This window comes from Thauera aromatica (genome assembly GCF_023093595.1).
GTDB lineage: Bacteria > Pseudomonadota > Gammaproteobacteria > Burkholderiales > Rhodocyclaceae > Thauera > Thauera aromatica_A.
Genome location: NZ_JALLIK010000087.1, coordinates 1 through 51,945 on the forward strand (window position 1 = coordinate 1; position 51,945 = coordinate 51,945).

Here is a 51,945-nt window from a genome sequence, read left to right on the forward strand (position 1 = left end):
AAGAGTAGACGCGTTTTTTGCAAGGTTTACAAGCGCTTCGCGTAAGTCATTGAAGGTCAACGATTATTTCAGCCGGCGCTCTGGTGGGGCAGAGTTGTGTATAACGAGATGGTCTGAACCTGATCCCGGAGATGGTGGAAACCTCTCCCGGCCACAAAGGCGGTGCCTTGAAGTACGAGCGGGTTAAACGCCACTTGCGCAATACCTTGCGGCAGAACAGTGCGCCGGTGGTCACGACCTTGTTTGATCTGTATCGCCTGGACAGCGGCTTTCCTGGGTTCGATGCTTCACAGGCACAGCCCGACTTGCCACGACGATTGGATATGCTGAAACAAGCGCTGCATGCCGATGTGGTGGCTGAGGCCGGATGCCAGCCGAACCGATTCATCCCCTACATCCAGCCTTATGAGTTCGAGGCACTACTGTTCAGCGACGTGCCCACATTGACGCGTGTCGAGCCGGGTTGGCTGGCGGCAAGCGATGCACTGGCGGCGGCACGTGCAGCCGCCGAGTCGCCCGAACACATCAACGACCGACCAGAAACCAAACCTGCTGCGCATCTGGAGCGCGAATTGAACAACCCCAGTTATCGCAAGCGCAGGCATGGCCCCATCGTTGCCCAGAAGATTGGGCTGGCCAAGATTGAGGCCGAGTGTGCGTTCTTTGCTGCATGGCTGGCACAAATCAGGGAGTTGGCGCAGCCATGATGAACGAACAACAACTCGAAGATCTGTGCATTGGCTGGTTTCAGGAAACCGGCTGGCAGTTTGTGCATGGACCGGACATTGCGCCTGACGGTACAAATCCGGAGCGGGCCGATTACCGGCAGGTGATCCTGCGCGACCGATTGCTGGCGGCCCTGGCCCGGATCAATCCGCACATTCCTGCCACTGCGCTAGAGCAGGCAGTACACGTTATACAGACCATCAGCGAGCCGCAGGCCGTGGTGCGCAACCGCAGCTTTCACCGGCTGCTGCTCTCGGGTGTGGCTGTGGAGTTCTCGGTAGGGGATGAAAAGAAAACCGATCTGGTGCACCTGATCGATTTCGCCAACCCGCAGCACAACGAGTTTCTGGTCATCAACCAATTGACGGTTACCGGCACCAAACAGCCTCGGCGGCCTGACCTGGTGGCCTTCATCAATGGCCTGCCAATGGCAGTGATCGAGCTGAAGAACCCGTCCAACGAGCAGACTGACGTCTGGGATGCTTTCAACCAACTGCAAACCTATAAGGACGAAATCAGCGACCTCTTCAACAGCAATGAAGCTCTGGTGGTCAGTGATGGCTGGACGGCACGTGTGGGGTCGCTCACAGCCAATGCCGAGCGAATGTTGCCCTGGCGCACCATCGCCAACGAAGATGATCGCCCCCGCCTGCAACTGGAGCTGGAAACTGTGGTGCGCGGTTTTTTTTCGCCGGAGCTATTTCTCGATTACATCCGTCACTTCGTGCTGTTTGAGCAGGATGGCGATGCGGTGATCAAGAAGATCGCGGGCTATCACCAGTTCCATGCCGTGCGTGAGGCAGTGCGCGCCACGGTGATCGCGGCGAGTTCGCCTGACAAGGGCTTGCTGGAGGTGCGGGAAGAACGCGCCACCTATGGCAAAGAAGTGAAGCCAGGCTCGCGCAAGGCCGGTGTGGTATGGCACACGCAGGGTTCGGGCAAGAGCATCACCATGGCCTGCTACGCGGGCAAGCTGCTGCAACAGCCGGAGATGAAGAACCCCACGTTGGTGGTGGTGACGGACCGTAACGATCTGGATGGCCAGTTGTTTGCCACCTTCTGCGCCGCCGGTGACTTGCTCAAGACCACGCCATTACAGGCGGGCAGCCGCGATGAGCTACGCGAGATGCTGGCCTCGCGTCAGGCGGGCGGCATCATCTTCACCACAGTGCAGAAATTCGCGCTGCTGGACGAGGAAGAAGAGCATCCTTTGTTGTCCGACCGATCCAATATCGTGGTCATCTCGGACGAAGCACACCGCAGCCAGTACGGCACCAAGGGACGTTTCGATGAGAAGGCTGGCAAGTATGTGTTCGGCTATGCCAAGCACCTGTGCGATGCACTGAAAAATGCCACCTTCATCGGCTTCACCGGCACACCGATTGCCCTGGAGGATAAGGACACGCGTGCGGTGTTTGGCGACTACGTCAGCATTTACGACATTCAGGATGCTGTGGACGATGGCGCGACGGTGCCGATCTACTACGAGAGCCGCCTGGCCAAGCTCGATGTGAAGCAGGCCGAGATCGACGCGCTTAACGAGCAGGTCGACGAGGTGGTGGAAGACGAAGAGGACATCGCCAGCCGCGAAAAGACCAAGAGCGAATGGGCCGCTTTGGAAAAGCTGGTGGGTGCCGAGCCGCGTCTGGCACAAGTGGCAAAGGATTTGGTCGAGCACTTCGAAACCCGCAGCGCAACACTGGATGGCAAGGCCATGATCGTGTGCATGAGCCGCGACATCTGTGCCCAGCTTTACAAGGCTATCGTCACCTTGCGGACAGACTGGCACGACGACGATCCGGAAAGTGGCGTCATCAAGGTAGTGATGACCGGTTCGGCGGCTGACAAGGAATTGCTGCAACAGCACTTGTACAGCAAGCAGGTGAAAAAGCGACTGGAGAAGCGTTTCAAGGATGCCAAGGACCCGCTAAAGCTGGTGATCGTCCGCGACATGTGGCTGACCGGCTTTGATGCGCCGTGCTGCCACACCATGTATGTGGACAAGCCCATGAAGGGCCACAACCTGATGCAGGCTATCGCACGGGTGAACCGGGTGTTCAAGAACAAACCGGGCGGCCTCGTGGTGGACTACATCGGCATCGCCAACGAACTGAAGGCCGCACTCAAGACCTACACCGAAGCCAAGGGCAAAGGTGACCCCACGCACAACGCCGCCGAAGCGCTGGCTGTGTTGCTCGAGAAGATGGACATCGTGCGCGGCATGATGCACGGCTGCGACTACAGCGGTTTTGAAACCAAGGCGGCGGCCTTGTTGGTGCCCTGTGCCAACCATCTGCTGGGTTTGAAGGATGGCAAGCAGCGCTTTCTGGATACGATGGTGGCTGTAGCCAAGGCTTATTCACTGTGCGGCACGTTGGACGAGGCCGCTGCGCTGCGCAAGGAGATCGCTTTCTTCTCGGCCATCAAGGCGGCCATCACCAAGTTCACCACGGTGGACAAGAAACGATCTTCTGATGAGAAAAACAGTGCGCTGAAGCAGATCCTGGACAACGCCATCGTTGCCGATGGTGTGGCCGACATTTTTGCGCTGGCGGGGCTCGACAAGCCGAACATTGGTCTGCTGTCGGATGAGTTCCTTGAAGACGTGCGCCAGATGGAAAGCCGCAATCTGGCCGTGGAATTGCTGGAAAAACTGCTGCGCGATGAGATCAAGGCACGAGCACGCAACAACGTAGTGCAGGAGAAGAAATACGGTGACCGTCTGCTGGAGACCCTGCGCAAGTATCACAACCGTGCCATTGAGACGGCCCAGGTCATCGAAGAGTTGATCCAGATGGCCAAGGAGTTCCAGACCGTGCTGGAGCGCGAAGCCGCACTGGGTCTTGGGCAGGATGAAATTGCCTTTTACGATGCGTTGGCCAACAACGAGAGCGCGGTGCGCGAGTTGGGTGACGACACGCTGAAGAAGATCGCGATTGAAATCACGGAGAAGCTCCGCGCCAGTACGACGGTGGACTGGCAGGTGCGCGAAAGTGTGCGGGCGCGACTGCGGATTTTGGTGCGGCGCTGCCTGCAAAAGTGGAAGTATCCACCAGACAAACAGCCTGACGCGGTCGAGTTGGTGTTGCAGCAAGCAGAATCGCTTTCGCATAAGTGGTCCACCTGACCCGATGGACAGACTACGTTCGAGTTTGCCGAAGCCCGCTACCAGAGAAGTTTGACCAATGAGCAATCCATTCTTCCGCCCTCGCGGTCCCGTCATGATCGACGTCGCCGCTACCGCCCTCACCGACGAGGAGCGCGCGCGCCTGCGCGACCCGCGGGTCGGCGGGGTGATCCTGTTCGCGCGCAACTTCACCGGCTCCGCACAGCTTGCCGCGCTCACCGCCGAGATCCGCGTGCTGCGCGACCCCGCCCTGATCATCGCCGTAGACCACGAAGGGGGCCGGGTGCAGCGCTTTCGCGACGACGGCTTCACCCGCCTGCCGGCGATGCGCAGCCTCGGCGCGCTGTGGGCGCAGGACCCGCACACAGCCCTCGAGGCGGCGCGTGCCACCGGCTTCGTGCTCGCCGCCGAGCTGCGCGCCCATGGCGTGGATCTGAGCTTCGCCCCGGTGCTCGATCTCGACTACGGCGTCTGCGGCGCGATCGGCAACCGCGCCTTCCACCGCGACCCGCAGGCGGTCGCCGCGCTCGCCCAGGCGCTGGTCGCCGGCATGGCGGAGGCGGGCATGGGCGCGGTCGGCAAGCACTTCCCCGGCCACGGCGGCGTCGAGGCCGACTCCCACCACGACGTGCCGGTCGATGAGCGCGACTTCGACACCCTGTGGGCGGAAGACATCGCCCCTTACCGCCACCACCTCGGCCGCCAGCTCGCCGGCGTGATGCCCGCGCACGTGATCTACCCGAACGCCGACCCCGGTCCCGAACCGCAACCGGCCGGTTTCTCGCTGTTCTGGTTGAAGAACGTGCTGCGCGGCCGCCTCGGTTTCCAGGGCGTGATCTTCAGCGACGACCTCAACATGGAAGGCGCCCGTGTCGCCGGCGACATCGTCGGCCGCGCGCAAGCAGCCTGGGCCGCCGGCTGCGACATGCTGCTGGTGTGCAACCGCCCCGACCTTGCCGCCGAACTGCTCGAGCGCTGGGCGCCGGAGCCCGATGCGGACAATCTCGCCCGCCTCGCGGCGATCGTCCCGACCACCCCACGTCCCGCCTGGCTCGCCGCCCCCTTCGCCCTCGAACTGCACGCCGCCTACGTCCAGGCGCGCGAGCGCGTCGCCGCCATCCCTGACGACACGGGCGCCGCGCCCGCGATGACCGCCGCCACCATCGGCGAGCAACGCACAGAAGTCCTGAGCAAACGCGGATAATCACGAACCGAACAGAACTTTCCCCGGCAACGATTCCCGGACCCATGGCATCGATGCCCGACCAGCCGTCGAGTACCGACAGCGCTGGAGTGGATGCGGGGCGTTCCTGGAAGGGGCGAGGACTGTCTGAGCGAGCGGCGCGAGCGAGTTTCGCAGCCCATGGAAGGAATGCCTCGTGTCCGCTCCAGGCAGGAGAGGGTGTTAACCCGCCGTAACGTGTCCGGCGCGCTCGTCACACAACGCGAGGCGCCACAAGCAGCCAACGAGCAAGCGCATGTCCGACCCGAAGAATGAGCACGCCGCCTTCGACCCCAAGCCCTTCCTGCGCACCCTCACCGAGGAGCCCGGCGTCTACCGCATGATCGGCGCCGAGGACAAGGTGCTCTATGTCGGCAAGGCGAAGAACCTCAAGCGCCGCGTCTCGAGCTACTTCCAGAAGACGCTCTCGAGCCCGCGCATCGCCATGATGGTGGCGCAGATCGTGCGCGTCGACGTCACCGCCACGCGCTCCGAGGCCGAGGCCCTGATCCTCGAGAACAACCTCATCAAGAGCCTCGCGCCGCGCTACAACATCCTCTTCCGCGACGACAAGACCTACCCCTACATCGAGCTCTCCGCCGACGCCTTCCCGCGTCTCGCCTACCACCGCGGCGCCTTCGCCAAGGGCGCACGCTACTTCGGCCCCTTCCCCAACGCCTACGCGGTGCGCGAAAGCATCCACCTGTTGCAGAAGACCTTCCAGCTGCGCACCTGCGAGGACAGCGTCTTCGCCAACCGCTCGCGCCCCTGCCTGCTGCACCAGATCAAGCGCTGCACCGCGCCCTGCGTGGGGCTCATCGGCGCCGACGACTACGCCGCCGACGTCAAGCTCGCCACCCGCTTCCTCGACGGCCAGGCCAACGAAGTCATCGACGACCTTACCGCGCGCATGAACGCCGCCGCCGAGCGCCTCGCCTTCGAGGACGCCGCCGCCTGCCGCGACCAGGTGCGCGTGCTGCAGGCCGTGCTCCACCGCCAGTTCGTCGACAGCCGCAAGGACGAGGACGTCGACATCCTCGCCGCGGTCGAGGCCGACGGCCTCGTCTGCGTCAACATCGCCATGGTGCGCGGTGGCCGTCACCTCGGCGACCGCCCGCAGTTCCCCAGCGGCGCGGCGGTGTCGGGCGCGGCCGACAGCCTGCTCGCCTTCGTCGAACAGCACTACAGCCAGCACCCGATGCCGGCGCGCATCCTGGTGAACCTGCCGCCCGAGCCGCTGCGCGAGACCCTGGCCGAACTCGCCGAGCGTCCGCCCGGCGTCGTCGCGCCGCGCTTCGCCGCCGAGAAGGCGTGGATGGAGATGGCGGAAAAGAACGCCCGCCTCGCCATCCAGGCGCGCGCGCGCGACACCGGCCGCATCGAACAGCGCCTCGAGGCGCTGCGCGAGGCCCTCGGCCTGGAGGAGGCGCCGCAGCGCATCGAGTGCTTCGACATCAGCCACACCCTGGGCGAGGCCACCGTGGCCTCCTGCGTCGTCTGCGAAGCCGGGGCGATGAAGCGCGCCGAATACCGCCGCTACAACATCGCCGGCATCACCCCGGGCGACGACTTCGCCGCGATGCGCCAGGCGCTCGAGCGGCGCTACGGCAAGGTCGCCGCGGGCGAGGGCCTGTGTCCCGACCTGATCCTGATCGACGGCGGCAAGGGCCAGGTCAGCGCGGCGCGCGCGATCCTCGCCGAAGTCGGGCTGGAGGCGGTGGCGATGGTCGGCGTGGCCAAGGGCGAGGGGCGCAAGGCCGGGCTGGAGACGCTGATCTTCCCCGACGGCCGCGAGGGCCTGGCGCTCGGCGGCGAGTCGGCGGCGCTGCACCTGATCGTCGAGATCCGCGACGAGGCCCACCGCTTCGCCATCACCGGCCACCGCGCCCGCCGCGGCAAGGCGCGCGTGGGCTCGAAGCTGGAGGACATCCCCGGCGTCGGCCCCGCGCGCCGGCGCAAGCTGCTCGCCGCCTTCGGCGGCCTGGACGGCGTGCGCGAGGCCACCGTCCAGGACCTGTGCCGCGTCGACGGCGTGAGCCGCAAGCTCGCCGAGCAGATCCACGCCGCGCTGCGCTGAATCACCGCTGATCGGGGCTTCTGCCGTAAGTGCGGTAGTCATCTGTTCTACCGGCTGAAGAAGGGACCGCACTACGTGCTGGCGGTGGGACTGTTCGACGACATCAAGCGCTGGGCGCTGAAGCAGGTGCTGCTCGGCGGGCTGTTGCGCCGCGGCGACGCGGTCGTCTGCGGGCGGGGGCGCTGATCCCGTTCGACTTGCATCTATACTCGCCCCCATGCGCCTGCCCGTCATACCGACCATCGTTTTTGCCCAGCTCTTCGGCGGGTCGCTGTGGTTCTCGGCCAACGGCGTGGGCGAGGCGCTGATGCGCGTGTGGAGCATCGGGCCGGCCGAGATCGGGCAGCTGACCAACGCCGTGCAGCTGGGCTTCATCCTCGGCACCCTGGGGTTTGCACTCACCGGGCTCGCCGACCGCTTCGCCGCCAGCCGCATCTTCGCCGTCTGCGCGGTGATCGGCGCCGCGGCCAATGCGGCCTTCGCCTTCCTCGCCGACGGCATGGCCAGCGCGCTGGTGCTGCGTTTTATGGTGGGGCTGAGTCTGGCGGGCGTGTACCCGCTGGGAATGAAGCTGGTGGTGAGCTGGGTGCCCGAGCGCGCCGGCCATGCCCTGGCGCTGCTGGTGGGCATGCTCACGCTGGGCACGGCACTGCCGCACGGCCTGAAGCTCGCCGGCGGCGCGGCGTGGCAGGCGGTGTTGCTGGGTTCGTCGGTGCTGGCGCTGCTGGCGGCGGCGATGATCCTCAGGCTCGGCGACGGGCCGCATCTGCGCCCTCGTGAGGGCGCGCCGGCCCTGCGCATGGGGGCGGTGCTGACGGCGTTCCGCATCCCGGTGTTCCGCGCCTCGGCGCTGGGCTACTTCGGCCACATGTGGGAGCTCTACGCCGTGTGGACGCTGGTGCCGCTGCTGGTGGCAGGGTCGTCGCTGGTCGCGCTCGCGCCGGTGTCCGCCCTGAGCTTCGTGATCATCGGCATCGGCGCGCTGGGCTGCTTTGCCGGGGGCGCGATCAGCCGCCGCACCGGCAGTGCGCCGGTGGCCGCGGTGGCGCTGGCCATCTCGGGGGTGTGCTGCGCGCTGTTCCCGCTGGTGGCCGATGCGTCGCCGGCGTGGCTGTTGGCCTTTTTCCTGCTGTGGGGACTCAGCGTGCCGGCCGACTCGCCCCAGTTCTCGGCCATGTCCGCACGCGCCTGCCCGCCGGAGATCGTCGGCAGCGCGCTGGCGCTGCAAAATGCCATCGGCTTCGCGCTGACCATCGTGTCGATTTCATGGGGTACTGCGATGGTGGCCGACTGGGGGCCGAAGGTGTCGTGGCTGCTGCTGCCGGGGCCAGTGCTAGGGGTGATCGCCTTGCTGCCGCTGCTGCGGGGGCGGGTGGCGGGTTGAGTTGGTTTGCCGCATGGCCTGTGGGCAGAGGCGGTGTCCATGCCATGGAGAATCGTGGTCTGTCACGCTTTTGACCGCTTTTCATACGCGATCAGGCCGGTTCCGTCAGCGCCTTTCGCAGAAAGCCGGTCATCTCGGCCACCTCTGCGGCGATGTCCTGCGGGTCGCCGAAGTCGTCGTGGCTGGCGGCGATGATGCGCAGCCGCACATGCTCGCCGCTGCGGGCGGCGTGGATGAGGCGGGCCTCGGACGGGGGCACCGTGGTGTCCTGCGCACCATGCACCAGCAGCGTCGGGCAGCGAATCGCGGCGATGGTCGTCACCGGAGCGATGTCGTCGAAACGGTGACCGATCACATGCTCCACGTAGCGCAGCACCAGCCAGCCCAGCGGCAGATAGGGCACACGCTTGTGGGCCAGGAGGCGGCGCATCATCGCCACCGGGTGGGAGAAGGCGGCGAGACTGACCACGGCCGCCACATCGTCACGGCGCGATGCCGCGAGCAGCGCTGCGCCGGCGCCCACCGAGTGTCCGACCAGCGCGATGCGATGCGCGTCCGCGTACGGGTAGTGCCGCAGCCAGGCCAGAGCGTGGTCGATGTCTTCGGCGAAGCGCGGCAGCGAGGCGAAGTCGTCCTCGTCGCTGTGGCCGTGGCAGCGGGCGTCGACCAGCAGTACCGTGAGGCCGGCGGCGTGCAGCGCCGGCACCAGCGGCAGCATCATCGCGGCGTTGCCGCCCCAGCCGTGCATGACGAGCGCCACCGGCGCCGGTACGGCGCTCTCGGCGGGCACGAACCAGGCGTACAGCCGTCGGCCGCGTGCGGTCGGGATCCGCACCGCGTCGAAGGTCAGGCCCAGATCGGCCGGGGTCCGGTCATGCGGCACCCGCTTCGGCGCCAGACCGCGCCGCACCGCGAAGCGGAAACCGAGCAAGGCCGCAAGCGTGGCGACGAGGGTGACTGCCCAGGGGGTCATGCGTCGTCGCCGGCCGGTTCGCTTGTGTGCGTCGGCGCAATGCGGCGAATCGCCGGCCGGAAGCGGCCGGTCTGACGGTCGGCGATCACTGGATTCGCCTGGCAGAGGTGGGGCCGGTCCAGCGCGGGTGCATCGGGCACAGGCTGGCCGAGGCCGGCGAGGGCTGCGGCGCCTGGAGCGCATCGTGCCGTGAGCGGGTGGTAGCCATGGGAGGGGCGCCGCGGCGGGAAGAGGGCAGCTCAGCCGGTGAGGGCCTCCTTGACCCAGGCGTTGGCCTGCTTCGCGTCGAAGCTGCTGCCGTATTTCGCCTTCAGCGCCGCCATCACCACGCCCATCTGCTTCGGGCCGCGCTCGGTCAGGGCGGCGACGGTTTCGGCGATGAAGGCCTTCACTTCGGCTTCGCTCGCCATCGGCGGCAGGTAGGCGGTGAGGATCGCGGTCTCGGCTTCGAGCGCAGCGCGGCGCCCGGCGTCCTTGATCACCGCGAGCGCTTCCTGGTTGTTCTTGAGGAACTTGCGGATCGTCTGCTGTACTTCGTCATCGGTGCTTTCGCGGTTACCGGCGTTCTTGCCGACCATCTCGGCTTCGGCGATCAGGGTGCTGAGCAAGGTGGCGCGCACGCCGTCGGCGGCTTTGCGCGCGAGCAGGGAATCCTTTTTCAGTTGGGCGAGCAGGCTCATGGAACTCTCCTGGGGGATAGGGTTGAAACGGTTCAAACGGTTGGAATCTGCGGGTGGAGGTGGCGCGGCGCGCGGGCTGCGGCAGTTTAGCGCAGCGCGCAGGCCGGCGCTCGGCGGGGGGCGGGTCAGCCGGCTGTGCCAGGGGCCGGCGGACTGTGACCGGCCGGTGCTGCCGCCGGGGCGTCGTCGATTCCGGCCTCTTCAGTCGAGGCGGAGCGGGGCCGGGCAGTCCAGTGCTTCGCAGGCCGCGCGCAGCAGCTCGGCTTCGATCGGGGCGAGCCGCCCGTCCTCGATCGCCGCCTCGGCCATCGCGTACACCAGGCGACGGCGGAACGGGGGGGCGGTGGCGGCGAGCTGGGCGAAGGCACGGTCGAGCGCGGGAAAGTCGATTTCACCGGCTTCCAGCAGGGGGCCGAGCGCGTCGAGCGGGGCGGCTGCGGCACCGCGGGCATAGGCGGCGCGGGTGGAGGCTGCGTCGTGCTGGCCGGCGATGGCGATCACCGACAGCAGCAGTGCGGTGTGGCAGCGCAGCTCGGCCGGGCTGGCCGCGAGCGCGGGTGCCGGCGAGCGGGGCTGGAGCGTATCGCGCAGCAGGCGCACGAGGACGTATTCGCCGAGGGCGAGCCAGCCGTCGGTGCCGGCCAGGGCATCGAGGAGCGCGATGAAGCGCTCGCGGCCAGCCCGGTCGAGTTCGCGCAGCGGCCCGAGGGCGAGCTCGATCAGCGGCAGCCGCATCCCGGGGTCGAGCGCGGCCACCGCGGGGTATTCGCGTTCGGTGCGCAAGGCGAGCGGATCGCCGAGGGCGGCGGCGATCTTTTGCAGTTGGCGCTGGCGGATGCCGGGATCGCGATCGAGGAGCAGCGCGAGGCAGATTGCCTGGGCGCCGGAGGGCTCGTGTAGCGACTGGCGAAGCGCTCCGTCGAGGCGGGCGATCCGGGCCTGGGCATGGGCGAGGTGCGCGGGTTGGAGCTGGCCGATCGTGGCCGTGAATGCGGCGGTCGTTTCCGCGGTGGCGGCACTTGTCGCGGCCGTGGTGCTTGCCGTGGGGGTGGCAAATGCGTCGTCGGGGAGAAAGCGCGGATCGATGCGGCGGATGCGCTCCGCGAGCGGGGGATGGGTGGCGAACAAGGCCGACAGACGAGCGCTGGCGCCGAACAGCATGTGGCTGACCTCTTCCGCACGGGGGTGGCCGATGTCAGCACCGTGCTCGGCGATGCGCCGGAGCGCGCCGGCGAGGCCGGCCGGGTTGCGGGTGAATTGGACCGCTGCGGCGTCGGCGAGGAATTCGCGCTGGCGTGAGACTGCAGCCTTGATCAGCTGGCCGCACAGCACGCCGACGTGGCCGACGGCGACCAGCAAGAGGCCGAGGAGAGCGAAGGGCGAGCGGCTTTTGCCGCCCCGGCCGCCGCCGCGCAAGAGTACGCGGCCGATCAGGGAGAGCACGAGAATGCCGTGCAGCAGGCCGATCAGGCGCAGGTTGAGGCGCATGTCGCCGTTCAGGATGTGGCTGAACTCGTGGGCGACGACGCCCTGCAGCTCGTCCCGGTCGAGCTTTTCGAGCGCACCGCGGGTGAGCGCGACCACCGCTTGCTGCGGCCGCGCGCCGGCGGCGAAGGCATTGATGCCCGGCTCCGCATCGAGCACGTAGACCGGTGGAGCGGGAAGGCCCGAGGCGACCGCCATCTCGTCGACGATGTTGAGCAGGCGGCGCTCGCGCGGATCGGGGGTGGCGCGCGCGAGCGGGCGGCCACCGAGGGTCCGCGCCACGGCCTCGCCGCCGCCGGCGGCAAGGCGGGCGATGCGGTACAGCGAGGCGAGCAGGATCACGCCGCCGACGACGGCGGCGGTCGCGAGGAACTGCGCCGGGTCGAGCAGGCGGGAAGCCGCCACGCTGCCGTCCTCGCCGGGAAACAGCAGCAGCGCGGCGCCGGCATGGACGACGACGACGATCAGCACGACTGCGAGCGCGAACCACAGCACCAGCAGGCGGCTCTGGCGGCGGGCGCGATCCTGGGCAGCGAAAAAGTCCATCGCGGGCGGCAGGCCTGGACGTGGGGCGCGAGCGGGCGGAGGGAGGGTCGAAGCGGGGCGCGGACGGGGGCGGGTCCTAGCCGAAATCCACCTTCAGCGCCTGGCGGGCGTCGGCGTTCTCCAGCACCCACTGCTCGGCGGCGGCAAAGCCCACGGCGTTGGCGATCAGGGCGTCGGGAACCTGCTCGCGGCGGATGTTGTAGGCGGTGACCGCGTCGTTGTAGGCCTGGCGGGCGAAGGCGATGCGGTTCTCGGTGCTGGCGAGCTCTTCCTGCAGCTGCATCATGTTCTGGTTGGCCTTGAGCTCCGGGTAGGCTTCGGCGAGCGCGAAAAAGCGCGTCAGCATGCCGCCGAGGGCCGCTTCGGCACCGGCGAGCTGGCGCATCGCGGCGGCATCGGTCGGCGCCCCTTCGGCGCGTTCGGCGGCGGCCCGGGCCTGGTTGCGCGCGGCGATTACCGCTTCGAGGGTTTCGCGCTCGTGGCGCATGTAGGCCTTGGCCGTTTCCACCAGGTTGGGAATCAGGTCGTAGCGGCGCTGCAGCTGGACGTCGATCTGGGAGAAGGCGTTCTTCACCCGGTTGCGCAGCGCGACCAGGCCGTTGTAGATCAGTACCGCCCAGGCGAGCAGGGCGACGACCAGGGCAATCACGATCCAGCTCGACATCGGAGACCTCCGTGGGATGCAGTCGTGGGGCCGCGCCGAGAGCCGCGGCGGGGGCGCTTGCGCGCATGGGCGGGAACGGGAAACGATTGTGCGGCAGCGCCGGCGCCGGGGCAATTGGCGCGTGCATCTGTGACCCATGCGTCGGTGCCGCGTGCATCCGGAATCCGGGCTGCGGAGTGGGGCCTGAGTGGAGCATGAGTGGCGCTGGTGCGTTGCGCCGGCCGTTGCCGCCGGCAGAGGGCGGCAACGGAGCGGATGCGCCGGAAGGGAGGGCTCAGGCATACTTGCACCTTTGCGTCCGTAGCACCGAATCCTCGCCGATGTCCCGGCCTCTCTTGCCGATGTCCTGTGAAACTGCTGCCGCCGAGCACTCCGCCCGGTCCTCTCCTGCCCCATGCCCCGCTGTCGGTACGCCGTTCGGCGAACGCCGCTACAATGCCTGGAACGACCATGTGAAGCGCCGCTATGGCGGGCGGGTGCAGAAGGTGTCGGTCGCGGCCGGCTTCAGCTGCCCCAACCGCGACGGCGTGCTCGGCACCGGCGGATGCACGTTCTGCAACAACGCCGGGTTCACCCCGGGCTATCTCGACCGCCGCCAGCCGATCGGCGAGCAGATCGATACCGGGCTGCGCTTCCTGCTCCGGCGCTACCCCGGGACGCAGCGCTACATCGCCTATTTCCAGAGCTACAGCAACACCTACGGCGAGTTCGAGCGCCTGCGCGCGTGCTACCAGGAGGCGCTCGCCCATCCCCGGATCAGCGGGCTGGCAATCGGCACCCGTCCGGACTGCCTGCCCGACGCGGTGCTCGACTACCTCGCCGAGCTGGCGCGCGAGTCGATCATCGAGCTCGAGATCGGCGTCGAGTCGTGCACCGACGAGGCCCTGCGCCGGGTCAATCGCGGCCACGACTTCGCCTGCAGCGCGGACGCGATCGAGCGTGCGGCGGCGCGCGGGCTGGACGTCACCGCGCACCTGATCCTCGGCCTGCCCGGGGAGTCGCGCGCCGGCCTGCTCGACGGCGCCCACCGGCTCTCCGCGCTGCCGCTGCGCGCGCTCAAGCTCCACCAGCTCCAGCTCGTGCGCGGCACCGCGCTGGCGCGCGACTGGGAGCGCGATCCGGGCGCGGTGCCGCTGCTCGGCGAGGACGAATACATCGCATTGCTGGCCGACTTCGTCGAGCGCCTGTCGCCCGACATCCTGCTCCAGCGCCTGGGCAGCGAAGTGCCGCCGGCGCTCAAGCTGGCGCCGCAGTGGAACATGCGCCTGTCCGAACTGGCGCCCCGTCTGAGCGCCGAGCTGGCGCGGCGGGGAAGCTGGCAGGGCTGCCGCGCGGGACAATGATCTTGATCGAGCGAGAACGACGATGAGCGAGCGCAGCACTCCCGGTTTGGCCACCCTCGGCATCCACGGCCACGGCTTCAAGGACGCCTACGGCAGCCCGCATGTTCCGGTGTATGACACCACCACCTTCGCCTTCGCGTCGACGGCCGATCTGCTCGACGTCATCGACGGGCGCAAGGCGGGCGGGCTGTACACCCGTTACGGGCTGAACCCGTCGATCCTCGCCCTCGAAAACACCCTTGCCGGCCTCGAAGGCGCGGAGCAGGCCTGGGCCTTCTGCTCCGGAATGGCGGCGGCGAGCGCGCTGTTCCTGACCCACGGGCGCGAGGGTATCGTCTGCGTCGGCGAGGCCTACGGCGGCACGCTGGAGCTGCTGTCGAGCCAGCTGCCGCTGCTGGGCATTCCCACCCACCTCATTCTCGACGATGAACTCGAGCGCCTCGATGCCCTGCTCGCCGGCGGGGCGAAGCTGGTGTTCTTCGAGACCCCCACCAATCCGACCCTGAGCCTGATCGACATCCGTGCCATCGCCCGCCGGGCGCACGCCCACGGTGCGCTGGTCGCGGTGGACAACACGTTCGCCTCGCCGGTGAATCAGCGCCCGCTCGCGCTCGGCGCCGACATCGTGATGCACAGCGCGACCAAGTACCTCGGCGGCCACAGCGACCTCACCGCTGGCGCGCTGATGGGGGCGAAGGCGCTGCTGCAGCCGGTGTGGAGCTGGCGCAAGAACCTCGGTTCGATGATCGCGCCCGCCACCGCGTCGCTGCTCGCGCGCAGCCTGCGGACCCTGGTGGTGCGCGTGCGCCAGCACAACGCCTCGGCGCAGCGCATCGCCGAAGCCATGCAGCGCCATCCGCGGGTGCGTCGCGTGTTCTACCCCGGGCTGCCCGACTTTCCTGGTCATGCGCTGGCGAAGGCGCAGATGGCGGGCTTCGGCGGCATGCTGACGATCGAGCTCGCCGGCGACGGTGCGGACGCCACCCGCGTCGCCGACCGTCTGCGCCTGTTCGCCCTCGCCCCCAGCCTGGGCGGGGTCGAAAGCCTGGTCACCCAGCCGTGCACCACCACTCACCATGACCTGTCCGCTCAGGAACGCGCCCGCCGCGGCATTTCGGATGCGATGCTGCGCCTGTCGGTCGGCCTTGAGGATGTCGACGACCTGATCGCCGACCTGGAGCAGGCGCTGGCCTGAAGGCGCCGCACCCGCTGAAAAAACGCCGGGAGTGGAGGGGCTGCGGGCGGCGGCTTGATGCAGTTCAATCTCCGCCTGCGGCGAAGCGGATAGCATTGCCATCCTGTCGATCCTCTTCCGGAGCAAAGCCCATGCAACCCAGGTTCTTCATCTTCGCACTGGCCCTCGTCGCGGCCCTTGCCGGTTTCGCCTCTGCCCCGGTTGCGGCCGACGGCGGGCGCCCTGCGGCAGAGCCGGGTGCGTCGGCCGATGCGCTTCCACGGCCCGCCGACGAAGCCCTGCGCAGCGCGATGACGGCCTTGCGCGACACTCTCGAGCAGCGCATCCGCGAAGCCGGGACCGAGCCGCTGGCCGAAGCCGACTACGTGGCGCTGGCCGCGGAGATCGAGCGCCAGGTCGCCGCGATCGTCGCCGGGCGGGATTTCCACAGCCGCTCCGGGCGCCACCTGCAATGGCTGCTCGGCGACATCACCGATGCCGCCGGACTGATGCGCAGCGCGCCGCGGGCGCCGGCAAAGAAACTGGGATTGATGCGGGCGGTGGAGACGCTGAACTTCTACGGTCGCGAATACGACCATCCGGGTTGGGTCGTGCTCAAGTACTGAGCGTGCGGCGGTAACGGTCGCGGTAACGCGCGACCAGCGCTTCGGTGCTGGCGTCGTGGTCGCCGGGGAGGGCGGCGGGACGGGCCGGGTCGAGTTCGTCCAGTACCCGGGCCGCCAGCTGCTTGCCCAGTTCCACGCCCCACTGGTCGAAGCTGTTGATGCCCCAGATCGCCCCCTGGACGAAGGTGCGGTGCTCGTAGGCGGCGATCAGCGCACCGAGCGAGAAAGGCGTCAGGCGCTCGAGCAGGATCATGTTGCTCGGGCGGTTGCCGGGGAAGGTCCGGTGCGGCACCAGGGCCTGGATGCGTGCTTCGGCGAGGCCGGCGGCGCGCATCTCGGCTTCGGCCTGTTCGGCACTACGTCCGCGCATCAGGGCCTCGGCCTGGGCGAGCAGGTTGGCGAAGGCGATGCGGTGGTGGAACTCGTCCTCGGCGCCGGCCTCGAGGACGCCGATGAAATCGACCGGGACCGGCTGGGTTCCCTGGTGCAGGAGTTGGAAGTAGGCGTGCTGGCCGTTGATGCCCTGTTCGCCCCAGATCACCGGGCTGGTGTGGCAGCCTACCGGCTGTCCGTCGGCACGCACTGACTTGCCGTTCGATTCCATCTCGAGCTGCTGCAGGTAGGCGGGCAGGCGGTGCAGGCGCTGGTGATAGGGCGCGATGAGCTGGCTGTGCGCGCCGAGGAAATCGATGTTCCAGATCGCGATCAGCGCCATCAGCACCGGCAGGTTGCGTTCCAGAGGGGTGCTGCGGAAATGTTCGTCCATCGCGTGGGCACCGGCGAGCAAGGCGTCGAAGTGCCCGGCGCCGATCTGGAGCAGGATCGGCAGGCCGATCGCGCTCCACAGCGAGAAGCGCCCGCCCACCCAGTCCCAGAAGCCGAACATGTTGTCGGCGTCGATGCCGAAGGCGCGGACCGCGGCGGCATTCGTCGACACTGCGACGAAATGGCGGGCGACGGCCGCTTCGTTGCCGGCATGGGCCACCAGCCAGGCACGGGCACTGCGGGCATTGATCAGTGTCTCCTGGGTGGTGAAAGTCTTCGAGGCGACGATGAAGAGCGTGGCCTCGGGGTCGGCGCAGCGCAGCACGTCGCCGATCTGCACGCCGTCCACGTTCGACACGAAGTGCAGGCGCAGCGCTGGGTGGGCGAGATCCTTCAGCGCTTCGCACACCATCGCCGGGCCGAGATCGGAGCCGCCGATGCCGATATGGACAATGTCGGTGATGCGCCGGCCGCTGTAACCCAACCACTGCCCCTCGCGCACTTCGGTGCTGAACCGGCGCATGCGCGTGCGCACCGCCTCGACTTCGGCGCCGAGGTCGACGCCCTCCACCGTGCTCGGCATGCCCGCCGGGCGGCGCAGGGCGACGTGCAGCACGGCCCGGTCCTCGGTGCTGTTGATGCGTTCGCCGGCGAACATCGCGGCGATGCGGGACGGCAGCCCTGCTTCAAGCGCCAGGCGCAACAGCAGCGCGAGGGTGTCGTCGCGCACGAGGTTCCGCGCGTAGTGGAAGACGAGACCGCAGGCGTCGGCCTGCAGGCGCCGGGCACGGGCGGGGTCCTCGGCGAACAGCGAGTTCAGGGAAAGTCCGGCAAGGGCGTTGCGGTGAGCGGAAAGCGCAGTCCATGCGGCGGATTGCAGGAGAGTGGGCATCGCAGTGTCGCGGTTCGGAGCGGTCGGAGGTATGGCGTTCGGGCACAGATGGTACAGACAGGGGGCGCCGAAGTGTGTACCTTCCGACGCGCGCCGAGGGGCTGATCGGCGCTGATATACTCGGAGCCCGATCACACGATTTCCTGGCCTGCCGGCATGCCGCTCAACATCCCGAATGCGCTGACCTGGGCGCGTATCGCGCTCATTCCGATCTTTGTCGGCGTCTTTTACCTGCCCGACAACTGGATGCCGGTGGCGAGCAAGAATCTGGTGGCGACCGGGATTTTCATCGCCGCTGCGGTCACCGACTGGTTCGACGGCTATCTCGCGCGCGCGCTCGGGCAGACTTCGGCCTTCGGCGCTTTCCTCGACCCGGTGGCCGACAAGCTGATGGTGGCTGCAGCGCTGATCCTGCTGGTGCAGCTGGCGCGGGTCGATGCCCTGATCGCGGTGGTCATCATCGGCCGCGAAATCACGATTTCGGCGCTGCGCGAATGGATGGCGCGGGTCGGCCAGTCGGCCAGTGTCGCCGTGGCCTACGTCGGCAAGCTCAAGACGGCGGCACAGATGGTGGCGATCCCGCTGCTGCTGTTCGATGCGCCGCTGCTCGGCTTCGATCTGCGCCTGATCGGCGAGGTCCTGATCTACGTCGCCGCTGCGCTCACCTTGTGGTCGATGGGCTATTACCTTCGCCGGGCAATGCCCTTGCTGCTCGATGAGGATAGGGCGTGAAAGAGGGGTTCGTGAACCGCGCTCGATGCTGGAAATGCAATTCAGAAGTTGACATGTAAAAAAGGCTGACTATAATGGCGGTCTTTCCCGGGCGGGAATAGCTCAGTTGGTAGAGCGCAACCTTGCCAAGGTTGAGGTCGCGAGTTCGAGACTCGTTTCCCGCTCCAAGAATTTGCTGCCCAGGGTCGCTCCTGGGGTGCGGAGGCTCCGGCAAGGGCGGAGCAGCCAGCCGAAAGGTCGTGGCGCGATGGCAGAGTGGTTATGCAGCGGCCTGCAAAGCCGTGTACCCCGGTTCGATTCCGAGTCGCGCCTCCAGAAGTAAATGCAGTTTGCAGTGTTGCGGCAGGAAGCGGAAGTTGCTATATTTCGCGCCCTGTCGTCAAAGCGGGAATAGCTCAGTTGGTAGAGCGCAACCTTGCCAAGGTTGAGGTCGCGAGTTCGAGACTCGTTTCCCGCTCCAGAATCCGAAGCCGGATGAGTACAATGTGCTCATCCGGCTTTTTCACGTTTTCCGTCCTGTGCCGCTCTGCGGCGCCGGAGGCGCCCGCCAGATGACGGCCCGATGCCCGTGCTGAACATCCGTTTCCCGCTTCCTGTCGATTCCGTGCTGCCCGAATACGGCCCGGGGGGGCTGTACGATCTGGCCAGCACCTTGCGCACCTGGCTGCACGAGCCCGGAGCAGGGTGGAACGCGGGCGGGGTTGCCCCGGGGGACGATGCGGCGACGGTCGTGCTGCTGGTGATCGACGGCCTAGGCGACCGTTATTTGTGCTCGGTGGGGGCGGGTTCGGTGCTCCATGCCCACCGTCGGGGGGCGCTGACTTCAGTCTGTCCAAGCACCACCGCGAGTGCGGTGACGACCTTGTTGACCGGTGTCGCACCCGCGGTCCATGGGCTGAATGGATGGTTCGTCCATGACCGCCGGTTCGGTGGCGTCGTTCTGCCCCTGCCGCTGAGTTTGCGCACCGGGCCGCCGCTGGAGGCCGTCCGGCTGATGTCGCGGCTCTGTCCGGTGCCGCCGATGTTCCATCACGCGAGCCGGCCCGCGGTGCTGGTCTCCCCGGCCGATATCGCGTTTTCGCGTTTTTCGCAGCACCACGCGCGAGGCGCCCGGGTCGAGCCCTACCAGGGACTGCGGGGGCTGGAAGCGCAGATCCTGGCTCAGGTCGACCGCCTTGCGGCGAGCGGCGGCCTGGTCCATGCCTACTACCCCGTATTCGATGCGCTCAGCCATCTGCATGGCTGCCGCTCGGCCCAGGTCCATGCCTGCTTCGAGCGGATCGATGCGCTGTTCGCCAATCTGCTGAATGCGTTGGCGGGGCGGGGCGTGCATCTGGTGGTGACCGCCGACCATGGTTTCATCGATTCGTCACCGCAGCGCACGGTCGACCTGGCGCCGGGCGGAGAAGTGGCCGCCATGCTTGCTGCGCCGCTGTTCGGCGAGCGTCGTCTGGCTTTCTGCCGGGTGCGCAGGGGGGCGGCGGCCGAGTTCGAAGCATGGGCGAGGGTGGAGCTGGCGGGCAAGGCCGTGCTCGTCAGCGGAAAGGACTGCCTGGAGTCGGGCTTGCTCGGCCCGGGGATGCGGAATCCGCGGCTGGCCGAGCGGGTGGGGACCCATGTGCTGCTGATGGAGCCCGGGTGGACGATCATCGACCATGTTGAAGGCGAGCATTTTCACGAAATGATCGGGGTGCACGGCGGCTTGAGTGCGGACGAAATGACCGTGCCGTGGATCGCCGTGCGCAGTTGAACGGCCGGCGCCTTTCAGTGCAGGTTTTCGTCCGGCGGCACGGGCATTACCGCGATGCCTTCGTCGAGCAGTTCCTCGACTTCGTCACGCGATGCGGCGCCACGGATGTTGCGCGGCTCGGCTTCGCCATAGTGGATGCGCCGCGCTTCCTCGGGCAGGCGCTCGCCGACGTCCTCCGCGCCTCGCGCCATGTGGCGTAGCGCGGCCATCAGCCGGTCGAGGGGCGCGGTTGGCGGTGAATGCGCCGGCCGCCCGGGCGGCTGGGCGGGAGCGTCCTGCGCAGGTGGTGCGCTCGCGCGTGTCCGCACATAAGGCGCGCTGGGCAGGCGCCGGACCTCGGTGCTGGCGCAGACCGGGCAACTCAGCCGTCCCTGCGAGTACTGTTCCTCGAATGCTGCCGCGGAGGCGAACCAAGCTTCGAAACGATGGCTGTGGTCACAGGAAAGGTCTAGAACGATCACGGAGTAAGCGCCACTGCAATGGATGTACGTAGGTGTCCGCTGCCGATGGCCGTCCATTGCCGATCACGGCGGAAGGGCTGTGATGGGCAGACAATGGGGCCGCTGCGGGGTAGCCGCGGGGGCGACGGCGTGCGATTCGCGCGCACGATGCGGGCATCACGCTACAATGCGGACCCCGCCCGGGTGGCGAAATCGGTAACCGCAGTGGACTTAAAATCCACCGCCGCATGGCTTACGGGTTCGAGTCCCGTCCCGGGCACGACAGTCGAGTCGCACATTATGTCTTGCGCTGCGGGGGTTTTCCACCGCAGCGCAGCCGATGTCGCGGCATCCGGGCCGGCCTCGCCGGCACTGCGCCTGCTGGGCCACGAATATGCGCGATGATCATTCGATCTCTCTTCCGGCAGCCCTCGGCGCCGGTGCCGATTGCCTGATCTTCCGGGGCAATCAGTTGCTGGTCGACGAGGCCGGCGGGCCGCCGCCGGCGTGGCGCGACTATCTGGCCGCGGTCGCGCCGCTGCGTGTGATTCCGACCGGAGGCGGGCAGGGCGAGGCGTGCTTCGTCGCCGAGGTCGCCCGCGAGGCCGAAGCTCCGCGAGGTCACGCGTTCCGCCACCTGAAAGGACTGCTCGACACCCTGCCGCGCGCGCTGCGGGAGCGGGCGGTGCGCAGCCTCGAGCTCCTCGAATTCGATCGTGCCCACCAGTACTGCGGTGCCTGCGGCGCGATGACGATCCTGAAGCCGGACATGATCGCGCGCGTCTGCACCAACGACGCCTGCGCGCGCGAGCACTTCCCGCGGGTTTCGCCGGTGGTGATCATGGCGGTCGAGCGCGGGCCGGAGATCCTGCTCGGGCGCTCGCCGCATTTCGCTCCCGGTCTGTACAGCACGCTGGCGGGCTTCGTCGATGCCGGCGAGTCGGCCGAAGATGCCGTCCAGCGCGAGGTCTTCGAAGAAGCCGGGCTGCATGTCCGGAATTTGTGCTATGTGGCCAGCCAGCCGTGGCCTTTCCCTCATGCCCTGATGCTCGGCTACCGGGCGGAGTACGCCGGCGGAGAGATCGTCTGCGCGGTCGATGAAATCGAGGACGCACGTTTTTTCCATGTCGACCACCTGCCCCCGGTGTTCCCGATGAAATATGCGATGGCCAGCGTGCTGCTCGACGATTTCTGCAAGCGTCACGGTCGTCCAGGGTTCCTGTAAGTGCGGAGCACGCCGGCCGCGACCCGCTCCGTGCGCGCCCGAGGAGGGCGGTAGTGGTGGGGGCCTGATGGTGGGGCGGAAACGAGCGCTGCCGGTGATTCACGAGGGATCGTGATCGTGATCGTGCCGGGCAGGTCTTGCTTCGCCTGTGCTTTCGTCCCGCAGCAGATCGAAGGCGATGCGCATTCCGAGCAGCGCGTTGCCCAGCGCGAACACCGCGACCAGCGCCGCGGCAAGCGGCACCAGCGGATAGGTGCGCAGCACCCAGGCCAGAACCGCGGACAGCAGGTTGAGGACGACCATCAGCCAGAAACGCGAATCGCGCGGCCGGAACAGGCGGGAGAGTTTCAGCGGGAAGATCGCACGCATGGCGGAAAGGATACCGGGAAGGAGACCACAGGAGACTGGGATGCAGGTCCTTGCGTGACGATGACGCTGCCGTCGGGCTTTTCCATCCTGGAGTCTCGCGCCGGGATGAATCAATGTTTGATATTCATCAAATGAAAACAATTCGCATTACCTGTATTCTTGCGCCAGACAATCTGATCCTGTAGGGCAAGCCAGCCGCCGCCAGCCAGCCCCGGTATTTCCTTTCCGGAGAGCTTTTCATGGTGTTTCGCTTGCGCCCATCCGTCCTCGCCATTCTCGGCCTGTCCGCTGCCCCCGCCTTTCATTCCGCCCACGCCGAAGTGCTGCTCGAAACCCGGCTGGTGACCGCCAAGGGCTATGCCGCGGATGCGCAGGACACGCCGCAGGCGGTGGAAATCCTGCCTTCACCCGGTGCCGGCGGGGCGGTGGTCGGTGATCTGCTGCGCGGCCAGCCCGGCCTGGCGGTGCAGTCCGACGGCGCCTGGGGACAGAACCCGGTATTGCGTGGGCAAAAGAAGGAGAGCGTGGTGGTGATGGTCGATGGTCTGCGGGTGAATTCGGCCCAGCCCCAGGGCGCGATCGCCTCCTTCCTCGATCTCGGCCTGCTCGAGCGCGCGGAAGTCGTCAAAGGGCCGGGTTCGGTGCTGTACGGCAGCGGGGCGATGGGCGGGGTGGTGAACCTGATCACCCCCGAAGCGCGCTTCAGCGCCGAGGACATCGACGGCGGGCGGATCGGCCTCGGTGTCGGCAGCGTCGACCGCAGCGTGGCCGGCGCGTTGCTGCTGACGCGCTCGAACACCGATCAGGCGCTGGTGCTCGGCGCCGCGGGGCGCGATGTCGACGACTATCGCAGCGCGGACGGGCGCGAGCACCGTACCGGCTACGATTCCGGCTCGCTGCTGGCGAAGTACCGCCACCGCCTCGGCGACGATGCCAGCGTGCGCCTGAACCTGCAGCGCCATACCGACCGCGACGTGTGGTATCCGGGCTCGGCGCGCAGCGGCGCGGGGATTCCGAAGCCGCTGGGGGTGGCGACCATCCATTCGCCCGAACAGCGCCGGGAGCTCTACGAAATCGGGGTGGATGCCGCCGTCGGCGACGGGCAGCTGTCCGCAGAGCTCTATCGGCAGGAGGTTTTCCGCCAGATCCGTGCCCATTCCTCGGTCAAGCAGCGCGACTACGTGCGCAACGACGTCACTTTCGTCACCGATGGGGCAAAGGCGAAATACCTGTTTTCCCCTGCGGCGGGCCACCTGCTGACGGTCGGTGTCGATGTCTGGAACATGCGCGGCGACCCCGAGCGCTATATCGACAACAACCCGCCCGCGTTCGACAACAACCAGCGCAACGATCCTTTCGACAAGGGGCGCATCGAATCGGCCGGGCTGTTCGTGCAGGACGAGTTCGAACTCGGGGCGACACGGCTCGTGGCCGGTGCGCGCTATGACCGTGTGCGCGGCGACGCCCGGCAGAAGGGTTCGGGGCCGGCGGCGCAGACCAGCGGGCTGGAGAGCACCGATAACAACCTGTCGTGGTCGCTGGGGGCGATCCATCCGTTGTCCGGATCGCTCAATGTCTACGCCAATGTCGGCCGCGCCTATCGTGCAGCCGACATGCGCGAGCGCTTCGAGGACTCGGCGCGCGGCGACGGCTACTACCATGTCGGCAATCCCCGGCTCGACCCCGAAGTGTCGACCAGCGTCGAGTTCGGCCTGAAGGGGCGCGAAGGCCGCTTGCGCTACCAGCTCGCCGCCTTCCATACCCGCATCGACGACTACATCGCCGGCCGGATCACCGGGACCACGCACAGTGCGACCGGGCTTCCCCTCAAACGCACCGAAAACCTCGACAAAGTCACCCTCTACGGCCTCGAAGGCAGTGCCAGCCTGCCAGTGGCGGCGTTCGTGATCGATGGCAGCTTCACCTGGCTGCGCGGCAAGAACCATCAGGACGACGAGCCGCTGTACCAGATGCCGGCCCCCGAGCTGACCCTGGGTATCGGCCAGCCGGCTGAGCGCGGTTTTTATTGGCATGCCCAGTTGCGCGCGGTGGCCGAGCAGGACCGGGTCGCCACCCGGTTTTCCAACGGCACCGAGGATCGCACCGCCGGTTTCGTCACCGCGGATGCCGGATTCGGCTGGCGCTTCGGCGCGGTGGCCGCGTTCGAGGCCGCCAGTGTCGGCGTCACCCTCCGCAACCTGGCCGACAAGCGCTATCACGAGCATCTGACCGATGGTGTCTCTGGCAACGAACTGGCCGCGCCCGGGCGCGGCATCGCCCTCAGCCTGAACGGGAGCTTCTAGACATGGAAACAGATCGCTGCAGCCCGCCGCCTGGACTCTGCTTCGTCGATCGGTCCGCCGCACCCCTGTGGAAGCGCACGCACGGCAAGAACCGTGCCGCGCCGGCCAGCGGGCGTGCGCGCCGGGAGGCACGGTCTGTCCTTGCGGCGTGGGCGCGGGTCGCATTGCATCTCGGTGTCGTCTGCGCCTTCTTGCTCGTCACCGGCATCGCCTACGCGCAGAAGCTGCCCCGCCTCGTCCTCGCCGGCCCGTCGGCGGCGGTGTCGAACCCGCTGATCCGGATGGTCGATTCGGGGGCGCTCGCCGATGTCGCCGAAGTGGTGGAGTTCGTGCCCTGGCGCGACCCCGACCAGCTGCGGGTGATGGCGCTCGACGGCCGCGCCGACGTGCTGGCGATGCCGACCAATGTCGCCGCCAACCTCTACAACCGCGGCGCGAAACTGCAGCTGCTCAACGTCTCGACCTGGGGCGTGCTGTGGCTGGTATCGCGCGACCCGGCGCTGAAGACGCTCGCCGACCTGCGCGGCAAGGAAGTGGCGATGCCGTTCCGTGGCGACATGCCCGACATCGTGTTCCAGCTTCTGGCCGGCCAGCAGGGGATCGACGTCAAGAAGGCGCTGCGCCTGCGCTACGTCGCCAGCCCGGTCGATGCCATGCAGCTGCTGGTGATGCGCCAGGTCGATCACGCCCTGCTCGCCGAGCCGGCGGCGTCGATGGCGCTGCGCAAGACCGGCTCCTTCCCGCTCAACGTGGTGGCGCCCGAACTGCACCGCAGCGTCGATCTGCAGAAGGAATGGGGGCGGGTGTTCGCGCGTGCGGCACGCATTCCGCAGGCCGGGATCGCGGTGATGGGGGCGCTGCGCGAACGCCCCGACGTGGTCGCGCGCATCGAAGCCGAATACGCGCGCGCGCTCGCTTGGTGCCGCGAGCAGGCGAGTGCCTGCGGACAGGCCGTCGCTGCGCGCATCGATCTGCTCAGCGCCGAGGCGGTGGCCGATTCGATCGCGGTCAGCCAGACCGAGGCGGTGCCGGCCTCGGCTGCACGTGCCGAGCTCGAATTCATGTTCGGCCACCTGCATGCGAAAAATCCCGCCCTGATCGGCGGCAAGCTGCCCGATGACGGCTTCTACGCCGACGCCGTGCGCCGATGAGCCTGCTGCGCGCCTGGCTCGCCGGACTGCCCGCCTATCTGTGGAGCGGCTGGGGGGCGATTGCCAGCCTGTTCCTGCTCTTTGCCGCCTGGGAGGCGGTCAGCTTCGTTTACGGCGCGCTGGTGCTGCCCGATCCGCGCGCGACCTTTTCCACTCTGTGGCAGCTGATCGACAGCGGCGCGGCCTGGCCCGAGCTGGCGGTCACCGCACGCCGTGCGCTGACCGGCTATGCCTTGTCGGTGGTCGCCGGCAGTGCGCTGGGCCTCGCCGCCGGGCTGTCGCTGACCGCGTCGATGATGTCGCGCCCGCTCGTCACCGTGCTCATGGGGGCGCCGCCGATCGCCTGGCTGGTGTTGGCGATGCTGTGGTTCGGCGCGAGCGACGGCACGCCGGTGTTCACCGTGTTCGTCGCTGCCTTCCCGGTGATCTTCATCGGCGCGCTGCAAGGCACGCGCACCCTCGACAACCAGCTCCGTGGCATGGCCGAGGCCTTTCGTCTGCCGCGGCGCATGATGTTTACCGACGTCTATCTGCCGCACCTGGTGTCCTATTTGTTTCCGGCCTGGATCGCAGCCCTCGGCACGGCGTGGAAAGTGGTGGTGATGGCCGAGCTGCTCGCCACCCAGGACGGTGTCGGCGCCGCGCTCGCGGTGTCGCGCTCGCACCTGGATACGGCGGCGACGATGGCCTGGATCAGTGCGGTGGTGAGCCTGCTGCTGATGGTCGAATACCTGGTGCTGGAGCCGGTCAAGCGTGAGCTCGAGCGCTGGCGGGAGCAGGGCGCATGAGTCCCCCGGCGTCCCCCGCCGGCGGGCTCGAGGTTCGCGGCTTGGGCCATGCCTTCGCTCGTGACGAAGTGCTCGCGGGCATCGACTTCCAGGTGCGTGCCGGCGAAGTGCTGGCCCTGGTCGGCCCTTCGGGTTGCGGCAAGACCACGCTGCTCCACCTCGCCGCGGGGCTGCTGAGCGTGCAGCAGGGCAAGGTCGACAACCGCTTCGCCACGACCGCCTTCATGTTCCAGCAGCCTCGTCTGCTGCCGTGGAAGAGTGCGCTCGACAACATCGCCCTCGGCCTGAAGGCGGCGGGCGTCGGGCGCGGTGAACGCCACCGGCGGGCCCGCTCGCTGGCGCTGCGCCTCGGACTCGCGCCGCACGATCTCGACAAGTTTCCCCACCAGCTCTCCGGCGGCATGCAGAGCCGGGTCGCGCTGGCGCGTGCGCTCGTGCTCGCGCCCGAGCTGCTGCTGCTCGACGAGCCGTTCTCGGCGCTCGACGTCGGGCTCAAGGAAGAGCTCTACCGCTTGTTGCTGGCGCACCAGCGCGAGCGTGGCATGGGCGTGCTGATGATCACGCACGACCTGATGGAGGCGGTCCGCCTGTCGGACGCCATTCTCGTCATGGCGCCGGCGCCGGGGCGCATCGTGGCGCGTTTCGCGCTTGCCCGCCCGCCCGCCGCGCGCGATGACGCATGGGTGTATCGCCATACCGCCGAGCTGCTCCAGGCGGCGGCGGTGCGCGACAGCTTCGGCCTGCCGGCGGTGGCGGGCGCTTTTGCCGCGGCCGGCGGAAGGGGCGAGGGGCGCCTTCGTATCGTCGGGGAGCCGGCGGCCGGGCATGCGGGGTTCACTCCTTCCGAGCTGCGCGTACTCGCCCCTTCCGCGCCGTCCCACGACGCGGCCGCAGGCAAGCGCTGCGGCGCCTGAGCAAGGAGTCAGCGATGACGATCGAGGCACCCCCCAACTCCGTTCCACCCCGCTCCGCCGGCCTCCATCGCCGTCGCGGCGCCGCTGCGGCGGCCGGCTCGCCCTTCGCCCGCCTCGCCGCCCAGCCTGTTTTCATGTGCGGCTTCCGTCCCTTCTTTCTCGCCACCGCGGTGTACGGCGCGCTACTGGTACTGGTCTGGCTCGTCTTTCTCGGGACGGGCGGCGCGCTGCCGGCGGTTGCGGGCGGTGCGCTGGTGTGGCACGCCCATGAGCTGATGTTCGGCTTCGGGCTGGCGGCGCTGGCGGGCTTCGTCCTGACCGCGGTGCCCGAGTTCACCGCCACGCCGCCCTTCGGTCGCGGCGTGGCGCTGCTCTGCGTGCTGCTGTGGGGCGCGGCGAGGCTCGCATTCTGGCTGTCGCCCCTGGCGGGGGGCGTGGCAGGGCCGGTGCTTGCGGCGTTGTTCGACACCGGTTTTGCCCTCGTCCTGCTGGGACTGGTCGCCCCCCGCCTGTGGCGGGATCCGGAACGGCGCCAGCTCGGATTTCTGTGGGGGCTGGCGGCGATGGCGGCGATGGTCGCCGGTTTCCACTTCGATGTCGTGCGCGGGATCTATCCGATGCGCTGGCTGCTGGCGGCGGTGGGCGTGATGATGACGCTGATCGTGGTCGCGATGAGCCGGATCTCGATGCGCATCGTCAATGATGCGCTCGATGTCGAGCGCGCGCGGCGCGCCGCCGGCAGCGGCGGGCGGGACGCCGACGAGGATCTGCCGGCCTACCGCGCCCGCCCGCCGCGGCGCAACCTGGCGATCTTCGCGATTGCGCTGTACACCGTGGCCGAATTCGCTCTGCCGCACTCGGCGATCGCCGGCTGGGTGGCGCTGGCTGCGGCCGCGGCGGTGCTCAACCTCCTCAACGACTGGCACGTCGGGCGCGCGCTGCTGACGCGCTGGGCATTCATGCTGTACGCGGTGTATTGGCTGCTCGCGCTCGGCTACGGGCTGATCGGACTGGCGCGACTCGGTCTGCCGATCGCCGCCAGTGCCGGGCTGCATCTGCTCACCGTGGGGTCGATGGGGCTGTCGGTGTTCGCCGTGTTGTGCATTGCCGGCCGCACCCATGCAGGCTATCCACTGGATCTGCGTCCCTGGGTCGGAGTGGCGGGCACGTTGATCGGGGGCGCGGCCCTGCTGCGGGCGGCGGCGGGCTTTCCCGGCATGCCGGCACCGGCACTGCAGCTGGCCAGCGGCTTCGCATGGGTGCTGGCCTACGGGCTGGCCGCATTCCGTCTGGGGGTGCTCTTCATCCGAGTACGGGTGGATGGGGGCGAAGGCTGCGAGGAGATGCGGGCGCCGCCGCCCGCCGCGCACGCTCCGGCGTCCGGGCCGCTTCCGCCGGGGTGAACGACGCCGCGTTCAGCACAGCGGGGACAGGCGGGGCTGGCGATTGCGGCGCAGCAGCACCAGCACCGCCGCGGCAAGGGTGACCTCGATCGCGCCGATGGCGGCGAACACCGCCGGATAAGGCGCGCCCAGCCACAGCGAGAAGGCTGCCAGCAGGCCGCTGCTGAGTAGCGGCCCGGCGGCGAAGCCGAGCGAGCCGGCCATGTTGAAAGCAGCCAGCGCGCTGGCGCGGCAGTCGTCGCCGCCGTAGTGGGTGGCGAGCACCAGCGAAGGGGCGTACATCAGCGCGGCGATCAGCCCGCCTGCGGCCATCGCCGGTACGATCAGGGTGGCCGGGAGGACGCCGAGGACGGCGAGGAAGACCCCGTACAGCATGCTGCCGCCGATCATCATGGCCATCGGATCCCAGTGCCGCGACAGGCGACCGGCGGGGTAGGTGAGGATCGAGAACGGGATCAGGAAGGCCGCCATCGCGCCGCCGATCTGGCGCGCATCGAAACCGACCACCAGGCCGAGGTAGAGCGACAGCGTGGATACGATGAAGCCCACCGTCAGCCGGTCGACGAAAGAGAAGGCGAGCGGAATCAGCAGCGCGCGGCGGCCGCGCAGGGTGGTGAGGATGTCCGCGATCGACAGGCGCGCGCGCGTGCCGGCGGTGTCGGCCAGGCCGAAGTAGCCCAGCGCCGCGAGCAGCAGTGACAGCAGGCCGCCCCCGAGCGGCACCCACAGCGGCTCGATGCCGCCGACCACCCCGCCCAGCGGTGCGCCACTGGCCACGCCCAGGCTGATCGAGGCGCCGACCGCGCCCATGCGCGCGCCGAGCCCGGCCCGGCCGACGTGGTCGGCGCCCAGCGCCATCAGCAGCGACAGCGCCGACATGTGGGCGAAGCCCTCGACCAGGCGCAGCGCGAGCAGGACGGCGTAGCTGTCGGCGTGGCGGTAGGCCCAGGCGATGCCGAGCAGGCTCAGCCCGTTCACCGCCAGCGCCGCCACCGCCAGCGTCCGGCGTCGTCCCAGGCGGTCGGACAGCAGCCCGGCGAGCGGTGCGCCGAGCAGTGCACCGACCATGTTGATCGACATGAACAGGTGGCTGGCGAACTGGCCGAGGCTGGGGAAGCGCTGCACGGTGAAATCGGACAGCACCGGCACCATTGCGGTGACCGGCAGCATCAGGCCGTAGAGCAGCAGCAGCGGGAGCAGGCGAGGGCCGATCATGGGGGGCGGGCAAGCCGATGCGGGTAAGTGGGGACGACACCGGAATCATACGTTGGCAGCGGGGCCGGGTGGCAAGGTCCTCTGTTCCATCTTCGCAGCGGACCGATCCCGTGGGGGCTCCGGCGCCGGCCCGGAGGGCGTCGCTTCAGCGGGAGAAGAACTGCGGTCCGGGGCTGACGAGCCGTTCCCGGATCTGCGCGCTGGAAAAGCGAAAAGGCGCTGATCCTTTGATGGAGTCAGCGCCTTCCGGTGTCTGGCGCGCCCGGAAGGATTCGAACCTCCTACCCCCTGGTTCGTAGCCAGGTACTCTATCCAGATGAGCTACGGGCGCGTTGCCGAAATCGTTTAGAGCCTGAGATCGGAAGGCTGTGTCTGGCGCGCCCGGAAGGATTCGAACCTCCTACCCCCTGGTTCGTAGCCAGGTACTCTATCCAGATGAGCTACGGGCGCTTTTTACTGCGACTGCGAAGGAGCGGGATTATAGCGTTTAATTCCGCTTTTTCAACAAAAATCTGGCGGAGAGGGTGGGATTCGAACCCACGGTACCTTGCGGTACGCCTGATTTCGAGTCAGGTACATTCGACCACTCTGCCACCTCTCCGCTCGAAGGTCGGCATTATAGTGAATTCACTGAAAATGTGAACGCTTATTTAGCTTCGCCGGAAAAATCATGCCGGGTCGCGCGCTGCCCCGGCCGGGGGCGGGTCAGGCGTTCCCGGGCAGCATTTCCTCGTAGGCGCGCACCGCTTCGGCGGCATACATCAGGGCCGGGCCGCCGCCCATGTAGGTGCATACGCCGAGGGTTTCCATGATCTGCTCGCGGCGGGCTCCGAGGCGGATCAGCGCCTTGATGTGAAAGCCGATGCAGGCGTCGCAGCGCTGGGTCACGGCGATGGCGAGCGCGATCAGTTCCTTGTGCAGTTCGTCGAGGGCGCCGTCCTGCAGCGAGCTTTTCGCCATCGCACCGAAACCGGCCATGGTTTGGGGGATTTCCCGGCGCAGGGTGGTGAGGGCTTTGGAGACGTCGGTAGTGATCTGGACGAAGGATTTGGACATCGTAGCGGTTCCGTATTTAAGGAAATGCTTATTTTACGATGTCCTGCGCGCCGCGGCCATCCCGCCCGGGCGGTCGTGCGGGTGGGTGCAGGGGCGGGTCGCGGCTGCCACCGCCCCTGCGCCAGCTGGGCGCCGTTCAGGCCGTGCTGCGCTTGTCGCGCTCGATCAGGGCGTAGGCCGAATGGTTGTGGATCGACTCGAAGTTTTCCGATTCGACGACATAGGCGTCGATACGCGCTTCCTGGTCGAGGCTGGCGGCGAGATCGCGGACCATGTCTTCGACGAACTTGGGGTTGTCGTAGGCGCGTTCGGTGACCCATTTCTCGTCGGGGCGCTTGAGCAGGCCGAAGAGTTCGCAGGAAGCCTGGTTTTCGACCAGCTGCACCAGGTCCTCGATCCACAGGTGGTCGTTGAGCACGGCGGTGACGGTGACGTGCGAACGCTGATTGTGCGCGCCGTAGGCGGAGATCTTCTTCGAGCACGGGCACAGGCTGGTCACCGGCACCACCACCTTGATGGTGAATTCGTAGTGCCCGTCGTCGTCGATCGAGCCGATGAAGCAGACTTCGTAATCCATCAGGCTCTGCACGCCGGATACCGGTGCGGTCTTGTTGATGAAGTAAGGGAAGCTCATCTCGACATGGCCGGCTTCGGCTTCGAGGCGCTGGACCATCGCGCGCAACATCGGTTCGAAGGATTCGACCGAGATTTCGCGCTCGTTGCCGTTGAGGATGTCGACGAAGCGCGACATGTGGGTGCCCTTGAAATTGTGCGGCAGCCCGACGTACATGTTGAAGCTCGCCACCGTATGCTGCACGCCGCCGCATTTGTCGGCGACCTTGACCGGGTGGCGGATCGACTTGATGCCGACCTTGTTGATCGCGATCCGGCGGCTGTCCGCGCTGTTCTGTACGTCGGGGATGGCGTGGTCGGTGGGGGCGTTCATGTCGGTTCTCTGCGGGTTGGGGGCGTCGTGCAATCGAGTTGCACTAACTTGGAATGGTAGCTTTCCCGACCAATCCGCTCAACTTCTTCGGGTGTGCGGTGACGGGGAAAGGCGTTCGCGCCCGCGGATGCGGGCGCTGAAGTGGAAGGGCGCTCAGCGCGGATGGACGCGCGCGATGCTGGCGAGGATGCCGGTTTTGTCCAGGCCGACGGAGGCGAGCAGGCGGGCCTGGTCGCCATGGTCGATGAAGTGGTCGGGCAGGCCCAGGCGCAGCATGCGCGGGCGGGCTTCGAGGCCGTCGACGATGCGCGCGACTTCGGCGCCGACGCCGCCGACGACGGCGTTTTCCTCGAGAGTCACGAGGAGGTCGTGGTCGGCGGCCAGGGTGGTGATCAGGGTTTCGTCGAGCGGCTTGACGAAGCGCATGTTGGCCACCGTGGCGTCGATCTCCTCGGCTACCTCGCGGGCGACGCCGACCATGCTGCCGAAGGCCAGCAGGGCGATGCGCGTGCCGCTGCGCAGCACTTCACCCTTGCCGATCGGCAGGGCGGTCATTTCCGCGGCTGGCGTCACCCCGGTGCCGCCGCCGCGCGGGTAGCGTACTGCGCTCGGGCCTTCGTGGCGCACCGCGGTGTACAGCATCTGGCGGCATTCGTTTTCATCGGCCGGAGCCATGACCACCATGTTGGGGATGCAGGTCAGATAGGACAGGTCGAAGGCGCCGTGGTGGGTCGCGCCGTCGGCTCCGACCAGGCCGCCGCGGTCGATGGCGAACACCACCTGCAGGTTCTGCAGGGCGACGTCGTGGATCAGCTGGTCGTAGGCGCGCTGGAGGAAGGTCGAATAGATCGCCACCACCGGCACCAGGCCTTCGCAGGCGAGGCCGGCGGCGAACGTGACCGCATGCTGCTCGGCGATGCCGACGTCGAAGTAACGCTCGGGGTATTCCTGTGCGAAGCGCACCAGGCCCGAGCCTTCGCGCATCGCGGGAGTGATGCCGACGATGCGCGGGTCGGCTTTCGCCATGTCGCACAACCAGTCGCCGAACACCTGGGTGTAGGTGAGCTTGCTGCTGCCCTTGGCGGCCTGGATGCCGGCGGTGTGATCGAACTTGGACACGCCGTGATACAGGATCGGATCGGCTTCGGCGAGCTTGTAACCCTGGCCCTTGCGGGTGATCACGTGGAGAAACTGCGGTCCTTTCAGCTTCTTCAGGTTGTGCAGGGTGGGAATCAGCGCGTCGAGGTCGTGACCGTCGATCGGGCCGTAGTAGTGGAAGCCGAACTCCTCGAACAGGGTGCCCGGGCTGATCATGCCCTTGGCGTACTCCTCGACCTTGCGCGCGAGCTCGGCCACCGGCGGTGCCATGCCCAGCACTTTTTCGCCGACGCGGCGCGCGGTATTGTAGGTCGAGCCCGACAGCATCCGCGCGAGGATCTTGGTGAGGGCGCCGACCGGCGGCGAAATCGACATCTCGTTGTCGTTGAGGATGACCAGGAGATTGAGGTCTTCCATGTCGCCGGCGTTGTTCAGGCCCTCGAACGCCATCCCCGCCGACATCGCGCCGTCGCCGATCACGGCGATCGCATGGCGGTCTTCCTTGCGTGCGCGGGCGGCGACGGCCATGCCGAGCGCCGCCGAGATCGAGGTCGATGAATGGGCCGTGCCGAAAGTGTCGTACTCGCTCTCGCAGCGCCGCGGGAAGCCGGAAATGCCGCCCCAGTGGCGCAGCTTGCCCATCGCCTCGCGACGCCCGGTGAGGACCTTGTGGCCGTAAGTCTGGTGGCCGACGTCCCACACGATGCGGTCGTGCGGGGTGTTGAACACGTGGTGCAGCGCGATCGTGAGCTCGACCGTGCCGAGGTTGGAAGACAGGTGGCCGCCGGTCTTCGAGACCGATTCGATCAGGAAGGCCCGCAGCTCGTTGGCGATCGCCGCCAGCTCGTGGCGGTCGCGCGTGCGCAGATCGGCGGGCTTGGCAATGCGTTCCAGGTTGGGGTAGGGAGCCATTGGCGGTCCGGGGTCAGTGCTTCTGTTCGGTGGGCAGCAGGTGCAGAACCGTGAATGCGGCGGAACTCAGAAGGCGCGATGCACGATGTAGTCGGCGAGGGCACCGAGACGGGCGGCCCGTGCGCCGAAGGGGGCGAGCGTGGCCTGCGCCTCGACGAGCATCTCTTCGGCCAGACGACGGGCGTCGGCCAGGCCGAGCAGGCTGACGTAGGTCGGCTTGTTCTGCTCCGCGTCCTTGCCTGCAGTTTTGCCCAGGGTGGCGGTGTCTGCTTCGGCGTCGAGGATGTCGTCGACCACCTGGAACAGCAGGCCAATGACTTTCGCGTAGTGATCGAGGCGCGCCAGTTCGTCGGCGCCGAGGCCGTGCCCGCAGTGGGCGCCGAGCAGCACGGCGGCGCGGATCAGGGCGCCGGTCTTGTGGATGTGCATGAGCTCGAGCTCGGCGCGGCCGAGCTGCCGGCCCACTGCGGCCAGGTCGATGGCCTGACCGCCGGCCATGCCGCGCGAGCCGGCGGCGGCGGCGAGCCGGGCGAGCATCGCGAGCTGGGCCGAGGGAGAGTCGGACATCGGCGTCTCGGCCAGGACCTGGAAGGCGAGGGCCTGCAGGGCATCGCCCACCAGGAGCGCGGTGGCCTCATCGTACTCGACATGGACGGTGGGCTTGCCGCGGCGCAGCACGTCATCGTCCATGCACGGCATGTCGTCATGGACGAGCGAGTAGGCGTGGATCAGCTCGACGGCACAGGCCGCGCGGTCGACGTTTCCGGGTGCGGCCCCGGCGAGCTCGCCGGCCGCATGGGCGAGCAGCGGGCGCACGCGTTTGCCGCCACCGAGCACGGCGTAGCGCATCGCTGCGTGCAGGCGCTGGGGGGTAATCGACGGTTCGGGCAGCAAGGCGGCGAGTGCGGTTTCGGTACGCTGCTGCACATCCCTCATCCAGTCGGTGAAAGCCGGGCTGCGGTCCGGGTCGTTCATGCGCCTTCTCCTTCTTCGCTGTCGCGCAGGTCTTCGGGCCGGAAATCGGACAGGCCTTCACCCTCGAGCATCTTCACGCGTTGTTCGGCGTCGGCGAGGGTGGTCTGGCAGTATCGCAGCAGCTGTGTGCCGCGCTGGTAGCGCGCGAGCGCGTCTTCGAGCGCAAGCGTGCCCGCTTCCATTTCCTGGACGATGCTCTCCAGCTCGGAAACCGCGGCTTCGAAGGACTTGGGGGAAGAGGACGCCGACTTTGGCATGGATCGATATCTGGCGCGGTAAAGGCGGAAAAATAACCGAAGGCGGGTCTGGCGGTCAAACGGGCGCTGTCTTAAACTAGTCTGTTTATTTTTCCGGATATCTTTTGTCCGCGCGAGGAGGAGTCGGGGATGGCCGACATCGGCGCCAAGGGGCAACTGGCGCAGGCTGTTTCGCAGCTGCCTGTTTCCTGGTACTTCGACGAAAAGATCTTCGAGCAGGAAAAAAAGCTGCTGTTCGATGCCGGTCCGGGCTATACGGGCCATGAGCAGATGGTTCCCGAAATCGGTAGTTACCGCTCGCTCGAATGGCTGGATCATTCGAAGCTGCTGGTCCGCACCGAGGCCGGCGTGCACCGGATGTCGAACGTCTGCCGCCATCGCCAGGCGATCATGTTGCAGGGCAGCGGCCAGACGGCGCGCGTGACCTGTCCGGTCCATCGCTGGAACTACGACCTGCAGGGGACGCTGGTCGGTGCGCCGCACTTCCCGGAAAAACCCTGCCTGAACCTGCGCTGCGACCCGCTCGAAAGCTGGCATGGCCTGCTGTTCAAGGGGCCGCGCTCGCCCAATGCCGACCTGGCCGGCATGCAGATGGCTTCGATGCTCGATTTTTCCGGCTTCAAGCTCGATCGGGTGGAGATCCACCGCTGCAATTACAACTGGAAAACCTTCATCGAGATCTATCTCGAGGACTACCACGTCGTGCCCTTCCACCCCGGGCTGGGACGCTTCGTCACCTGCCGGGACCTGAGCTGGCAGTTCGGCGACTGGTATTCGGTCCAGCGTGTCGGTCTCGCATCGCTGGACAAGCCCGGGTCTGCCGCCTATGCCCGCTGGCACGAAGCGGTGCTCGCCCGCTACGGCGACAGAAAGCCGGAGCATGGCGCGATCTGGCTCACCTACTACCCCAACGTGATGGTCGAGTGGTATCCCCAAGTGCTGGTGGTAAGCACGCTGGTGCCGACCGCGGTCGATCAGACCACCAACGTCGTCGAGTTCTACTACCCGGAAGACCTCGTCGCATCGGGGCGTGCATTCATCGAGGCCGAGCAGGCGGCCTACATGGAAACCGCGATCGAGGACGACGAGATCGGCGAGCGCATGGACCGCGGGCGCCGGGCGCTGCTCGAGGAAGGGCGCAACGAGATCGGCCCGTACCAGTCACCCTATGAAGACGGGATGAAGCACTTCCACCAGTTCTACCGCCGGATCATGGCGCCGCACATCGGCGGGAGCGGCAGCGCGGCGCAGGAGTGAGTCCAGGCCGCGGCCGTTCCTGCCGCCGGGAGCTTAGCCCCAGACTTCCGCGGAGACCTTCAGGCGCTCGACGGGCTGGTTGCCGAGCAGGTGTTCGTCGATGATCGTGGCGACGTCTTCGGGCTTCAGCTTCCCGTACATCACCCCTTCCGGATACACCAGCGCGACCGGGCCGGCGCTACAGGCGCCCAGGCAGCCGGTACGGGTGATCGCGAAGCGCCCGAGCAGTTCGCGCTCCTTGAGTTGCTGATAGAAACCGCCGGCGACGTCCTTGCCGCCACAGGCGCCGCACGACGGGCGCCCCAGTTCGGGCGGGTGGATGTGGCTGCAGACGAATACGTGCTTTTCGGGTTTTGCCATCATGGGCTCCTTTGTGGCCGGTCAATGGGATGACCTTATGTAAGAACTCGATATTTTAATCGAATTCTCCCGGATCCATACCATCGCGTACGGCCGCAGCAGCCCGCCGCCCGCAGCGGCGGCGCTCAGCGCACGTCCTGCAGTTCCTTCGGCAGCGGGAAGGTCACTTTTTCGGGCACGCCGTCGAGGTTGCGCACCCCTGCGCCGCCGAGCTCCGTGAGGCGTTCGATGACCTCTTCGACGAGCACTTCGGGGGCCGAGGCGCCGGCGGTGACGCCGATGCGGCGCTTGCCCTCGAGCCACGCCGGGTCGATGTCGCCGGCATTGTCAACGAGATAGGCGGGGACGTCGCGCAGCGCGGCGACTTCGCGCAGGCGGTTGGAGTTGGAGCTGTTCTTCGAGCCGACCACGAACACCACGTCGGCCTGCGCGGTCATCGTTTTCACCGCGTCCTGGCGGTTCTGGGTGGCGTAGCAGATGTCGTCCTTCCGCGGGCCGGCGATGTTCGGAAAGCGCGCGCGCAGGGCGGCGACGATCGATGCCGCATCATCGACCGACAGCGTGGTCTGGGTGACATAGGCGAGCTTGTCGGGGTCGGCGACCTGCAAGGTGGCCACGTCCGCCGGCGTTTCGACGAGGTGGATGCCGCTCTCGACCTGCCCCATCGTGCCTTCCACCTCGGGGTGGCCCTTGTGCCCGATCATGATGATCTCGCGCTCCTGCTCGTGCATGCGCCCGACCTCCAGATGGACCTTGGTGACCAGCGGGCAGGTCGCGTCGAACACGCGCAGGCCGCGGCGCCGGGCTTCCTCGCGCACCGCCTGCGAGACGCCGTGGGCGGAGAAGATCACCGTGTTGCCGGCGGGGACCTCGTCGAGGTCCTCGACGAAGATCGCGCCCTTGCGGCGCAGGTTGTCGACGACGAACTTGTTGTGCACCACTTCGTGGCGGACGTAGATCGGCGCGCCGAAGCGCTCGAGGGCGCGCTCGACGATCTCGATTGCGCGTTCCACGCCGGCGCAAAAGCCGCGCGGGTTGGCCAGCAGGATTTCCTTGTCGCTCATCGGGGGGCTCCGGGGCAGTGGGACGGTTCGGGCAAGCGGGCCGCTTGCGGCAGCGTCAGAGGATGCCGACCACCTCGACTTCGAGGCGGATGTGCTTGCCGGCGAGCGGGTGGTTGAAGTCGATCAGTGCCGATTGGGCGTCGATTTCGCGCACCAGGCCGGAGTAGCGCGAGCCGTCGGGGGCGGTGAATTCCATGATGCTCGTCGCTTCGATCTCTTCGTCGGGCATGTGTTCGCGCTTGACCCGCTCGACCAGTTCCGTGCGGTGCGGGCCGAACGCGTTTTCCGGGGTCAGCTCGAACACCTGGCGGGCGCCGGGGGCGAGGCCGAGGAGCAGTTTTTCCATTCCCGGCAGCATCTCGCCGGCGCCCAGCTGCAGGGTCGCGGGGGTTGCCTCGAACGTGCTGATCAGCGGCTGGCCGTTGGGCAAGGTGATGCGGTAGTGCAGGGTGACGAGGCTGTTGGCTTCGATGGTCTGGCTCAAGATCATGCTCCGGGTCGGGGCTCAGTCGTCATCGCGGTGGCCGCAGCATTGCGCCCACAGCATCAGCACGACGCCGACGGTGATGGCCGAGTCGGCCAGGTTGAACGCCGGCCAGCTGTAGCCGGCGTAGTGGAAATGCAGGAAGTCGACGACCGCGCCATGCACCAGGCGGTCGTAGACGTTGCCCAGCGCGCCGCCGATGATCAGCGCGAAGGCGGCCGGCAGCAGCCTTTCGTGGCGGTGCCGGTGCATCAGCACCAGCAGCCAGGTGCAGATGCTCATCGCCAGCACGGTGAAGAACCAGCGCTGCCAGCCCCCGTGGGTGGCGAGGAAGCTGAAGGCGGCGCCGGGGTTGAACACCAGTACCAGATCGAAGAAGCCGGTCACCGGCACGACCTGGCCGAGGTGCAGGTTCGCCAGCACCAGTTGCTTCGTCGCCTGATCGAGTACGCCGACCGCCGCCGCCAGGATCAGCCAGGGCAGCAGCAGGGCGAGCGCGCCGCGTCCGGCGTCGGGCTTCATCGCCTTGGCCGCCTCAGGCATGGGTGCGGGTTTCGCCGTCACCGAACAGGTTGCTCGTGCAGCGTCCGCACAGGGCAGGATGCTCGGTGTCGCTGCCCACCGATTCGACGTAGTGCCAGCAGCGTTCGCACTTTTGCGCCGCCGCCGGGCGGGCGACGATGCGCTCGTCCTCGGGGGCGGCTGCCACGGTCAGGGTGGCGGCCGAGGTCATGGTGACGAAGCGCAGGTCCTCGCCCAGGCTGGCGAGCGCGGCATGCTTGTCGGCGCTCAGGGACAGGGCCAGCTCGGCCTGCAGCGAGGAGCCGACCTTGCCTTCGGCGCGCAGCGCTTCGATCACCTTGAGGCCTTCGGCGCGCACCGCGCGGATGGCCTCCCAGCGCGCGATCAGTCCCGCTTCACCTTCCTGCGCCGGCAGGGCATGGAAAGCGTGCAGCATCACGCTGTCCGGTTCGTCGCCGCCCGGGGCGAGCACCGCCCATGCCTCTTCGGCGGTGAAGGCCAGGATCGGCGCCATCAGCTTCACCAGCGTCTGGGTGATGTGCCACAGCGCGGTCTGCGCGGCGCGGCGCGGCAGGCTGGCAGCGGCGGTGGTGTACAGGCGGTCCTTGAGGATGTCGAGGTAGAAGGCGCCCAGGTCTTCGGCGCAGAACACCTGCAGCGCCTGGACGATGCGGTGGAACTCGAACTTCGCATAGTCGGCCTCGACCTGCTGGGCGAGCCGGCGGGTGAAGGCGAGCGCGTAGCGGTCGATGTCGAGCCACTGCGCGAGCGGCACCGCGTCCTTCTCGATGTCGAAGTCGGCGGTGTTGGCGAGCAGAAAGCGCAGGGTGTTGCGGATGCGGCGATAGACTTCGACCACGCGGTCGAGGATCTCCTTGCTGATCGACAGCTCGCCCGAATAGTCGGTGGACGCGACCCACAGGCGCAGGATCTCGGCGCCGAGCTTGCCGGTGACTTCCTGCGGCACGACCACGTTGCCCAGCGACTTGCTCATCTTGCGCCCGGCACCATCGACGGCGAAGCCGTGGGTGAGCAGGCTGCGATAAGGGGCGTGGCCGTCGATCGCGCTGCCGGTGAGCAGCGAGGAATGGAACCAGCCGCGGTGCTGGTCGGAGCCCTCGAGGTACATGTCGGCGCGCGGCCCCTGGGGGTGGCCGTCGTCGTGCGAGCCGCGCAGCACATGCCAGTGGGTGGTGCCGGAGTCGAACCAGACGTCGAGGGTGTCGCTGATCTTGTCGAAATGTGCGGCTTCGTCGCCGAGCAGCTCGGCGACGTCGAGCCGGAACCAGGCTTCGATGCCTTCCTTCTCGACCCGCCGGGCGACTTCTTCCATCAGCTCGACGGTGCGCGGGTGCAGCTCGCCGGTCTCCTTGTGCAGGAAGAAGGGGATCGGCACGCCCCAGTTGCGCTGGCGCGAGATGCACCAGTCGGGACGGTTGGCGATCATCGCGTGCAGGCGGGCCTGCCCCCAGGCGGGGTAGAACTGGGTCGCCTCCACCGCGCGCAGCGCGCGCTCGCGCAGGGTGGAGCCGTCGGCGGCGACCCGGTCCATGCCGACGAACCACTGCGCGGTGGCGCGATAGACCAGCGGCGTCTTGTGGCGCCAGCAGTGCATGTAGCTGTGGGTGATCTTGCCGTTCGACAGGAGCGCGCCGACTTCGGCGAGCTTGTCGATGATCGCGGTGTTGGCTTTCCAGATGTTCATGCCGCCGAAGAACGGCAGCTCGGACACGTACTCGCCGCCGCCCATCACGATCGACAGGATTTCCTCGTTGCTGCGGCCGTAGGCGCGCCAGGCGTTGAAGTCGTCCACGCCGTGCGCCGGGGCCGAGTGCACGATGCCGGTGCCGGCGTCGAGACCGACATAGTCGGCCAGGTAGACCGGCGAGGGGCGGTCGTAGAAGGGGTGGCGGAACTCGACGTGCTCGAGCGCCGCGCCTTTCGCGGTGGCGACGACGGTGCCTTCGAGCCGGTAGCGCTGGAGGGCGGATTCGACCAGCTCCCCGGCGAGCACGAGCAGGCGCGCGCCGGTGTCCACGAGCGCGTAGTCGAACTCGGAATGGGCATTGAGCGCCTGGTTGGCGGGGATCGTCCACGGCGTGGTAGTCCAGATCACCGCGGCGGCGGGCTTGTCGAGCCGGGCGAGGCCGAAGGCAGCGGCGAGCTTTGCGGCATGCGCAGCCGACACCGGGAAGGCGACGTCGATCGTCGGCGAGGGCTTGTCGGCGTATTCGACTTCCGCCTCGGCCAGCGCCGAGCCGCAGTCGAAGCACCAGTTCACCGGCTTCAAGCCCTTGAACACGTAGCCGTTCCTGGTCATTTCGGCGAGTGCGCGGATCTCGTTGGCCTCGTTGGCGAAGTCCATCGTGCGATAGGGCTTGTCCCAATCGCCGAGCACGCCGAGGCGGATGAAGTCGGTGCGCTGGATGTCGATCTGCTCGGCGGCGTAGGCGCGGCACAGCTCGCGGACCTTGTCGGCGGGCAGGTTCTTGCCGTGGGTGACTTCGACCTTGTGCTCGATCGGCAGGCCGTGGCAGTCCCAGCCCGGCACGTAGGGCGCGTCGAAGCCCGCGAGGGTCTTCGAGCGGATGATGATGTCCTTGAGGATCTTGTTCAGCGCGTGGCCGATATGCAGGCTGCCGTTGGCGTAGGGTGGGCCGTCGTGGAGCACGAACTTGGGTCGCCCGGCGCTGGCCTTGCGGATGCGCTGGTAGAGCTTCGTGCGCTGCCAGTCGGCGATCCAGTTCGGCTCGCGCTTGGGCAGATCGCCGCGCATCGGGAATGACGTGTCGGGCAGGTTGAGCGTTTTACGGTAGTCGGCCATGGCGGGAAAGAGGTCGGTTGGAACGTTGCAGGGCCCGGTTCAGGCCTGCAGCCGGTCGGGGTTGTCCTGGAGCCACTGGCGGGCGGTGGCGGCATCGGCGGCGATTTGTGCGCGCAGGGCGTCGAGCGAATCGAAACGGCGTTCCGCGCGCAGCTTGTGCAGGAAATGGACGCGGATGTGCGCGCCGTAGCAGTCCCGGGTCCAGTCGAACAGGTGGACTTCGAGGCGGGCGCGACCGTTGGCCGTCACCGTCGGGCGCAGGCCGATATTGGCGACGCCGGCGATGGGGGTGGCGGCCAGCCCTTCGACGCCGACCGCATAGACGCCGGTGAGCGGCGGCAGGCGGTGCTTCATCTGGATGTTGGCGGTCGGAAAGCCGAGCTGGCGACCGAGCTTGTCGCCGTGGCTCACCCGCCCGGCGATGCTGTAGGGGCGGCCGAGGAGGCGGGCGGCGCGGGCGAGGTCGGCTTCGGCCAGCGCGCTACGGACCGCCGAGCTGGAGACGCGCTCGCCGTCGACGGAGAGGGTGGGCATCGATTCGACGCCGAAGCCGAGACGGCGGCCGGCTTCCTGCAGCATCGCGAAGTCGCCCTGGCGGCGCGCGCCGAAACGGAAGTCGTCACCGATGAAGAGGTGGCGCACGCCCAGTCCATGCACCAGGGTGTCGTCGATGAAGCTTTGTGCGTTCTGTGCCGCGAAGCGGGCGTCGAAGCGGCAAACGTGGGTGCGGTCCACGCCCGCGGCGCCCAGCAGCAGCAGCTTTTCGCGCAGCGAGGCGAGGCGCGCCGGGGCATCGGCCGGGCTGAAGTATTCGCGCGGGTGGGGCTCGAACGTGAGCACGACCGCCGGCAGGCCGAGGGCGCGGGCCTTTTCGGTCAGCAGTGCGAGCAGGGCCTGATGGCCGAGGTGGAGGCCATCGAAGTTGCCGATGGTCAGCACCGTCGCCGTGTCGGCCTGCTCGGGGATTCCGCGGTGAACCTGCATGAACGCCTGACAAAAGCCGGGATTATAACGACAAAGCCCGCTTCTGCGGGCCTGGCGCTTGCGGGCTGGAGGGCGATCCGGGCATGCGGATACGCCGGGCGCGGCGGGGCGGCGCCGGGTGGGGAACGCTAGCCGAGCCGGGCGACGCGGGTCGGAGCGGCGGGCGCGTGATCCTGGAAGTAGCGCTGGATGCCGCGCAGCAGCGCGTTGGCCATCTTGTCCTGGTAATCCTCGTCGTTCAGCCGGCGCTCTTCCCGCGGGTTGCTGATGAAGGCGGTTTCGACCAGCACCGAAGGAATGTCGGGCGCGCGCAGCACAGCAAAGCCGGCCTGTTCGACTTCGGGCTTGTGCAGGCGGTTGATCGTGCCCAGTTCGCCGAGCATGGCGCGGCCGAGCTTGAAGCTGTCGTTGATCGTCGCCGTCTGTGACAGATCGAGCAGGGTGCGGGCGATATGCCCGTCCTGGCCGGCAAGATTGACGCCGCCGACGAGGTCGGCGTCGTTTTCCTTCTGCGCCAGCCAGCGCGCGGCCGAGCTCGAGGCGCCGCGCTCGGACAGAACGTACACCGAGCTGCCGTTCGCTTCCGGGCGGACGAAAGCATCGGCGTGGATCGATACGAACAGGTCGGCGCGCACCCGGCGCGCGCGCGTCACGCGCTGGTGCAGCGGCACGAAGTAGTCGCCGTCGCGAGTGAGTACCGCACGCATCCCGGGCGCCGCGTCGATCTTGCGTTTCAGGCGGCGGACGATCGACAGCGTGACGTTCTTCTCGTAGCTGCCGCCGCGGCCGACGGCGCCCGGGTCTTCGCCACCGTGGCCGGCGTCGAGCACCACCGTGTACAGGCGGTTGACCTCGGGTCCCTTGGCGCGCGCGGGCGGGCGCGGTTCGGCGCGCGCGACCGGGGCCGTGTCCCCGCCGGCGTCGCCCAGTGCCGCATCCATCGGCGAATCCTTCAGGATCAGCGCCATCAGGGGGTCGTGCTCTTCGGTCGAGTGGAGGTCGAGCACCAGGCGATGGCCGTAATCGCCGACCGGCGCGAGGGTGAAGACTTGCGGATCGACCGGTTTTTTCAATTCGACCACCATCCGCACCACGCCGGGGCGGTTCTGCCCGGCGCGGATCAAGTGGATGTAAGGGTCGGAGTCGAGCACTTTGGATGGCAGCGACTGAAGCACGCTGTCGAGCCGGACGCCCTCGAGATCGACCACCAGGCGGTCGGGGTCCTGCACCAGCATGTGGCTGAAGCGCAACTCGGCCGCACCTTCGAGGGTGATCCGGGTGTACTCGGGGGAGGGCCAGACGCGCACCGCGAGCAGGCTCGCCGGGGCGGCGTGGCCGAGCGGGCTCACCATCAGCGCGAGCGTGGCGCCGGCGAACTTGAGCAGTTCGCGGCGACTCAGGCCGTGGTCGGGCGGCGCGCCTTCCGGGTCATGGTTCAGGTCGTCCCGGGCGCCGGGTCCGCGCCCCGTAGTGCTTTCACCAGTTCGATCACGCATGTCCGCCCCGCTTCAGTGTTGCCGCTGATTTCCGCAAACCGCCCGCTCCCCTCGGCATCCAGGCGAATTTCGATGTCCGCCACGGGCAGGTAGGGCGCGGCTTTGTCCGGCCATTCCACGATGCATACCCCTTGCCCGGAAAAGTATTCGTCCAGCCCTGCGTCCAGGTATTCTTCTGGCGAGTTGAAGCGATAAAAATCAAAGTGATATAAGTCTAATCTAGAAACTACGTAAGGTTCAATCAAGGTATATGTCGGACTCTTGACTTTCCCGGCGTGGCCGAGGCCGCGCAGCAGCCCGCGGGTGAGGGTGGTTTTGCCCATGCCGAGATCGCCCTGCAGCCAGATGTGCAGGCCGGGAACGAGCACCGTGGCCAGCGCCGCGCCGAGGGCTTCGGTGTCGGTTTCGGCCGGCAAGTGCGCCCGCAGGCGGGCGCCGTTATCATCGGGGGCTTGAATCGACTCGATCATGGGAACCTCGTGGTGATGGCGGCAGGGCTGGGGGGCGATACGGACAACGGCGTGGACAACAATGCGGGCGAACCTGCGGGCGATCGGCTCCGGCTCGACGCCGCAGGTCTTGTTGCGCGGATCAGACAGTGGGGGCAGGCGCTGGGTTTTTCCGCGATCGGCGTGGGCGGGACCGATCTGTCCGGCGCCGAGCCGGGGCTGACGGCCTGGCTCGAGGCCGGCTTTCACGGCGGCATGGATTATATGGCGCGCCACGGCATGAAGCGCGCCCGTGCGGCCGAACTGGTGCCCGGCACCCTGCGCGTGATCAGCGCGCGCATGGACTACTGGCCGGATGCCGCGCCGGCCCGGACGGTGCTGGACGATCCGGCACGGGCCTACGTGTCGCGCTATGCGCTGGGGCGGGACTACCACAAGGTGCTGCGCGCCCGCCTGCAAAAACTCGCCGCGCGCATCGCCGCCGAAACCGCCCACCAGTACCGGGTGTTCACCGACTCCGCCCCGGTGCTCGAAGTCGAGCATGCCAGCCGCAACGGCCTGGGCTGGCGCGGCAAGCACACTTTGCTGCTCGATCGTGCGGCCGGCTCCTGGTTCTTCCTCGGCGAAATCTTCACCGACCTGCCGCTCCCGCTCGATCCGCCGGTCGCGCCGCACTGCGGCCGCTGCAGCGCCTGCATCGACGCCTGCCCCACCGGCGCCATCGTCGCCCCCTACCGGGTGGATGCGCGGCGCTGCATCTCCTATCTCACCATCGAGCTGCACGGCGCGATTCCCGAACCCCTGCGCCCGCTGCTGGGCAACCGCATCTATGGCTGCGACGACTGCCAGCTTGCCTGCCCGTGGAACCGCTTCGCCGGGTTGAGCTGCGAGCCGGATTTCGCCCCGCGCCATGGATTGGACGGCGCCACCCTGGTCGCGCTGTTCGCATGGACGGCGGCCGATTTCGCCGAGCGCACTGCCGGCAGTCCGATCCACCGCATCGGCCACGAACGCTGGCTGCGCAACCTCGCGGTGGCACTGGGCAATGCGCCCTCCACCCCCGCAGTGCTCACCGCGCTCGAGTCCCGCGCCGGCGACGACAGTGCGCTGGTGCGCGAGCACGTCGCCTGGGCGCTTGCCCGCCATCGCCGTAACGGCGCCACGGTGCGGGAGAGGGCAGGCTAGAATCCGGCGCCTGCACGCATCGGAAACGTCATGGAAGATCGCATCGAAACACTGGAAACCAAGCTGATGGCCGTCGAAGACCTGGTCGACGAACTCAATCGCACGGTCTGGCGCCAGCAGCAGGAGCTCGACCTGCTGCGCCAGCACCTGCGCCAGCTCGCCCAGCAGGTGAAGACGATCCAGCCGGCCAATCCGCTGCGTCCGGAAGACGAGATCCCGCCGCATTGGTGACTTCTCCGGAGCCGGCCCGCGTTTCACTCTCCGTGCTGCCGCAGGCTGCGCGCAGCCCCAACCCGAACGAGGAGCGCATGACCTTGAAAACCGCCACCGCCCTGCTGGCCTTCGCCCTGACCCTGGGCATGAACGCGCACGCCGAAGAGGTCGGCAGCGTCGACACCGCCTTCAAGCTGATCGGGCGCAACCACCAGGTGGTGGTCGAAGTGTTCGACGACCCCAAGGTCAAGGGGGTGTCGTGCTATGTGTCGCGGGCGCGCACCGGCGGTATCAAGGGCAGCCTGGGGTTGGCCGAAGATACCGCCGACGCTTCGGTCGCGTGCCGCCAGGTGGGCGAAATCGCGTTCACCGAGGCGCTGCGCCAGCAGGAGGAGGTGTTCTCGCAGAGCGCCTCGATCCTGTTCAAGAAGATCCGCATCGTGCGCATGGCCGACGTCAGGCGCAACACCCTAGTGTATCTCGTGTACAGCGACAAGCTGATCGACGGCAGTCCGCAGAACAACGTCACCGCCGTTCCGCTGCCGCCCGGCCTGCCGCTGCGCATGCGCTGAGCGTCCGGCGGGCACCGGGGCAAAACGTCGGGGGCCACCCCCCGGAGGCGAAACAGCGGCGGCGAATCGCCGGACATTTGCCGCCGGTCAACGCAGCGAAAGGTCGGTCGTGGTCCGATTGGCGCCTTTGATCACAACACGGCGTGTGGAGGAAAGCAGGCATGGCGAAAGTGAAATTTTACGGTGGCGAGTCGGTTCCCCTTGAAATGCACAAGGTGCGCATCGTCCAGAAGCTCAACCTGCCGCCGGTGGAACGCCGCCTGGAGGCGATCACCGAGGCGGGCAACAATACCTTCCTGCTGCGCAACGCCGACGTCTTCATGGACATGCTGACCGACAGCGGCGTGAACGCGATGAGCGACCAGCAGCAGGCGGCGATGATGATCGCCGACGACAGCTACGCCGGCAGCGCCACCTATACGCGCCTCGAGGCCAAGCTGCAGGACATCTTCGGCATGGACTACTTCCTGCCTGCGCACCAGGGCCGGGCCTGCGAGAACATCCTCGGCCAGGTGCTGGTGACGCCGGGCTCGGTGGTGCCGATGAACTACCACTTCACCACCACCAAGGCGCACATCACCCTCAACGGCGGCATCGTCGAGGAACTCGTGTCCGACGCCGGGCTGGAAGTCGTCAGCGTCCATCCGTTCAAGGGCAACATGGACGTCGCCAAGCTGCAGGCCGTGATCGGCAAGCACGGCGCCGACAAGATCGCCTTCGTGCGCATGGAGGCGGGCACCAACCTGATCGGCGGCCAGCCGTTCTCGCTCGAGAACCTCGCCGACATCCGCAAGGTCTGCGACCAGCACCGCCTGCTGCTGGTGCTCGACGCCAGCCTGCTCGCCGACAACCTGCACTTCATCAAGAACCGCGAGGAAAGCTGCAAGGCGCTGAGCATCCGCGAGATCACCCGCAAGATGGCCGACCTGTGCGACGTCATCTATTTCTCCGCGCGCAAGCTCGGCTGCGCCCGCGGCGGCGGCATGTGCATGCGCAGCGAGGAACTGTACCGCCGCATGCGCGGGCTGATTCCGCTGTACGAAGGCTTCCTCACCTACGGCGGCATGTCGGTGCGCGAAATGGAAGCGCTCACCGTCGGCCTCGAAGAGACCATGGACGAGGAGGTGATCAACCAGGGGCCGCAGTTCATCGGCTACATGGTCGATGAGCTGCAAAAGCGCGACATCCCGGTGATCACCCCCGCCGGTGGCCTGGGCTGCCACATCAACGCGATGAAGTTCGTCGACCACATCCCGCAGGCCCAGTATCCGGCCGGTGCGCTGGCTTCGGCGCTGTACATCGCCGGCGGCATTCGCGGCATGGAGCGCGGCACCCTGTCCGAGCAGCGCGAACCCGACGGCACCGAGATCTTCGCCAACATGGAGCTGGTCCGCCTGGCCCTGCCGCGGCGCGTGTTCACCCTGTCGCAGGTCAAGTACGCGGTCGATCGCCTCGAATGGCTGTACGCCAACCGCCGCCTGATCGGCGGGCTGGTGTTCACCGAGGAGCCGGAAATCCTGCGCTTCTTCTACGGCCGCCTGGCGCCGGTGTCGAACTGGCAGGAAAAGCTGGTCGCCAAGTTCCGCGAGGATTTCGGCGACAGCCTCTGATCGGGGTTTTCGTCGGTTTTTCGGCGCTCGGAAGCGGGCGCGACGGGGTAGGCGGCCTGCGCGGCTTTTCGCGCAGGTCTGCCGGGCCCCTGTTACGTATGCCTGGCCTCGGCGCGCAGTCTCAGCCCGAGAGCACCGATTATCTTGAGAATCGTGTCGAAGTCGGGACTACGTTCCCCTGAAAGGGCTTTGTAGAGGCTCTTTGTAACGCTTGAGTTCAGCCGCCGCGTAGCGGTCGGCTGCGACGAAATGTTAGATAACGAAATTATTCAATAGGCTTACTTGGAAACCTCAATGACTGCTGGCGCCTCGAATCGGGCCCCTTTTGTTGAGGTGGCAAATATTCTTGCATTCTTTTGCTCCCCCAGTCTGATGTCGTCGAGAAGTTGTTTGTCGATTTTTATCAGATCTGGAATATTGAATATTGCTTGCTCACCCGGAGATAGGATTTTGGCGTTTTCTGTATTTGCATAAAATGCATGCGTTGGCAAATCGAAATCTTGATAGCCAACCTCCAAAATTCGAGTGGGGACGCTCCCAATGTTTGTAAGCAATATAGCCGCCTCAAGATCCTTCCTTTCTTCTACGCCACTAATCATTCTTAAATCTAATGGGTTTAGAGGCGTTTTGTTGTGAACCATTTTTAGTTCAATTTTTACCTTTTCTTCAATCGAGTCTTGTCTTGTTTTATATTGGAAGTAGGCAGTGGTAACTGAGACGGCGAGAGCGAGGGCGGACATTCCAAGAGAAAGTATTTCGTATTTATTCATGGTTTTATTTTTCTCTTTGATATTTCCGCTGCGAGTGAAACCAATTCTCTTTGATCATCTAACGTCTGAGTTCAGCGGGCGCCGCAGGCGGTCCGCTGGAATGATTGGTTAGCCTGCACCGCGTAGTGTGGTGATGAATTTCATGATCGATTCGTAGTTGGATAGGAGCCAAGAAGCAACGATGCCGATGACTGCCCACTTGACGGTAGCGCGGATCCCGCTCCTGCTTTCTTCCTGCACCGGCTTCAGGATGTTTTTGTAGACGTCATCGTAGTTCTCTGCAACCTTCCGAATACTCTCGAAGTGCCGTTCGATATCTTCTAGCGGCTTCTGAAGTGGTTCGAGGATCGGATTAATGGCAAGTTGTTCCCTTGCTTGCTTGATGTGCTTTTCTGACTCAGAAATGTCAAACATCAGCCGATTGGGATCATGTTGAAGTAGTGATTTGATCCGCGTATCGAGAAGACTCTTATCGTTACTGATTTCTGCCAGGCAGGACAGGAGGTGAACTGGCGTCTCTTTCGTGACCGAACAGATGATGATGGGTGCAAACCCGTCTTCCCCAATGCTTTCGAAGTAGATCGCTTTCTGCTCGGACAGCTCGAAGAGATATTCTTCGATTTTGTGGCCGCCCAGCGCCCATAGTTCCTCGATTCCCTCGCTCTTAAAGTCAACGTCCTTCTTGTCATCAGCTAGTTTCAATAGAACGGCCAGAATTTTGGCCTTTAATAATGGCTGCTTGGAAAGTTGACGAGGCATAGGTTTTTTCACAGGCTAACGCGCGAGCTCAGCCGGCGGCAAAAAGCGCAGCTTTTTGACGGTCGGTTGGAGCGAATGGTTAGGCCGTAGATTCTGGGAGTACGATGACATTAGAGAGGGTGCGATGGTAGTGATAAAAGTCGGCAGCTTCGAGTTGATCGAAAGGATCAGGAGGGCTTCTGTCGGACCCCATCTCATAGATCATATATTCGTAAAGCTCTTGTCTATTCTTGTTGTAAAAATTATCAATCTCTTCCTCCGAAGGGGAGAATCTCACTTTGCTTTCGTTCTGACTTGTGCCTTGATGGTTCCATCGTGAGATTTCGTGCGAGCGGACTAGATTATTGCGCTTTAGCCAACTGAAACGCAACGCCTCTTGCACGAGCCTTTCATATGAGAATGGATACAGCTTTCGGAGTAAATCCCAGCCCAGATTTAGAAGGTTCTTGCGCGTGCTCGCATGGCCCGATTGTGTGTTAAGTAACGCAATAATAGATTCGAGCAGATCGACCCCCAGCCGGAAGTCTCCACTCATAGGGGTGACCTGTATCCGATGAGGAGCAAGTCGGGCAATTTCTTCAAGTTTGGTGAGTGAATCAATTACCTCGACATCTATTCTTTCTCTTTCGATTTGTGCCTCAATGTAATTATTTATTTTCCCATAATGTACATTGAGTTCACTGACCAGCTGGTTAATCCTCTGCTCCGGGAACGAGCTTAATCTGTAAATTTGGATCTGGTTGATTTGAATTGCAATAATGTTCATGAGTTATTGTAAGTGGCGGTTATGTTGCATGCGTTTTCGGCCTAACGTCCAAGCTCAGGGGCGCTGCGCGGCTTTATCGCGCAGCGTCCCTTGGAGCGCAGTGTTAGGCAATATTGCCGTATCGCCAGCGCCGACTTTTCAGAACAGTTGCCACCGGGTTGCATCACGAAATTACAGCTTCGACAAGTCCAATGTCGTGGTGTCGATTTCAATATCCAGATCGGCACCGCTATGCATTGGAATTCTGACTTTGAATGGCTTTCTAACAAGATCGGCATCAACGCTAGGGACAATGCATTTATTTAACCCCTTTTCATTTGCATCCAGCTTGTGAATTACACCCGCACTGTCTTTCAGAAGCAGATACTTCTTGTTGCAGGAAGTAGCTCCTGAAAGAGGCTGCACAAATAGCGATACGGTATTTCTGTTTTTGTTGTAGCCACCTATTAAATAAATCGCACGATTAGCCTCGGCTTCTTTTTCGGTAGTGACAAACCCCTTGTTTGTCTCCCCAGTGAAATCATCAAGCTTACTAAAATGCTCACCAGCGTGCAGCATGGGGGAGCAGAAAAAGAATAAGACTGCTAATTTTAATTTCATATTTACCCGCATTTGATTTTCTCCCATTTGTCCTCATGAACACCAACATCTGATTCAGAAAAGTCTTTGGCGATATACCAAGATCGTGATTTGTTATTCCTGTCTGGGTTTTCCGGTGAGGCTAACGAATCAATTTCAGACTTTGAGAGTATGAGATACCGGCTGTGTGCTTTTTCTAAGTCAAGAAGAACAACAACAAGATAGTCAAATGCCAGCGCATTGCTGAGTGTGACTGTGCGTCGATTGTTTTTTGGCCAGTCAATGGTCTTCACCTGTACGCGAATCACTCTCTCGAATTCGCCGTCTCTTCTAATGACCGCGACGTCCCATCCTTCTTGGGTTGGGCCTTGAACGATAAATGCCTCATGTCCTCGCTTCAATAGCTCAGCGAGAGCGAGGTACTCACCGATAGCGCATGTAACAGACTTGCTTAGGTCGGAGTTCATAGATTGCCTAACTATAAGTGGACCGCCTAAATGACGGATCTCAACCCGTCAGCACGAATGTATGCACTCTACATCAAGACGACTTCATGCAACAATACAATCCCTTACGTTTTTTTAGCGTGTCCTACCCATGACTGCAGACCCGTCAGCGCCAGCGTCGCCGCGATTGCTCGACCGTGTCCGGGAGCGCATCCGCGTAAAGCATTACAGCATCCGCACGGAGCAGGCGTACGTTGATTGGATACGGCGGTTCATCCGTAAGCGCTCCACGAACCCCATCCTTCCTGGGCTCGCTACGCTGTGATCAACTGCTCAGCCTTGAGATTCCAGGGCAGGAGAGCCTCGAAGTGTTCGACGGTGGTGGCG

At 66.3% G+C, this 51,945-nt stretch carries 50 protein-coding genes and 7 tRNA genes; 27 read left to right on the top strand and 30 right to left on the bottom strand.

Annotated elements, in window-relative coordinates:
* The first annotated feature begins 122 nt into the window (after nucleotides 1-122).
* From MXC99_RS04575 to MXC99_RS04595, 6 genes are all read left to right on the top strand, one after another.
* Nucleotides 123-707 carry a DUF4276 family protein gene (locus MXC99_RS04575; protein ID WP_432654231.1) on the top strand — a complete coding sequence of 195 codons (585 nt, stop codon included), beginning with the start codon at nucleotides 123-125 and terminating at the stop codon, nucleotides 705-707.
* Entirely contained in the window at nucleotides 704-3,853 is a 3,150-nt protein-coding gene (locus MXC99_RS04580) for a type I restriction endonuclease subunit R (protein WP_247724370.1), read from the top strand. The genes MXC99_RS04575 and MXC99_RS04580 overlap by 4 nt, the downstream gene beginning before the upstream one ends.
* A gap of 58 nt (nucleotides 3,854-3,911) precedes the next feature.
* A complete protein-coding gene (nagZ, locus tag MXC99_RS04585) occupies nucleotides 3,912-5,057 on the top strand; it encodes a beta-N-acetylhexosaminidase (RefSeq protein ID WP_247724371.1) in 1,146 nt (381 codons plus the stop codon).
* 274 nt (nucleotides 5,058-5,331) lie between these two features.
* Nucleotides 5,332-7,152, top strand: coding sequence for an excinuclease ABC subunit UvrC (gene uvrC, locus MXC99_RS04590; RefSeq protein ID WP_247724372.1), 1,821 nt, complete (start codon nucleotides 5,332-5,334; stop codon nucleotides 7,150-7,152).
* Nucleotides 7,153-7,338, top strand: a complete 186-nt coding sequence (locus MXC99_RS16915; RefSeq protein ID WP_282100132.1) for a GFA family protein — start codon at nucleotides 7,153-7,155, stop codon at nucleotides 7,336-7,338.
* A 31-nt stretch (nucleotides 7,339-7,369) separates the two neighbouring features.
* Nucleotides 7,370-8,536 carry an MFS transporter gene (locus MXC99_RS04595; protein WP_247724373.1) on the top strand — a complete coding sequence of 389 codons (1,167 nt, stop codon included), beginning with the start codon at nucleotides 7,370-7,372 and terminating at the stop codon, nucleotides 8,534-8,536.
* 91 nt (nucleotides 8,537-8,627) lie between these two features.
* On the opposite strand, the gene MXC99_RS04600 is transcribed toward MXC99_RS04595, so the two are convergent.
* From MXC99_RS04600 to MXC99_RS04615, 4 genes are all read right to left on the bottom strand, one after another.
* Nucleotides 8,628-9,509, bottom strand: a complete 882-nt coding sequence (locus tag MXC99_RS04600; protein ID WP_247724374.1) for an alpha/beta hydrolase — start codon at nucleotides 9,507-9,509, stop codon at nucleotides 8,628-8,630.
* 239 nt (nucleotides 9,510-9,748) lie between these two features.
* Nucleotides 9,749-10,189 (bottom strand): GatB/YqeY domain-containing protein, encoded by a 441-nt coding sequence (locus MXC99_RS04605; RefSeq protein ID WP_247724375.1) that lies wholly within the window; start codon nucleotides 10,187-10,189, stop codon nucleotides 9,749-9,751.
* 201 nt (nucleotides 10,190-10,390) lie between these two features.
* Nucleotides 10,391-12,220: a M48 family metallopeptidase gene (locus MXC99_RS04610; protein WP_247724376.1), complete on the bottom strand. Its 1,830-nt coding sequence runs from the start codon at nucleotides 12,218-12,220 to the stop codon at nucleotides 10,391-10,393.
* A 76-nt stretch (nucleotides 12,221-12,296) separates the two neighbouring features.
* Nucleotides 12,297-12,884: a LemA family protein gene (locus tag MXC99_RS04615; protein WP_247724377.1), complete on the bottom strand. Its 588-nt coding sequence runs from the start codon at nucleotides 12,882-12,884 to the stop codon at nucleotides 12,297-12,299.
* A gap of 341 nt (nucleotides 12,885-13,225) precedes the next feature.
* Between MXC99_RS04615 and MXC99_RS04620 the strand changes: the two genes are divergently transcribed.
* From MXC99_RS04620 to MXC99_RS04630, 3 genes are all read left to right on the top strand, one after another.
* Nucleotides 13,226-14,227: a TIGR01212 family radical SAM protein gene (locus MXC99_RS04620; protein WP_282100133.1), complete on the top strand. Its 1,002-nt coding sequence runs from the start codon at nucleotides 13,226-13,228 to the stop codon at nucleotides 14,225-14,227.
* Nucleotides 14,228-14,249: 22 nt separating this feature from the next.
* Nucleotides 14,250-15,422 (top strand): trans-sulfuration enzyme family protein, encoded by a 1,173-nt coding sequence (locus MXC99_RS04625; RefSeq protein WP_247724379.1) that lies wholly within the window; start codon nucleotides 14,250-14,252, stop codon nucleotides 15,420-15,422.
* 131 nt (nucleotides 15,423-15,553) lie between these two features.
* Entirely contained in the window at nucleotides 15,554-16,027 is a 474-nt protein-coding gene (locus MXC99_RS04630; protein WP_247724380.1) for a hypothetical protein, read from the top strand.
* Here MXC99_RS04630 and pgi read toward each other — a convergent pair.
* Nucleotides 16,017-17,684: a glucose-6-phosphate isomerase gene (gene pgi, locus MXC99_RS04635; protein ID WP_247724381.1), complete on the bottom strand. Its 1,668-nt coding sequence runs from the start codon at nucleotides 17,682-17,684 to the stop codon at nucleotides 16,017-16,019. The genes MXC99_RS04630 and pgi overlap by 11 nt on opposite strands.
* Nucleotides 17,685-17,840: 156 nt before the next feature.
* Here pgi and pgsA point away from each other — a divergent pair, with 156 nt between their 5' ends.
* The 5 genes from pgsA to MXC99_RS04660 all read left to right on the top strand — a co-directional run bounded on the left by pgsA (nucleotide 17,841) and on the right by MXC99_RS04660 (nucleotide 20,166).
* Nucleotides 17,841-18,416, top strand: coding sequence for a CDP-diacylglycerol--glycerol-3-phosphate 3-phosphatidyltransferase (gene pgsA / locus MXC99_RS04640; protein WP_247724382.1), 576 nt, complete (start codon nucleotides 17,841-17,843; stop codon nucleotides 18,414-18,416).
* Between the two features lie 91 nt (nucleotides 18,417-18,507).
* Nucleotides 18,508-18,583 (top strand) — tRNA-Gly (locus MXC99_RS04645).
* Nucleotides 18,584-18,657: 74 nt separating this feature from the next.
* Nucleotides 18,658-18,731 (top strand) — tRNA-Cys (locus tag MXC99_RS04650).
* 69 nt (nucleotides 18,732-18,800) lie between these two features.
* Nucleotides 18,801-18,876, top strand: a tRNA-Gly gene (locus tag MXC99_RS04655).
* A gap of 102 nt (nucleotides 18,877-18,978) precedes the next feature.
* On the top strand, nucleotides 18,979-20,166 hold the full coding sequence (locus tag MXC99_RS04660; protein WP_247724383.1) for an alkaline phosphatase family protein: 1,188 nt from the start codon (nucleotides 18,979-18,981) through the stop codon (nucleotides 20,164-20,166).
* A gap of 14 nt (nucleotides 20,167-20,180) precedes the next feature.
* On the opposite strand, the gene MXC99_RS04665 is transcribed toward MXC99_RS04660, so the two are convergent.
* Nucleotides 20,181-20,627, bottom strand: a complete 447-nt coding sequence (locus MXC99_RS04665) for a DUF1178 family protein (protein ID WP_247724384.1) — start codon at nucleotides 20,625-20,627, stop codon at nucleotides 20,181-20,183.
* Between the two features lie 177 nt (nucleotides 20,628-20,804).
* Between MXC99_RS04665 and MXC99_RS04670 the strand changes: the two genes are divergently transcribed.
* Nucleotides 20,805-20,886, top strand: a tRNA-Leu gene (locus MXC99_RS04670).
* A 114-nt stretch (nucleotides 20,887-21,000) separates the two neighbouring features.
* Nucleotides 21,001-21,831: an NAD(+) diphosphatase gene (gene nudC, locus MXC99_RS04675; protein WP_247724385.1), complete on the top strand. Its 831-nt coding sequence runs from the start codon at nucleotides 21,001-21,003 to the stop codon at nucleotides 21,829-21,831.
* A 99-nt stretch (nucleotides 21,832-21,930) separates the two neighbouring features.
* Here the strand turns inward: nudC and MXC99_RS04680 are convergent, their stop codons facing one another.
* Nucleotides 21,931-22,200 carry a hypothetical protein gene (locus tag MXC99_RS04680; protein WP_247724386.1) on the bottom strand — a complete coding sequence of 90 codons (270 nt, stop codon included), beginning with the start codon at nucleotides 22,198-22,200 and terminating at the stop codon, nucleotides 21,931-21,933.
* A 239-nt stretch (nucleotides 22,201-22,439) separates the two neighbouring features.
* Between MXC99_RS04680 and MXC99_RS04685 the strand changes: the two genes are divergently transcribed.
* Genes MXC99_RS04685 through MXC99_RS04705 form a run of 5 tightly spaced genes read left to right on the top strand, consistent with a single transcriptional unit; the run spans nucleotide 22,440 to nucleotide 28,759 of the window.
* Nucleotides 22,440-24,503: a TonB-dependent receptor gene (locus MXC99_RS04685; protein ID WP_247724387.1), complete on the top strand. Its 2,064-nt coding sequence runs from the start codon at nucleotides 22,440-22,442 to the stop codon at nucleotides 24,501-24,503.
* A gap of 2 nt (nucleotides 24,504-24,505) precedes the next feature.
* Entirely contained in the window at nucleotides 24,506-25,654 is a 1,149-nt protein-coding gene (locus tag MXC99_RS04690; protein ID WP_247724388.1) for an ABC transporter substrate-binding protein, read from the top strand.
* Nucleotides 25,651-26,442, top strand: coding sequence for an ABC transporter permease (locus MXC99_RS04695; protein WP_247724389.1), 792 nt, complete (start codon nucleotides 25,651-25,653; stop codon nucleotides 26,440-26,442). The genes MXC99_RS04690 and MXC99_RS04695 overlap by 4 nt, the downstream gene beginning before the upstream one ends.
* Nucleotides 26,439-27,356: an ABC transporter ATP-binding protein gene (locus MXC99_RS04700; protein ID WP_247724390.1), complete on the top strand. Its 918-nt coding sequence runs from the start codon at nucleotides 26,439-26,441 to the stop codon at nucleotides 27,354-27,356. Before MXC99_RS04695 ends, MXC99_RS04700 begins: the two co-directional genes overlap by 4 nt.
* 14 nt (nucleotides 27,357-27,370) lie before the next feature.
* Nucleotides 27,371-28,759 (top strand): NnrS family protein, encoded by a 1,389-nt coding sequence (locus MXC99_RS04705; protein WP_247724391.1) that lies wholly within the window; start codon nucleotides 27,371-27,373, stop codon nucleotides 28,757-28,759.
* Between the two features lie 12 nt (nucleotides 28,760-28,771).
* Here the strand turns inward: MXC99_RS04705 and MXC99_RS04710 are convergent, their stop codons facing one another.
* The 9 genes from MXC99_RS04710 to MXC99_RS04750 all read right to left on the bottom strand — a co-directional run bounded on the left by MXC99_RS04710 (nucleotide 28,772) and on the right by MXC99_RS04750 (nucleotide 35,218).
* The gene (locus MXC99_RS04710) at nucleotides 28,772-29,974 is read right to left on the bottom strand and encodes an MFS transporter (RefSeq protein ID WP_247724392.1); all 1,203 of its coding nucleotides are present in this window, start codon (nucleotides 29,972-29,974) and stop codon (nucleotides 28,772-28,774) included.
* A gap of 254 nt (nucleotides 29,975-30,228) precedes the next feature.
* A tRNA-Arg gene (locus MXC99_RS04715) sits at nucleotides 30,229-30,305 on the bottom strand.
* Nucleotides 30,306-30,347: 42 nt separating this feature from the next.
* Nucleotides 30,348-30,424: transfer RNA gene (locus tag MXC99_RS04720), tRNA-Arg, on the bottom strand.
* A gap of 63 nt (nucleotides 30,425-30,487) precedes the next feature.
* Nucleotides 30,488-30,575, bottom strand: a tRNA-Ser gene (locus MXC99_RS04725).
* A 104-nt stretch (nucleotides 30,576-30,679) separates the two neighbouring features.
* Nucleotides 30,680-31,030 (bottom strand): carboxymuconolactone decarboxylase family protein, encoded by a 351-nt coding sequence (locus MXC99_RS04730; protein WP_247724393.1) that lies wholly within the window; start codon nucleotides 31,028-31,030, stop codon nucleotides 30,680-30,682.
* Nucleotides 31,031-31,166: 136 nt separating this feature from the next.
* On the bottom strand, nucleotides 31,167-31,976 hold the full coding sequence (gene folE2 / locus MXC99_RS04735; protein ID WP_247724394.1) for a GTP cyclohydrolase FolE2: 810 nt from the start codon (nucleotides 31,974-31,976) through the stop codon (nucleotides 31,167-31,169).
* Between the two features lie 153 nt (nucleotides 31,977-32,129).
* Nucleotides 32,130-33,986, bottom strand: a complete 1,857-nt coding sequence (gene dxs, locus MXC99_RS04740) for a 1-deoxy-D-xylulose-5-phosphate synthase (RefSeq protein WP_247724395.1) — start codon at nucleotides 33,984-33,986, stop codon at nucleotides 32,130-32,132.
* A gap of 66 nt (nucleotides 33,987-34,052) precedes the next feature.
* Entirely contained in the window at nucleotides 34,053-34,961 is a 909-nt protein-coding gene (locus MXC99_RS04745) for a polyprenyl synthetase family protein (protein ID WP_247724396.1), read from the bottom strand.
* Complete coding sequence (locus MXC99_RS04750) at nucleotides 34,958-35,218, bottom strand: exodeoxyribonuclease VII small subunit (RefSeq protein ID WP_247724397.1); 261 nt, start codon at nucleotides 35,216-35,218, stop codon at nucleotides 34,958-34,960. The genes MXC99_RS04745 and MXC99_RS04750 overlap by 4 nt, the downstream gene beginning before the upstream one ends.
* Nucleotides 35,219-35,347: 129 nt before the next feature.
* Between MXC99_RS04750 and MXC99_RS04755 the strand changes: the two genes are divergently transcribed.
* The gene (locus tag MXC99_RS04755) at nucleotides 35,348-36,475 is read left to right on the top strand and encodes an aromatic ring-hydroxylating oxygenase subunit alpha (protein ID WP_247724398.1); all 1,128 of its coding nucleotides are present in this window, start codon (nucleotides 35,348-35,350) and stop codon (nucleotides 36,473-36,475) included.
* Between the two features lie 33 nt (nucleotides 36,476-36,508).
* Here the strand turns inward: MXC99_RS04755 and MXC99_RS04760 are convergent, their stop codons facing one another.
* The 8 genes from MXC99_RS04760 to tsaE all read right to left on the bottom strand — a co-directional run bounded on the left by MXC99_RS04760 (nucleotide 36,509) and on the right by tsaE (nucleotide 44,679).
* Nucleotides 36,509-36,835: a (2Fe-2S) ferredoxin domain-containing protein gene (locus tag MXC99_RS04760; protein ID WP_075148686.1), complete on the bottom strand. Its 327-nt coding sequence runs from the start codon at nucleotides 36,833-36,835 to the stop codon at nucleotides 36,509-36,511.
* 125 nt (nucleotides 36,836-36,960) lie between these two features.
* Complete coding sequence (gene ispH, locus MXC99_RS04765) at nucleotides 36,961-37,899, bottom strand: 4-hydroxy-3-methylbut-2-enyl diphosphate reductase (RefSeq protein WP_247724399.1); 939 nt, start codon at nucleotides 37,897-37,899, stop codon at nucleotides 36,961-36,963.
* A gap of 55 nt (nucleotides 37,900-37,954) precedes the next feature.
* Nucleotides 37,955-38,383: an FKBP-type peptidyl-prolyl cis-trans isomerase gene (locus tag MXC99_RS04770; protein WP_247724400.1), complete on the bottom strand. Its 429-nt coding sequence runs from the start codon at nucleotides 38,381-38,383 to the stop codon at nucleotides 37,955-37,957.
* Nucleotides 38,384-38,404: 21 nt separating this feature from the next.
* Complete coding sequence (lspA, locus tag MXC99_RS04775) at nucleotides 38,405-38,926, bottom strand: signal peptidase II (protein WP_247724401.1); 522 nt, start codon at nucleotides 38,924-38,926, stop codon at nucleotides 38,405-38,407.
* Nucleotides 38,919-41,729, bottom strand: coding sequence for an isoleucine--tRNA ligase (ileS, locus tag MXC99_RS04780; RefSeq protein ID WP_247724402.1), 2,811 nt, complete (start codon nucleotides 41,727-41,729; stop codon nucleotides 38,919-38,921). The genes lspA and ileS overlap by 8 nt, the downstream gene beginning before the upstream one ends.
* Before the next feature lie 39 nt (nucleotides 41,730-41,768).
* Nucleotides 41,769-42,713, bottom strand: a complete 945-nt coding sequence (locus MXC99_RS04785) for a bifunctional riboflavin kinase/FAD synthetase (protein ID WP_247724403.1) — start codon at nucleotides 42,711-42,713, stop codon at nucleotides 41,769-41,771.
* A gap of 128 nt (nucleotides 42,714-42,841) precedes the next feature.
* The gene (locus tag MXC99_RS04790) at nucleotides 42,842-44,209 is read right to left on the bottom strand and encodes an N-acetylmuramoyl-L-alanine amidase (RefSeq protein ID WP_247724404.1); all 1,368 of its coding nucleotides are present in this window, start codon (nucleotides 44,207-44,209) and stop codon (nucleotides 42,842-42,844) included.
* Nucleotides 44,149-44,679 carry a tRNA (adenosine(37)-N6)-threonylcarbamoyltransferase complex ATPase subunit type 1 TsaE gene (gene tsaE, locus MXC99_RS04795; RefSeq protein WP_247724405.1) on the bottom strand — a complete coding sequence of 177 codons (531 nt, stop codon included), beginning with the start codon at nucleotides 44,677-44,679 and terminating at the stop codon, nucleotides 44,149-44,151. The genes MXC99_RS04790 and tsaE overlap by 61 nt, the downstream gene beginning before the upstream one ends.
* 51 nt (nucleotides 44,680-44,730) lie before the next feature.
* On the opposite strand from tsaE, the gene queG reads away from it, so the two are divergent.
* From queG to MXC99_RS04815, 4 genes are all read left to right on the top strand, one after another.
* Nucleotides 44,731-45,843: a tRNA epoxyqueuosine(34) reductase QueG gene (gene queG / locus MXC99_RS04800; RefSeq protein ID WP_247724406.1), complete on the top strand. Its 1,113-nt coding sequence runs from the start codon at nucleotides 44,731-44,733 to the stop codon at nucleotides 45,841-45,843.
* 30 nt (nucleotides 45,844-45,873) lie between these two features.
* Nucleotides 45,874-46,074, top strand: a complete 201-nt coding sequence (locus MXC99_RS04805; protein WP_247724407.1) for a SlyX family protein — start codon at nucleotides 45,874-45,876, stop codon at nucleotides 46,072-46,074.
* A 77-nt stretch (nucleotides 46,075-46,151) separates the two neighbouring features.
* Entirely contained in the window at nucleotides 46,152-46,628 is a 477-nt protein-coding gene (locus tag MXC99_RS04810; RefSeq protein WP_432654229.1) for a CreA family protein, read from the top strand.
* A 161-nt stretch (nucleotides 46,629-46,789) separates the two neighbouring features.
* On the top strand, nucleotides 46,790-48,238 hold the full coding sequence (locus tag MXC99_RS04815; RefSeq protein WP_247724408.1) for a tryptophanase: 1,449 nt from the start codon (nucleotides 46,790-46,792) through the stop codon (nucleotides 48,236-48,238).
* A 92-nt stretch (nucleotides 48,239-48,330) separates the two neighbouring features.
* Here MXC99_RS04815 and MXC99_RS17050 read toward each other — a convergent pair whose 3' ends face one another.
* From MXC99_RS17050 to MXC99_RS04840, 6 genes are all read right to left on the bottom strand, one after another.
* Entirely contained in the window at nucleotides 48,331-48,507 is a 177-nt protein-coding gene (locus MXC99_RS17050) for a DNA-binding protein (protein WP_432654232.1), read from the bottom strand.
* 9 nt (nucleotides 48,508-48,516) lie between these two features.
* A complete protein-coding gene (locus MXC99_RS04820) occupies nucleotides 48,517-49,008 on the bottom strand; it encodes a hypothetical protein (protein WP_172739456.1) in 492 nt (163 codons plus the stop codon).
* Nucleotides 49,009-49,116: 108 nt separating this feature from the next.
* On the bottom strand, nucleotides 49,117-49,767 hold the full coding sequence (locus MXC99_RS04825; protein ID WP_247724409.1) for a hypothetical protein: 651 nt from the start codon (nucleotides 49,765-49,767) through the stop codon (nucleotides 49,117-49,119).
* A 79-nt stretch (nucleotides 49,768-49,846) separates the two neighbouring features.
* On the bottom strand, nucleotides 49,847-50,533 hold the full coding sequence (locus MXC99_RS04830; protein WP_247724410.1) for a hypothetical protein: 687 nt from the start codon (nucleotides 50,531-50,533) through the stop codon (nucleotides 49,847-49,849).
* A gap of 171 nt (nucleotides 50,534-50,704) precedes the next feature.
* Nucleotides 50,705-51,160: a hypothetical protein gene (locus MXC99_RS04835; RefSeq protein ID WP_247724411.1), complete on the bottom strand. Its 456-nt coding sequence runs from the start codon at nucleotides 51,158-51,160 to the stop codon at nucleotides 50,705-50,707.
* Entirely contained in the window at nucleotides 51,136-51,579 is a 444-nt protein-coding gene (locus MXC99_RS04840; protein ID WP_247724412.1) for a hypothetical protein, read from the bottom strand. Before MXC99_RS04840 ends, MXC99_RS04835 begins: the two co-directional genes overlap by 25 nt.
* A 130-nt stretch (nucleotides 51,580-51,709) precedes the next feature.
* Between MXC99_RS04840 and MXC99_RS04845 the strand changes: the two genes are divergently transcribed.
* The gene (locus MXC99_RS04845; RefSeq protein WP_432654230.1) at nucleotides 51,710-51,883 is read left to right on the top strand and encodes a phage integrase N-terminal SAM-like domain-containing protein; all 174 of its coding nucleotides are present in this window, start codon (nucleotides 51,710-51,712) and stop codon (nucleotides 51,881-51,883) included.
* Nucleotides 51,884-51,945 lie beyond the last annotated feature (62 nt).

Coding starts and splice junctions, on each gene's coding strand:
- MXC99_RS04845 (WP_432654230.1), top strand. CDS start 51,710: ATGACTGCAGACCCGTCAGCGCCAGCGTCGCCGCGATTGCTCGACCGT.
- lspA (WP_247724401.1), bottom strand. CDS start 38,926: ATGCCTGAGGCGGCCAAGGCGATGAAGCCCGACGCCGGACGCGGCGCG.
- uvrC (WP_247724372.1), top strand. CDS start 5,332: ATGTCCGACCCGAAGAATGAGCACGCCGCCTTCGACCCCAAGCCCTTC.
- MXC99_RS04695 (WP_247724389.1), top strand. CDS start 25,651: ATGAGCCTGCTGCGCGCCTGGCTCGCCGGACTGCCCGCCTATCTGTGG.
- MXC99_RS04745 (WP_247724396.1), bottom strand. CDS start 34,961: ATGAACGACCCGGACCGCAGCCCGGCTTTCACCGACTGGATGAGGGAT.
- MXC99_RS04630 (WP_247724380.1), top strand. CDS start 15,554: ATGCAACCCAGGTTCTTCATCTTCGCACTGGCCCTCGTCGCGGCCCTT.
- MXC99_RS04760 (WP_075148686.1), bottom strand. CDS start 36,835: ATGGCAAAACCCGAAAAGCACGTATTCGTCTGCAGCCACATCCACCCG.
- MXC99_RS04615 (WP_247724377.1), bottom strand. CDS start 12,884: ATGTCGAGCTGGATCGTGATTGCCCTGGTCGTCGCCCTGCTCGCCTGG.
- dxs (WP_247724395.1), bottom strand. CDS start 33,986: ATGGCTCCCTACCCCAACCTGGAACGCATTGCCAAGCCCGCCGATCTG.
- nudC (WP_247724385.1), top strand. CDS start 21,001: ATGCGCGATGATCATTCGATCTCTCTTCCGGCAGCCCTCGGCGCCGGT.
- MXC99_RS04785 (WP_247724403.1), bottom strand. CDS start 42,713: ATGCAGGTTCACCGCGGAATCCCCGAGCAGGCCGACACGGCGACGGTG.
- MXC99_RS04660 (WP_247724383.1), top strand. CDS start 18,979: ATGCCCGTGCTGAACATCCGTTTCCCGCTTCCTGTCGATTCCGTGCTG.
- MXC99_RS04605 (WP_247724375.1), bottom strand. CDS start 10,189: ATGAGCCTGCTCGCCCAACTGAAAAAGGATTCCCTGCTCGCGCGCAAA.
- MXC99_RS04835 (WP_247724411.1), bottom strand. CDS start 51,160: ATGGGAGAAAATCAAATGCGGGTAAATATGAAATTAAAATTAGCAGTC.
- MXC99_RS04705 (WP_247724391.1), top strand. CDS start 27,371: ATGACGATCGAGGCACCCCCCAACTCCGTTCCACCCCGCTCCGCCGGC.
- MXC99_RS04595 (WP_247724373.1), top strand. CDS start 7,370: ATGCGCCTGCCCGTCATACCGACCATCGTTTTTGCCCAGCTCTTCGGC.
- MXC99_RS04840 (WP_247724412.1), bottom strand. CDS start 51,579: ATGAACTCCGACCTAAGCAAGTCTGTTACATGCGCTATCGGTGAGTAC.
- MXC99_RS04750 (WP_247724397.1), bottom strand. CDS start 35,218: ATGCCAAAGTCGGCGTCCTCTTCCCCCAAGTCCTTCGAAGCCGCGGTT.
- MXC99_RS04810 (WP_432654229.1), top strand. CDS start 46,152: ATGACCTTGAAAACCGCCACCGCCCTGCTGGCCTTCGCCCTGACCCTG.
- MXC99_RS04790 (WP_247724404.1), bottom strand. CDS start 44,209: ATGCGTGATCGAACTGGTGAAAGCACTACGGGGCGCGGACCCGGCGCC.
- folE2 (WP_247724394.1), bottom strand. CDS start 31,976: ATGAACGCCCCCACCGACCACGCCATCCCCGACGTACAGAACAGCGCG.
- MXC99_RS04680 (WP_247724386.1), bottom strand. CDS start 22,200: ATGCGTGCGATCTTCCCGCTGAAACTCTCCCGCCTGTTCCGGCCGCGC.
- MXC99_RS04600 (WP_247724374.1), bottom strand. CDS start 9,509: ATGACCCCCTGGGCAGTCACCCTCGTCGCCACGCTTGCGGCCTTGCTC.
- ispH (WP_247724399.1), bottom strand. CDS start 37,899: ATGAGCGACAAGGAAATCCTGCTGGCCAACCCGCGCGGCTTTTGCGCC.
- MXC99_RS04685 (WP_247724387.1), top strand. CDS start 22,440: ATGGTGTTTCGCTTGCGCCCATCCGTCCTCGCCATTCTCGGCCTGTCC.
- MXC99_RS04700 (WP_247724390.1), top strand. CDS start 26,439: ATGAGTCCCCCGGCGTCCCCCGCCGGCGGGCTCGAGGTTCGCGGCTTG.
- MXC99_RS04690 (WP_247724388.1), top strand. CDS start 24,506: ATGGAAACAGATCGCTGCAGCCCGCCGCCTGGACTCTGCTTCGTCGAT.
- MXC99_RS04825 (WP_247724409.1), bottom strand. CDS start 49,767: ATGCCTCGTCAACTTTCCAAGCAGCCATTATTAAAGGCCAAAATTCTG.
- MXC99_RS04620 (WP_282100133.1), top strand. CDS start 13,226: ATGTCCTGTGAAACTGCTGCCGCCGAGCACTCCGCCCGGTCCTCTCCT.
- MXC99_RS04815 (WP_247724408.1), top strand. CDS start 46,790: ATGGCGAAAGTGAAATTTTACGGTGGCGAGTCGGTTCCCCTTGAAATG.
- MXC99_RS04625 (WP_247724379.1), top strand. CDS start 14,250: ATGAGCGAGCGCAGCACTCCCGGTTTGGCCACCCTCGGCATCCACGGC.
- MXC99_RS04820 (WP_172739456.1), bottom strand. CDS start 49,008: ATGAATAAATACGAAATACTTTCTCTTGGAATGTCCGCCCTCGCTCTC.
- ileS (WP_247724402.1), bottom strand. CDS start 41,729: ATGGCCGACTACCGTAAAACGCTCAACCTGCCCGACACGTCATTCCCG.
- tsaE (WP_247724405.1), bottom strand. CDS start 44,679: ATGATCGAGTCGATTCAAGCCCCCGATGATAACGGCGCCCGCCTGCGG.
- MXC99_RS04580 (WP_247724370.1), top strand. CDS start 704: ATGATGAACGAACAACAACTCGAAGATCTGTGCATTGGCTGGTTTCAG.
- MXC99_RS04755 (WP_247724398.1), top strand. CDS start 35,348: ATGGCCGACATCGGCGCCAAGGGGCAACTGGCGCAGGCTGTTTCGCAG.
- MXC99_RS04730 (WP_247724393.1), bottom strand. CDS start 31,030: ATGTCCAAATCCTTCGTCCAGATCACTACCGACGTCTCCAAAGCCCTC.
- MXC99_RS04710 (WP_247724392.1), bottom strand. CDS start 29,974: ATGATCGGCCCTCGCCTGCTCCCGCTGCTGCTGCTCTACGGCCTGATG.
- pgi (WP_247724381.1), bottom strand. CDS start 17,684: ATGCCCACTCTCCTGCAATCCGCCGCATGGACTGCGCTTTCCGCTCAC.
- MXC99_RS04830 (WP_247724410.1), bottom strand. CDS start 50,533: ATGAACATTATTGCAATTCAAATCAACCAGATCCAAATTTACAGATTA.
- nagZ (WP_247724371.1), top strand. CDS start 3,912: ATGAGCAATCCATTCTTCCGCCCTCGCGGTCCCGTCATGATCGACGTC.
- MXC99_RS04610 (WP_247724376.1), bottom strand. CDS start 12,220: ATGGACTTTTTCGCTGCCCAGGATCGCGCCCGCCGCCAGAGCCGCCTG.
- MXC99_RS04805 (WP_247724407.1), top strand. CDS start 45,874: ATGGAAGATCGCATCGAAACACTGGAAACCAAGCTGATGGCCGTCGAA.
- pgsA (WP_247724382.1), top strand. CDS start 17,841: ATGCCGCTCAACATCCCGAATGCGCTGACCTGGGCGCGTATCGCGCTC.